This window comes from Pseudophaeobacter sp. A-200-2 (genome assembly GCF_041008815.1).
Classification (GTDB): Bacteria; Pseudomonadota; Alphaproteobacteria; order Rhodobacterales; family Rhodobacteraceae; genus Phycobacter; species Phycobacter gallaeciensis_A.
The window spans coordinates 170,405-225,717 of the sequence record NZ_JAXGFU010000008.1; the positions used below are offsets into that span (position 1 = coordinate 170,405).

At 61.8% G+C, this 55,313-nt stretch carries 55 protein-coding genes and 1 tRNA gene (2 of these 56 running past the window's edge); 23 read left to right on the top strand and 33 right to left on the bottom strand.

Translation table 11 applies throughout. The features are described 5' to 3' along the window. Positions 1-4, bottom strand: partial view of an efflux RND transporter periplasmic adaptor subunit gene (locus SM766_RS13625; protein WP_368948105.1) — the start only. It extends 1,247 nt beyond the left edge of the window; the window shows 4 of its 1,251 coding nt (coding positions 1-4); its start codon is at positions 2-4; the stop codon falls past the left edge of the window. Positions 5-278: 274 nt separating this feature from the next. Between SM766_RS13625 and SM766_RS13630 the strand changes: the two genes are divergently transcribed. From SM766_RS13630 to SM766_RS13650, 5 genes are all read left to right on the top strand, one after another. Continuing rightward, the gene (locus tag SM766_RS13630; protein WP_368948107.1) at positions 279-950 is read left to right on the top strand and encodes a hypothetical protein; all 672 of its coding nucleotides are present in this window, start codon (positions 279-281) and stop codon (positions 948-950) included. Between the two features lie 53 nt (positions 951-1,003). Beyond that, positions 1,004-2,326, top strand: coding sequence for a PQQ-like beta-propeller repeat protein (locus tag SM766_RS13635; RefSeq protein WP_490363360.1), 1,323 nt, complete (start codon positions 1,004-1,006; stop codon positions 2,324-2,326). Positions 2,327-2,400: 74 nt separating this feature from the next. Continuing rightward, positions 2,401-3,867: a ribosome biogenesis GTPase Der gene (gene der / locus SM766_RS13640; protein ID WP_347510077.1), complete on the top strand. Its 1,467-nt coding sequence runs from the start codon at positions 2,401-2,403 to the stop codon at positions 3,865-3,867. Between the two features lie 244 nt (positions 3,868-4,111). After that, the gene (locus SM766_RS13645) at positions 4,112-5,065 is read left to right on the top strand and encodes a fatty acid desaturase (RefSeq protein ID WP_274866424.1); all 954 of its coding nucleotides are present in this window, start codon (positions 4,112-4,114) and stop codon (positions 5,063-5,065) included. An 89-nt stretch (positions 5,066-5,154) separates the two neighbouring features. After that, positions 5,155-5,817 carry a helix-hairpin-helix domain-containing protein gene (locus tag SM766_RS13650; RefSeq protein WP_368948110.1) on the top strand — a complete coding sequence of 221 codons (663 nt, stop codon included), beginning with the start codon at positions 5,155-5,157 and terminating at the stop codon, positions 5,815-5,817. Positions 5,818-5,912: 95 nt separating this feature from the next. Here SM766_RS13650 and serS read toward each other — a convergent pair whose 3' ends face one another. Next, entirely contained in the window at positions 5,913-7,205 is a 1,293-nt protein-coding gene (gene serS / locus SM766_RS13655; RefSeq protein ID WP_065270473.1) for a serine--tRNA ligase, read from the bottom strand. 195 nt (positions 7,206-7,400) lie between these two features. Between serS and yajC the strand changes: the two genes are divergently transcribed. From yajC to SM766_RS13700, 9 genes are all read left to right on the top strand, one after another. Then, positions 7,401-7,715 carry a preprotein translocase subunit YajC gene (gene yajC, locus SM766_RS13660; protein WP_116560284.1) on the top strand — a complete coding sequence of 105 codons (315 nt, stop codon included), beginning with the start codon at positions 7,401-7,403 and terminating at the stop codon, positions 7,713-7,715. A 34-nt stretch (positions 7,716-7,749) separates the two neighbouring features. Further along, positions 7,750-9,411 (top strand): protein translocase subunit SecD, encoded by a 1,662-nt coding sequence (secD, locus tag SM766_RS13665; RefSeq protein ID WP_368948111.1) that lies wholly within the window; start codon positions 7,750-7,752, stop codon positions 9,409-9,411. A 1-nt stretch (position 9,412) separates the two neighbouring features. Beyond that, positions 9,413-10,381, top strand: a complete 969-nt coding sequence (gene secF, locus SM766_RS13670; protein WP_065270470.1) for a protein translocase subunit SecF — start codon at positions 9,413-9,415, stop codon at positions 10,379-10,381. A 115-nt stretch (positions 10,382-10,496) separates the two neighbouring features. Continuing rightward, positions 10,497-10,850, top strand: a complete 354-nt coding sequence (locus SM766_RS13675) for an Mth938-like domain-containing protein (RefSeq protein WP_368948112.1) — start codon at positions 10,497-10,499, stop codon at positions 10,848-10,850. A 58-nt stretch (positions 10,851-10,908) separates the two neighbouring features. Continuing rightward, a complete protein-coding gene (gene ccmA, locus SM766_RS13680; protein ID WP_368948113.1) occupies positions 10,909-11,526 on the top strand; it encodes a heme ABC exporter ATP-binding protein CcmA in 618 nt (205 codons plus the stop codon). Beyond that, positions 11,523-12,179 carry a heme exporter protein CcmB gene (ccmB, locus tag SM766_RS13685; RefSeq protein ID WP_274833484.1) on the top strand — a complete coding sequence of 219 codons (657 nt, stop codon included), beginning with the start codon at positions 11,523-11,525 and terminating at the stop codon, positions 12,177-12,179. Before ccmA ends, ccmB begins: the two co-directional genes overlap by 4 nt. 82 nt (positions 12,180-12,261) lie before the next feature. Further along, complete coding sequence (locus SM766_RS13690) at positions 12,262-12,993, top strand: heme ABC transporter permease (RefSeq protein WP_065270466.1); 732 nt, start codon at positions 12,262-12,264, stop codon at positions 12,991-12,993. Beyond that, positions 12,990-13,151 carry a heme exporter protein CcmD gene (ccmD, locus tag SM766_RS13695; protein ID WP_368948114.1) on the top strand — a complete coding sequence of 54 codons (162 nt, stop codon included), beginning with the start codon at positions 12,990-12,992 and terminating at the stop codon, positions 13,149-13,151. Before SM766_RS13690 ends, ccmD begins: the two co-directional genes overlap by 4 nt. Then, positions 13,144-13,683: a DsbE family thiol:disulfide interchange protein gene (locus SM766_RS13700; protein WP_065270464.1), complete on the top strand. Its 540-nt coding sequence runs from the start codon at positions 13,144-13,146 to the stop codon at positions 13,681-13,683. Before ccmD ends, SM766_RS13700 begins: the two co-directional genes overlap by 8 nt. 201 nt (positions 13,684-13,884) lie before the next feature. On the opposite strand, the gene SM766_RS13705 is transcribed toward SM766_RS13700, so the two are convergent. Together SM766_RS13705 and acnA are read right to left on the bottom strand one after the other, a co-directional pair. After that, entirely contained in the window at positions 13,885-14,247 is a 363-nt protein-coding gene (locus SM766_RS13705; RefSeq protein WP_368948115.1) for a DOPA 4,5-dioxygenase family protein, read from the bottom strand. A gap of 103 nt (positions 14,248-14,350) precedes the next feature. After that, the gene (gene acnA / locus SM766_RS13710; RefSeq protein ID WP_274833489.1) at positions 14,351-17,038 is read right to left on the bottom strand and encodes an aconitate hydratase AcnA; all 2,688 of its coding nucleotides are present in this window, start codon (positions 17,036-17,038) and stop codon (positions 14,351-14,353) included. Between the two features lie 245 nt (positions 17,039-17,283). Here acnA and SM766_RS13715 point away from each other — a divergent pair, with 245 nt between their 5' ends. Beyond that, positions 17,284-17,991: a DUF1223 domain-containing protein gene (locus SM766_RS13715; RefSeq protein ID WP_368948116.1), complete on the top strand. Its 708-nt coding sequence runs from the start codon at positions 17,284-17,286 to the stop codon at positions 17,989-17,991. A gap of 44 nt (positions 17,992-18,035) precedes the next feature. On the opposite strand, the gene SM766_RS13720 is transcribed toward SM766_RS13715, so the two are convergent. From SM766_RS13720 to SM766_RS13745, 6 genes are all read right to left on the bottom strand, one after another. Further along, a complete protein-coding gene (locus SM766_RS13720; RefSeq protein ID WP_368948117.1) occupies positions 18,036-18,959 on the bottom strand; it encodes a lysophospholipid acyltransferase family protein in 924 nt (307 codons plus the stop codon). 127 nt (positions 18,960-19,086) lie between these two features. Then, entirely contained in the window at positions 19,087-20,232 is a 1,146-nt protein-coding gene (locus SM766_RS13725) for a flagellar motor switch protein FliG (RefSeq protein ID WP_274833494.1), read from the bottom strand. 77 nt (positions 20,233-20,309) lie between these two features. Continuing rightward, positions 20,310-20,858, bottom strand: coding sequence for a tetratricopeptide repeat protein (locus SM766_RS13730; protein WP_368948118.1), 549 nt, complete (start codon positions 20,856-20,858; stop codon positions 20,310-20,312). Positions 20,859-21,043: 185 nt separating this feature from the next. Then, positions 21,044-22,348, bottom strand: a complete 1,305-nt coding sequence (gene purB / locus SM766_RS13735) for an adenylosuccinate lyase (RefSeq protein ID WP_368948119.1) — start codon at positions 22,346-22,348, stop codon at positions 21,044-21,046. A 129-nt stretch (positions 22,349-22,477) separates the two neighbouring features. Then, the gene (locus tag SM766_RS13740; protein WP_347510069.1) at positions 22,478-22,735 is read right to left on the bottom strand and encodes a DUF6455 family protein; all 258 of its coding nucleotides are present in this window, start codon (positions 22,733-22,735) and stop codon (positions 22,478-22,480) included. A 169-nt stretch (positions 22,736-22,904) separates the two neighbouring features. Then, positions 22,905-24,125: a bifunctional alpha/beta hydrolase/OsmC family protein gene (locus SM766_RS13745; RefSeq protein WP_368948120.1), complete on the bottom strand. Its 1,221-nt coding sequence runs from the start codon at positions 24,123-24,125 to the stop codon at positions 22,905-22,907. A 102-nt stretch (positions 24,126-24,227) separates the two neighbouring features. On the opposite strand from SM766_RS13745, the gene SM766_RS13750 reads away from it, so the two are divergent. Both SM766_RS13750 and SM766_RS13755 read left to right on the top strand, forming a co-directional pair. Further along, positions 24,228-24,776, top strand: coding sequence for an NUDIX hydrolase (locus tag SM766_RS13750; RefSeq protein WP_368948121.1), 549 nt, complete (start codon positions 24,228-24,230; stop codon positions 24,774-24,776). 117 nt (positions 24,777-24,893) lie between these two features. Further along, complete coding sequence (locus SM766_RS13755; protein WP_368948122.1) at positions 24,894-25,664, top strand: heme-dependent oxidative N-demethylase family protein; 771 nt, start codon at positions 24,894-24,896, stop codon at positions 25,662-25,664. A 43-nt stretch (positions 25,665-25,707) separates the two neighbouring features. Here the strand turns inward: SM766_RS13755 and SM766_RS13760 are convergent, their stop codons facing one another. From SM766_RS13760 to SM766_RS13785, 6 genes are all read right to left on the bottom strand, one after another. After that, complete coding sequence (locus SM766_RS13760; protein WP_368948123.1) at positions 25,708-26,733, bottom strand: hypothetical protein; 1,026 nt, start codon at positions 26,731-26,733, stop codon at positions 25,708-25,710. Positions 26,734-27,062: 329 nt separating this feature from the next. Then, complete coding sequence (locus tag SM766_RS13765) at positions 27,063-27,860, bottom strand: lytic murein transglycosylase (protein WP_368948124.1); 798 nt, start codon at positions 27,858-27,860, stop codon at positions 27,063-27,065. 99 nt (positions 27,861-27,959) lie between these two features. Then, complete coding sequence (locus SM766_RS13770) at positions 27,960-29,210, bottom strand: Hsp70 family protein (protein WP_368948125.1); 1,251 nt, start codon at positions 29,208-29,210, stop codon at positions 27,960-27,962. Between the two features lie 124 nt (positions 29,211-29,334). Next, positions 29,335-30,516, bottom strand: coding sequence for an ATP-binding protein (locus SM766_RS13775; RefSeq protein WP_368948126.1), 1,182 nt, complete (start codon positions 30,514-30,516; stop codon positions 29,335-29,337). 193 nt (positions 30,517-30,709) lie between these two features. Continuing rightward, on the bottom strand, positions 30,710-32,116 hold the full coding sequence (gene glnA, locus SM766_RS13780; protein ID WP_065270449.1) for a type I glutamate--ammonia ligase: 1,407 nt from the start codon (positions 32,114-32,116) through the stop codon (positions 30,710-30,712). A gap of 93 nt (positions 32,117-32,209) precedes the next feature. Beyond that, the gene (locus tag SM766_RS13785) at positions 32,210-32,548 is read right to left on the bottom strand and encodes a P-II family nitrogen regulator (RefSeq protein ID WP_065270448.1); all 339 of its coding nucleotides are present in this window, start codon (positions 32,546-32,548) and stop codon (positions 32,210-32,212) included. 172 nt (positions 32,549-32,720) lie between these two features. Between SM766_RS13785 and SM766_RS13790 the strand changes: the two genes are divergently transcribed. Beyond that, the gene (locus tag SM766_RS13790) at positions 32,721-34,448 is read left to right on the top strand and encodes an NAD(P)H-hydrate dehydratase (protein ID WP_368948128.1); all 1,728 of its coding nucleotides are present in this window, start codon (positions 32,721-32,723) and stop codon (positions 34,446-34,448) included. On the opposite strand, the gene SM766_RS13795 is transcribed toward SM766_RS13790, so the two are convergent. Then, the gene (locus SM766_RS13795; protein WP_368948129.1) at positions 34,445-34,978 is read right to left on the bottom strand and encodes a Hint domain-containing protein; all 534 of its coding nucleotides are present in this window, start codon (positions 34,976-34,978) and stop codon (positions 34,445-34,447) included. The two genes, SM766_RS13790 and SM766_RS13795, sit on opposite strands and share 4 nt — an antisense overlap. Before the next feature lie 227 nt (positions 34,979-35,205). Between SM766_RS13795 and SM766_RS13800 the strand changes: the two genes are divergently transcribed. Then, positions 35,206-35,290 (top strand) — tRNA-Leu (locus tag SM766_RS13800). 147 nt (positions 35,291-35,437) lie between these two features. Continuing rightward, the gene (locus SM766_RS13805) at positions 35,438-36,070 is read left to right on the top strand and encodes a hypothetical protein (RefSeq protein WP_368948130.1); all 633 of its coding nucleotides are present in this window, start codon (positions 35,438-35,440) and stop codon (positions 36,068-36,070) included. Between the two features lie 201 nt (positions 36,071-36,271). Here the strand turns inward: SM766_RS13805 and SM766_RS13810 are convergent, their stop codons facing one another. Both SM766_RS13810 and SM766_RS13815 read right to left on the bottom strand, forming a co-directional pair. After that, entirely contained in the window at positions 36,272-36,874 is a 603-nt protein-coding gene (locus tag SM766_RS13810; protein WP_368948131.1) for a hypothetical protein, read from the bottom strand. 262 nt (positions 36,875-37,136) lie between these two features. Continuing rightward, positions 37,137-37,757 (bottom strand): glutathione S-transferase family protein, encoded by a 621-nt coding sequence (locus tag SM766_RS13815; RefSeq protein WP_368948133.1) that lies wholly within the window; start codon positions 37,755-37,757, stop codon positions 37,137-37,139. 144 nt (positions 37,758-37,901) lie between these two features. Here SM766_RS13815 and SM766_RS13820 point away from each other — a divergent pair, with 144 nt between their 5' ends. Beyond that, positions 37,902-38,786 (top strand): LysR family transcriptional regulator, encoded by an 885-nt coding sequence (locus SM766_RS13820; RefSeq protein ID WP_368948134.1) that lies wholly within the window; start codon positions 37,902-37,904, stop codon positions 38,784-38,786. A 30-nt stretch (positions 38,787-38,816) separates the two neighbouring features. On the opposite strand, the gene gph is transcribed toward SM766_RS13820, so the two are convergent. The 10 genes from gph to SM766_RS13870 all read right to left on the bottom strand — a co-directional run bounded on the left by gph (position 38,817) and on the right by SM766_RS13870 (position 48,702). Next, the gene (gene gph / locus SM766_RS13825; protein WP_368948135.1) at positions 38,817-39,488 is read right to left on the bottom strand and encodes a phosphoglycolate phosphatase; all 672 of its coding nucleotides are present in this window, start codon (positions 39,486-39,488) and stop codon (positions 38,817-38,819) included. Then, complete coding sequence (locus tag SM766_RS13830; RefSeq protein ID WP_368948136.1) at positions 39,485-40,042, bottom strand: thioredoxin family protein; 558 nt, start codon at positions 40,040-40,042, stop codon at positions 39,485-39,487. Before SM766_RS13830 ends, gph begins: the two co-directional genes overlap by 4 nt. Before the next feature lie 15 nt (positions 40,043-40,057). After that, positions 40,058-40,762, bottom strand: coding sequence for an HAD family hydrolase (locus SM766_RS13835; protein WP_368948137.1), 705 nt, complete (start codon positions 40,760-40,762; stop codon positions 40,058-40,060). Continuing rightward, entirely contained in the window at positions 40,752-41,435 is a 684-nt protein-coding gene (gene rpe / locus SM766_RS13840; RefSeq protein WP_368948138.1) for a ribulose-phosphate 3-epimerase, read from the bottom strand. Before rpe ends, SM766_RS13835 begins: the two co-directional genes overlap by 11 nt. Positions 41,436-41,506: 71 nt before the next feature. Next, on the bottom strand, positions 41,507-42,562 hold the full coding sequence (fba, locus tag SM766_RS13845) for a class II fructose-bisphosphate aldolase (protein WP_368948139.1): 1,056 nt from the start codon (positions 42,560-42,562) through the stop codon (positions 41,507-41,509). A 20-nt stretch (positions 42,563-42,582) separates the two neighbouring features. Next, on the bottom strand, positions 42,583-43,794 hold the full coding sequence (locus SM766_RS13850) for a phosphoglycerate kinase (RefSeq protein WP_368948140.1): 1,212 nt from the start codon (positions 43,792-43,794) through the stop codon (positions 42,583-42,585). Further along, entirely contained in the window at positions 43,794-44,795 is a 1,002-nt protein-coding gene (gene gap, locus SM766_RS13855) for a type I glyceraldehyde-3-phosphate dehydrogenase (RefSeq protein ID WP_065270436.1), read from the bottom strand. The genes SM766_RS13850 and gap overlap by 1 nt, the downstream gene beginning before the upstream one ends. Then, entirely contained in the window at positions 44,792-46,792 is a 2,001-nt protein-coding gene (gene tkt, locus SM766_RS13860) for a transketolase (protein WP_368948141.1), read from the bottom strand. Before tkt ends, gap begins: the two co-directional genes overlap by 4 nt. A gap of 11 nt (positions 46,793-46,803) precedes the next feature. After that, positions 46,804-47,676 (bottom strand): phosphoribulokinase, encoded by an 873-nt coding sequence (locus SM766_RS13865; protein ID WP_368948142.1) that lies wholly within the window; start codon positions 47,674-47,676, stop codon positions 46,804-46,806. Between the two features lie 24 nt (positions 47,677-47,700). Next, positions 47,701-48,702 carry a class 1 fructose-bisphosphatase gene (locus SM766_RS13870; RefSeq protein ID WP_368948143.1) on the bottom strand — a complete coding sequence of 334 codons (1,002 nt, stop codon included), beginning with the start codon at positions 48,700-48,702 and terminating at the stop codon, positions 47,701-47,703. A gap of 90 nt (positions 48,703-48,792) precedes the next feature. Here SM766_RS13870 and SM766_RS13875 point away from each other — a divergent pair, with 90 nt between their 5' ends. After that, positions 48,793-49,728, top strand: coding sequence for a LysR family transcriptional regulator (locus tag SM766_RS13875; protein WP_368948144.1), 936 nt, complete (start codon positions 48,793-48,795; stop codon positions 49,726-49,728). Between the two features lie 17 nt (positions 49,729-49,745). Here the strand turns inward: SM766_RS13875 and SM766_RS13880 are convergent, their stop codons facing one another. The 4 genes from SM766_RS13880 to SM766_RS13895 all read right to left on the bottom strand — a co-directional run bounded on the left by SM766_RS13880 (position 49,746) and on the right by SM766_RS13895 (position 54,733). Beyond that, positions 49,746-52,061: a VWA domain-containing protein gene (locus SM766_RS13880; protein WP_368948145.1), complete on the bottom strand. Its 2,316-nt coding sequence runs from the start codon at positions 52,059-52,061 to the stop codon at positions 49,746-49,748. Next, positions 52,027-52,830, bottom strand: coding sequence for a CbbQ/NirQ/NorQ/GpvN family protein (locus SM766_RS13885; protein WP_368948147.1), 804 nt, complete (start codon positions 52,828-52,830; stop codon positions 52,027-52,029). The genes SM766_RS13880 and SM766_RS13885 overlap by 35 nt, the downstream gene beginning before the upstream one ends. A 69-nt stretch (positions 52,831-52,899) precedes the next feature. Then, positions 52,900-53,256, bottom strand: a complete 357-nt coding sequence (locus tag SM766_RS13890; protein ID WP_274834310.1) for a ribulose bisphosphate carboxylase small subunit — start codon at positions 53,254-53,256, stop codon at positions 52,900-52,902. 43 nt (positions 53,257-53,299) lie between these two features. Beyond that, positions 53,300-54,733, bottom strand: a complete 1,434-nt coding sequence (locus tag SM766_RS13895) for a form I ribulose bisphosphate carboxylase large subunit (RefSeq protein ID WP_368948148.1) — start codon at positions 54,731-54,733, stop codon at positions 53,300-53,302. A gap of 123 nt (positions 54,734-54,856) precedes the next feature. Between SM766_RS13895 and SM766_RS13900 the strand changes: the two genes are divergently transcribed. Further along, positions 54,857-55,313, top strand: partial view of a LysR family transcriptional regulator gene (locus tag SM766_RS13900; RefSeq protein ID WP_368948149.1) — the beginning only. Its footprint extends 464 nt past the window's final position; the window shows 457 of its 921 coding nt (coding positions 1-457); the start codon lies at positions 54,857-54,859; its stop codon lies beyond the right edge, outside the window.

Below are 55,313 nucleotides of genomic sequence, written 5' to 3' on the forward strand. Positions count from 1 at the left end.
GCATTTCGGGCCTTTCTCAAATAACACTGAGCAAGCCACAGCCATTGGCTGGGCTTTCCAAGAGGGTTCCGCCAGACACCCGGGAAAAAGTCATAGTAAGCATGTAGGCATTGTCCATACTAAACAAAGCAGTTCACTTCATATTTTTACCCATTGTTTCAGCCTTGCGCCCGGATTGCCGGATATTGCGGCTCTTGGCTTGTACCCGAAGGCGCGTTAAGAGAGGCGTCACGTGAGACAATTTTCCGGCACAGACCGGGCATATCGGGGACATTTTCATGAGCGACACCGACAGCTTTATCGAAGAGGTGACCGAAGAGGTGCGCCGGGACCGCCTGTTCCTGATGCTGAAACGCTATGGCTGGATCGGTGGTCTGGCCGTGGTGGTCATCGTGGGCGGTGCCGCCTATCGCGAATATTCCAAGGCGCAGGAACTCGCCGCAGCACAGGCGCTTGGCGATGGCATGATTGCCGCGCTGGCAGCTGATGAACCCGTAGACCGCGCCGAGGCACTGGCGCAGGTGGCCGCTGGCTCTGAAACCGGCGCTGCCGTGGCCAAGATGATGCGCGCAGGCGCCCTGGCCGAAGCCGAGGATACCGAGACCGCCGTTGCGGTCCTCAGTGAAGTCGCCACCGATGGCGAGCTGCCGCTGGTTTACCGTCACATCGCCAGCTTCAAGGCGCTGGCCCTGCAGGCAGAGACGCTGAGCCTTGAAGAGCGCCGCCTGCAATACGAGGCCCTGGCACAGCCCGGTGCACCTTTGTCGCTGCTGGCGTCCGAGCAACTTGCACTGCTGGACATCGAAGCCGGTGAGACCGAAGCCGCAATCGAGCGTCTGCAGGCGATTACGGCGGATGCGACTGTCAGCCGGGACTTGCAAGACCGCGCAACTCAAGTGATTGTAGCACTTGGTGGAAAACCGGACGCGGCAGACGCGCCGGAAGGTTAAAAGGCGCCGCGCGGAATGTGCGCGGAGAGGGAAACGAATTGCGGGGCAGGGCAATGACGGCAGCTAAATCCATTTCTCGCGCGCGGGCGCTTTTTTGCGGTAGCGCGATGGCTCTGGTTCTGGCCGCCTGCGCCGAACCCGAGGTGATCCTGCAAGGGCAGCGTGAAGACATCCGTCCCGATGCCAATATCGAGGTGGTCAACCAGTCGCGGCCAATTTCCCTGCCCAGCCAGACCGTCAACGCTTCCTGGGCGCAGACGCACGGTCTTCCGGCGCAGCGCACCGCGCATCCGGCGCTGTCGACGGCGCCGCAATTGCAGTGGGCCGTTTCCATCGGCGAGGGCGACAGCCGCCGCCAGCGCATCACGGCCCGCCCCGTTGTGGCTGATGGGCGTATCTACACGCTGGACAGCGCGGCCCGCGTCAGCGCGGTCTCTCCCTCCGGTCAGCTTCTATGGCAAAGCGATCTGATTCCCGCCCGCGAAGGCGAAGGCCAGGCCACCGGCGGCGGCATGGCCTATGACAAGGGTGTTCTTTACATCTCCTCCGGTTTTGGCGTTCTGACCGCGCTGGAGGCCAGCACCGGCAAACAGATCTGGCGTCAAAAACTGGAAGCCACCGGATCGGGCGAACCGATGGTGCGTGACGGGCTGGTCTATCTGGTGGCCGGGGATGATACCGGCTGGGCCGTCAACACCTCTGATGGCCGCATCGCGTGGCAGGTCGAAGGCGTGCCGAGCCCCTCTAACGTGCTGGGCGCCCCGTCGCCAGTGATTGCCGGGGATTACGTCATCTTTGCCTTTGGCTCCGGCGATCTGGTCGCAAGTTTCCGCCGTGGCGGAGTGCGCCGCTGGAACGCCTCGGTGGCGGGGCAGCGCGTCGGCACCACGCTGGCGCGGATCAGCGATGTCACCGGTGCGCCGGTGGTGGTCGGAAACCGTGCCTTCGTGGGGAACCATTCGGGCCGCACCGTGGCGATCGACACCAACAATGGCGATCGCATCTGGACGGCTCAGGAAGGGGCCATCGGTCCGGTCTGGCCTGCGGGAGGCAGCCTGTTCCAGATCAGCGACCGCAACCAGCTCCTGCGTCTGGATGCCTCCAGCGGAGAGGTGATCTGGGCTGTGGATCTGCCGGGCTATCTGAAGGACAAGCCTTCTAAACGCGGCGCTGTGGTGGCCCACTATGGTCCGGTGCTGGCAGGTGGTCAGGTGATTATCACCTCCAACGATGGTCAGATTCGCATGTTCGATCCCCGTGACGGCAGCCTGACGCGCAGCATCGAGGCCCCCGGCGGCGCGACGACCGCGCCGGTTGTTGCGGGTAAGACCCTTTATGTGGTTTCCTCGAAAGGGGAGCTTCTCGCCTTCCGTTAAAGCGTCGATCGGCTCTGGCCGTAAGACAGCAGATGCGCTATGGGGCGCGTCTGAATCGCAAAAAGTTGGGTCCGATGTCTTTTACCCTCGCTATCGTGGGCCGTCCGAATGTGGGCAAGTCCACCCTGTTCAACCGCCTTGTCGGCAAGAAACTGGCCTTGGTCGATGACCAGCCGGGGGTCACCCGTGACCTGCGCGAAGGCGAGGCCCGCCTTGGCGATCTGCGGTTCACCGTCATCGACACCGCCGGCCTTGAGGATGCCACCGACAATTCGCTCGAAGGGCGCATGCGCCGCCTGACCGAACGGGCGGTGGATATGGCGGATGTCTGCTTGTTCATGATTGATGCGCGCACGGGTGTGACCCCGGTGGACGAGATGTTTGCCGATATCCTGCGCAAAAAATCCGCGCATGTCATTCTGGCGGCAAATAAATCCGAAGGCTCCGCAGCCGATGCCGGGGTTTTGGAAGCCTATGGCTTGGGCCTAGGGGAGCCGATCCGACTGTCCGGCGAGCATGGCGAGGGTCTGAATGATCTATATTCCCAGCTGCTGCCGATTTCGGAACGTTTTGAAAAGACCGCGCAGGACAATGCTCCGCTGACGGACGTGTCTGTGGACGAAGATCTGGACGACGAGGATGCCGAGTACGAGGTCCCTCAGCCAACGATGGACAAGCCGCTGCAGGTGGCTGTCGTCGGCCGTCCCAACGCGGGCAAATCGACCCTGATCAACAAGATCCTTGGTGAGGATCGCCTGCTGACCGGCCCCGAGGCGGGGATTACCCGCGATGCGATTTCGCTGAAGATCGACTGGGCAGGCACGCCGATGCGGGTCTTTGACACTGCCGGTATGCGCAAAAAAGCTAAGGTTCAGGAAAAGCTGGAAAAACTGTCCGTATCGGACGGGCTGCGCGCAGTGAAATTCGCCGAGGTCGTGGTGGTGCTTCTCGATGCGGACATCCCCTTTGAACAACAGGACTTGCGGATCGCCGATCTGGCCGAGCGGGAAGGGCGTGCGGTTGTTGTCGCGGTCAACAAATGGGACATCGAGGACAACAAGCAGGAAAAGCTGAAAAACTTGAAAGAGGCCTTTGCCCGGTTGCTGCCGCAGCTGCGCGGGGCGCCGCTGGTCACGGTATCGGCCAAGACCGGCAAGGGGCTGGACCGGCTGCACGCTGCCATTATGCGTGCCTATGACGTCTGGAACCGCCGGGTGCCCACCGCGGCGCTGAACCGTTGGCTGACTGGCATGCTGGAGCAGCACCCGCCGCCTGCGCCGCAGGGCAAGCGGATCAAGCTGCGCTATATGACCCAAGCCAAGACGCGCCCGCCGGGGTTCGTGGTGATGTGTTCCCATCCGGACAAAATCCCGGCCAGCTATACCCGTTATCTGGTGAATGGTCTGCGCGAGGATTTCGACATGCCCGGCACGCCGATCCGGCTTTATATGCGCGGGCAGGCGGACAAGAACCCCTACAAGGGCCGTAAGAAAGCCGCGCCCTCGAAGCTGCGCAAACACCTGGAAGGGCGCAGGGACTGATTCCAGGCGCTGCCCCCCAAGGGCTTGCGCGCCCTAGGCCAAAGACCAAAATTTTTGCTGGACCGGTTCGCATCTGCGGGCCGGTCCTTTTCACACGTTGAAATCCGTTGCCAAGCCATTAACATTAAATGGCATTGGCAGGGCGTCAGCCGATTTTCTGATCTTCCCAGCCAATGGAGTTTTTAAACGTCAAGCGCCCGGAGATTTTACACCGGCGTCACAGAGCGTATTTAAGGGAAGTCTCATGGACCTGAGAACTTACACGCGTGAATATACAAAGAAAGATAACCGCCTGGCGGCATTGAGTTATTTCGGCACCTTCGCGGTCTACTTTCTATCCCTCTACTTGGCCATCGCCTATGTCGAGCGGTGGTATATCCTGATTCCAGCAGGGGTGATCTTTGCCTTTGCGGCGGTGCGGCTTTATGTGCTGCAGCATGATACCGGGCACCATTCGCTGTTCGAAACCCGCAGGCAAAACGAAATCGCGGGCCACGTCCTGTCGCCTTTCACCTTTGCGCCGTTCGAGGTGATGAAGCAGAACCACAACCTGCACCATGCCAATATCGGCAATCTGGAACACCGGGAAACCGGCGAGATACACACGATGACCCTGCGTGAGTGGAAAGAGGCGGGGTTCTGGGAGCGGCTGACCTATCGGCTTTACCGCAATCCGTTGGTGCTGGTGCCGGTGGGGTCGGCCTTTACCTATTTCATTCGCTACCGCTGGCCCAAGAACACCACCAAGTTCGGCATTCTGGGGGTGCTGCTGCATAACATGGTGATCATTGCGCTGATTTCCCTGCTTTATTACGTGGCAGGCCCGACGGGTCTGTGGGTGTGGCTGGCATTCTCGTTCCTTGGCGGCATGATCGGGGTGTTTCTGGTCTATCTGCAGCATAACTTTGAAGACACCTACTGGGATCGTCGCCCGGATCTGAACCCGCAGGAGGCAGCGTTGCAGGGGTCCTCCTGCCTGGATTTCGGCTGGTTCTTCGATTTTGCCGTCGCCAATATCACACTTCACGACATCCATCACTTCAACGCCCGCATCCCCAGCTATCGCCTGCGCAAGTGCCATTATAATCTGCCGCCTGAATTTGCGCTGCGGCGGATCTCATTTGGTGAAGCTTTGCGCGCTTTGTCTCTGAAACTATGGGATGAAGAGCAAAAACGCCTGGTGCCCTTTCCGGCCTGAAACGCGCATTGCATACTAAGGGCACGCTAGGTACGGCAGCCCATTCCGGCAGCCCGTGTAGCTGCCGGGAAAAGAAAAGGAAGATTGAAATGACGGCTCTCAAGGATCTCAAAGGGGTTGGTCCCGCGCTGGAAAAGGCGCTGAAGGATCAGGGGATCACGTCGGTCGAGGCGCTGGCAGCGATCAGCGAAAAAGATCTGAGCAAGGTACCCGGCATTGGGGCCGCGCGCGCCGCGCGCCTGAAGCAGGCCGCCGTTGCACCGCAGGCCGGGGCTGTGCCCGTACAGCCGCGTCCGACCGCGCCAGTGCGCACCGGGCGCCCTGCCGCAAGGCCGACGAAGGTGACCCGTGAGGTCCCGCCTGAGGATGCAACCCAGCTGAACGCTGCGCTCGCCGCCGCCGAGGCGGCCCGGCTCGCGGCTGAGGAAAAAGCTGCCAAGGCCAAGATCAAGGCGCGCAAGGCCGCCAAGAAGGCCGAGGCGCTGGCGCTGGAAATGGCCGAAGCGCGCGTGAAGGCCAAGGAAAAGGCCAAACGCATGAAGGCCAAGGCGCGTAAGGCGATCGAGCGGGAAAAGGCCAAGGCTGAAGCCATCCTGGCCCGCAAGAAGAGCGGCGGAAAGCTGGATGCAAGCGATAAGGCCACCAAGGAGAAACCCGGAAAGGAAAAGCCGGGCAAGGCAAAAGCCGAAAAGGCCAAACCAGCCAAGGACAAAACGGCAAAGGCGAAGAAATCCAAGAAGACAAAGGGTTGAAGCCAACGCCTGCGACGCGCCTGTAGCACGACAAAGAAAAACCGGCCCGCATTCTCGGGGCCGGTTTTCTTGTTTTCAGGTCTGGGGAGCTGGGCTCAGGCCAGTGCGCCCTCTGCCGTCAGGGTCAGCTTACCGCCCAGATAGGGCGCCAGCGCCTCAGGCAGTTTGACCGATCCATCCGCCTGCTGGCCGTTTTCCAGAACCGCGATCAGGCAGCGGCCCACGGCCAGGCCCGATCCATTCAGCGTGTGCACGAACTCGGGCTTGCCACCGCCTTCGGGGCGGAAACGCGCGTTCATGCGGCGGGCCTGGAAATCGCCGGTGGTCGAGACCGAGGAAATCTCGCGATAGGCATTCTGGCCGGGCAGCCAGGCTTCGATGTCATAGGTGCGGCGCGCGCCAAAGCCCATGTCGCCGGTGCACAGAATCACGGTGCGATAGGGCACGCCCAGCTTCTCCAGCAACCCTTCGGCGCAGCGCAGCATGCGTTTCTGCTCGGCGTCGGACTCGTCCGGGTGGGTGACCGAAACCATTTCGACCTTTTCGAATTGGTGCTGGCGCAGCATGCCCGAGGTGTCGCGGCCCGCGGAGCCCGCTTCGGAGCGGAAGCACAGGGTATGCGAGGTCATGCGGATCGGCAGTGCGCTGGCATCGAGCACATCCTCTGCGACGGAATAGGTCAGCGGCACCTCGGAGGTCGGCACCAGCCACCAGCCATTGGTGGTCTGATAGCTGTCCTCGCCGAATTTCGGCAGCTTGTCGGTGCCATACATTGCTTCGTCGCGCACCAGAACAGGGGAGTTCACCTCGGTAAGGCCATTCTCATCGACGTGGGTGTCGATCATGAACTGTGCCAGCGCCCGGTGAATGCGTGCTACTGCGCCTTTCAGGAAGACAAAGCGCGAGCCAGAGACCTTGGCGGCGGTCTCAAAGTCCATGGCTGTTGCGACGCCGGTGATCTCAAAATGTTCCTTCGCGGTGAAATCGAACTCCGCGGGCGTGCCCCAGCGGTTGACCTCGACGTTGTCGTCCTCGTCAGCCCCATCCGGCACATCCTCGGCGGGGTTGTTGGGCAGGCGGGCCAGCATGTCGGTCAGCTTGGCGTCGAGCTCCTTGGCTTCGGTCTGCAGAGCGGCAACCTCGGCCTTCTTGCCGGCAACTTCGCTGCGCAGGCGTTCGAACTCTTCCTCGTCGCCCTTGGCCTTGGCTGCGCCGATGGCCTTGGCGGCCTTGTTCTGGGCGGCCTGTGCTTCTTCGGCGGCCTGGATCTTGGCCCGGCGCGCCTCGTCCAGAGCCAGCACCTCAGAGGACACAGCCGCATCCCCACGCCGCGCCAGAGCGGCGTCAAAAGCGGCAGGATTTTCGCGGATCGCGCGGATGTCGTGCATGGGGTGGCTCCTGTATAAGAGACGACGTTGAATCAGTGCCAAACCTATGCCCGAGCCGCAGCCAAAGAGGAAGAGGGCACAACGGGGTTTGTATAAGGGTGTTGCAAGGCGGAATCTGCACATCGTCGCACCGCCTTTGCCTTGCAACTGTCCAGACCAGCGCATAGGTTCGCCTGCAAAATAAGGCAGCCCCGCATGGGCTCTCCAGACAGAAGGAATATCCCCTTGGACGCAAATACGATTGGCCAGTTTCTCCCGCTCATTCTGATCTTTGCGATCATGTACTTCCTGCTGATCCGCCCGCAGCAGAAGAAGATGAAGGAACACCAGAAAATGGTCGAGAACCTGCGCCGCGGCGATCAGGTGGTGACCCAGGGTGGTCTGATCGGCAAGGTTGCCAAGATCAAGGAAGAGAACGAGGTCGAAGTCGAAGTCGCCGAGGGCGTCAAGGTCCGCGTTGTGCGCTCGACCATCGCTCAGGTGCTGTCCAAGACAGAGCCGGCAGCGTAAGCTTCTGATCTTAAATATCTGAAAAGGCAGGGCAATGCTGCAAATCGATCTCTGGAAGAGGGTGCTGATCTGGCTGGTCTGTGTGGCCGGCCTTTTGCTAGCCCTGCCAAATGCGTTCTACACCCGTGTCGAACAGGCCAATGATGCCGTCGCCGCGATCGAGATGAAGGGGGAGACTCCGGAGCGGCTCGAACAGGCGGGGCAATGGCCCGAATGGATGCCTTCGGGGCTGGTCAACCTGGGCCTTGATCTGCGCGGCGGTGCGCATCTGCTGGCCGAGGTCAAGGTCGCCGATGTCTATGCTGCGCGCATGGATGCGCTCTGGCCCGAGGTGCGCGATGCACTGCGCCCCGAGCGGGCCACCATCGGCACCTTCCGGCTGCAACCGGCACCGGACGGGCAGATTCGCGTCAAGATCTCCCAGCCCGAGGGCATGGCCCGGGCGCTGGAAGTGGTGCGTGGGCTGGCAAGTCCGGTCACCAGCCTCACCGGTGGCGGGGCAACGGATATCGTCGTTTCTGCCGAGGGTGATGTGATCATCATCGAGCTGAGCGAGGCCGAACGCCTTGCCTCGGATGACCGTACGGTGCGCCAGTCGCTGGAAATCGTGCGCCGCCGGATCGATGAGGTCGGCACCCGTGAGCCCACCATTCAGCGTCAGGGCGCCGACCGGATCCTGATCCAGGTGCCGGGTATCGGCAGTGCCTCTGAGCTGAAAGAGATCATCGGCACCACCGCGCAGCTGACGTTCAACCCGGTTGTGGGACGCGGCAATGACGCCGACGCCCGCGCTGGTGTCGGCAACAAGGTGATCCCGTCGCTGGATGAAGAGGGCGTGTTCTATACCGTCGAAGCCGCGCCGGTGGTGACCGGCGAGGAGCTGGTGGATGCGCAGCCGTCCTTTGACCAGAACGGCCGCCCGGCGGTGACCTTCCGCTTCAATACATCGGGCGCGCGCAAGTTCGGCGACTATACGGCGGAAAACATCGGCTCGCCCTTTGCGATCGTACTGGATGACGAGGTTGTCTCGGCGCCGGTCATTCAGGCGCATATCCCCGGTGGCTCCGGTATCATCACCGGTAACTTCACCATCGAGGAAAGCACCAACCTGGCAATCCTGCTGCGGGCAGGTGCCCTACCGGCCGGGTTGGAGTTCCTCGAAGAACGTACCATCGGCCCGGAACTGGGGCAGGACAGCATCGACGCGGGCAAGATCGCGACCATTGTTGCCTTTGTCGCGGTGCTCGTCTTCATGACGCTGTCCTATGGTCTCTTCGGGATCTTCGCCAATCTGGCGCTGATGCTGAACGTGGCGCTGATCTTTGGCGCACTCAGCCTGATTGGCGGTACGCTGACGCTGCCTGGTATTGCCGGGGTTGTGCTGACCGTCGGTATGGCGGTGGATGCCAACGTGCTGGTGTTCGAACGGATCCGCGAAGAGTTGAAAGCGGGCCGGGGTCCGGCGCGCGCCATCGACGAAGGCTACTCCAAGGCGCTGAGCGCCATTCTTGACGCCAATGTCACCACCTTCATCACCGCCGTGATCCTGTTCGCCATGGGATCCGGACCGGTACGCGGATTTGCGATCACGCTGGGCCTTGGCATCATGACCTCGGTGTTCACGGCGATCTTCGTGACCCGGGTGATGATCGTGATGTGGTTTGAACGGCGTCGTCCGAAAACGATTGAGGTATAAGATGCGGCTGAAACTTGTTCCCGAAGGAACCTCTTTCGATTTCTTCAAACGCTGGAAGATCTGGCTGGGCGTCTCGGCGCTGATGATGGTGGTGGGCTTTGCCTCCTTCATGCTTCAGGGGTTGAACTTTGGCATCGACTTCCGCGGCGGTACTACGATCCGCACCGAAAGCACCGAAGCCATCGACGTTGGTGTCTACCGCGATGCTATGTCGCCGCTGGAGCTGGGCGATATTTCGATCACCGAAGTGTTCGACCCCACCTTTGACGAAGACCAGCACGTTGCGATGATCCGCATCCAGTCCCAGGCGGATGGCGAGGCGATTTCGGGCGATGTGATCGAGGCGCTGAACACCGCGTTGGATGCGGTGGCGCCGGGTATCAAGTTCGTTTCGGTCGAATCCGTGGGCCCCAAGGTGTCCGGAGAGCTGGTGCAGACAGCCGTCATCGCCGTGGTTCTGGCGATTGGTGCGGTGCTGGTCTACATCTGGCTGCGGTTCGAATGGCAGTTCGCGCTGGGGGCCGTTGCGGCGCTGGTACACGACGTGGTGCTGACCATCGGCATCTTCTCGGAATTGCAGATCAAGTTCGACCTGGCGATCATCGCGGCGCTGCTGACCATCGTCGGCTATTCGCTGAACGATACCGTGGTTGTCTTCGACCGGGTTCGGGAGAATCTGCGCCGCTACAAGAAGAAGTCGCTGGCCGAGGTGCTGAACCTGTCGATCAACGAAACGCTGAGCCGCACCATGATGACCTCGGTCACCACGCTGATCGCTCTGATCTCGCTTTATGTGCTGGGCGGCGATGTGATCCGCGGCTTTGTCTTTGCGATGATCTGGGGCGTCATTGTCGGCACCTATTCGTCGGTCTTCGTGGCCTCGACCATCCTGCTCTGGCTGGGGGTCAAACGCGACTGGTCGAAACCCTCGACACCGACCGGCAATCAGTTCGCCAATATCGACGCCTGATCCGGGCGCAGCAAATGACTACCAAAGGCCGCAGGCATCGCTTGCGGCCTTTTGCTTTTGCCCCATCCTGCCCCGTGGTAGGAGAGTGGCAAATCAGTTTCCCGGGAGATGCCTCATGCGCCTGAATGAAGTGACCTATTCCGATGCCGTGCCGGTGGATGGCTATGGCGAGGGGTTCTTTCGCATCGGCGGAGAGGTGCATCACGGCGCCGTTCTGACCGGCACCAGTGGCACGGTGGCCTGGGGGGGCTATGATGATCGGGAGGCGCTTCTGGCGCTGGCGGACGAGGTTGACGTTCTGTTCATCGGCACCGGCGCCGAAGTTGCGCATATCCCGGCAGATCTGCGGCGCGCGCTGGAAGGCGCCGGGATCGGGGTGGAGACGATGAGTTCCCCCGCCGCCTGCCGCACCTATAACGTTCTGCTCTCCGAAGGGCGCCGCATCGCCCTGGCCGTATTGCCGGTGTGAACCGGACCGGGCGGAATACGGCTTTTGCGCCGGGCCGCAATGGGATAGTCAGTTATTCATGACATTGAATGTAACCGATCTCAGCATTGCCCGTGGCGGGTTGCCGGTTCTGGAAGGGCTGAGTTTTCAGCTTATGCCCGGCCGTGCACTGATCCTGCGGGGGCCGAATGGGATCGGCAAGACAACGCTGTTGCGCACCATCGCCGGGCTGCAACCGCCGCTCTCAGGGCAGATCGACGGCGCCGAGGATCGGATCGCCTATGCGGCCCATTCAGACGGGTTGAAACCGGCGCTGACGGTCACGGAGAACCTGACATTCTGGGCGCGGGTCTTTGGCTCTGCCTCCATCATGCCCGCGCTTGAGGCCTTTGACCTCACCGCCTTGCAGGACCGGCCCGCCGGGGCGCTGTCTGCCGGGCAGAAACGCCGTCTGGGCCTGTCGCGGATGCTGGTGACAGGGCGCCCGATCTGGGTGATGGACGAGCCGACCGTCAGCCTCGATACCCGCTCGGTCACCATGTTCGCGGATGCGGTTCGGGCGCATCTGGGGCGGGGCGGTTCGGCATTGATCGCCACCCATATCGACCTGGGCCTCGCCGTGGCCGAGGTGCTGGATGTCGGCCCCTTCAAGGCGCGCCTGCCTGCGCTTGATGATTTTGACGAGGGCTTTTTATGATCGCTCTTCTGATGCGGGATCTGCGGCTGGCGGTGCGGGCCGGGGGCGGCTTTGGCCTTGGGCTGGCGTTTTTCCTGATCGTGACGGTCATGGTGCCTTTCTCGGTGGGGCCGAATTCCGAGCTGTTGACCCGGATCGCGCCGGGGGTGTTGTGGCTGGGCGCGCTGCTGTCCTGCCTGTTGTCGCTGGACCGGCTGCTGGCGCTGGACTGGGAGGATGGCTCACTGGATCTTCTGGCCACCGCGCCGCTCCCGCTGGAATCTGTTGTCACCATCAAGGCGCTGGCGCATTGGATCACCACGGGCCTGCCGCTGGTGCTGGCGGCGCCAGTGCTGGGCGTGCTGCTGAACCTGCCGGTGCCGGGGTTTTCATGGCTGGTGATTTCGCTGTTTCTGGGCACGCCGGCCCTGTCGGTGATCGGTACCTTTGGCGCGGCGCTGACCGTGGGGCTGAAACGCGGTGGGCTGCTGTTGTCGCTGTTGGTGATGCCGCTTTACGTGCCGACGCTGATTTTTGGGGCCGAAGTGGCCCGCCGCGGTGCCGAAGGCATGGCCGTGCAGACGCCGCTGTTGATGCTGGCGGGGATTTCCGCAGCGGTGATCGCGCTTCTGCCCTTTGCCAGCGCCGCGGTCTTGCGTATCAATCTGCGCTGACCGGGATGCTGCGGAAGAGCTGCGACGAAAGAGCAGGGAACAGAGACTTGAAACTTTGGGAGCGGGGAACAAGATAGCCACCATGTCGATTTGGGAATACGCCAATCCGAAGAAATTCCTGACCACCACCGAGCGGGTGATGCCCGCGCTGTGGATGATCTCGGGCCTGCTGATGGCCGTGGGGCTGATCTGGGGTTTCTTCTTCACACCGGACGATTATCGTCAGGGCTCCACCGTCAAGATTATCTTCCTGCACGTGCCCTCGGCGCTGATGGCGATCAACGCCTGGTTCATGATGCTTGTCGCCTCGCTGATCTGGCTGGTGCGCCGTCACCACGTCAGCGCCCTTGCGGCCCGTGCCGCCGCGCCGGTTGGGATCGTCATGACACTGATCGCGCTGGTCACCGGGGCGATCTGGGGGCAGCCGATGTGGGGCACTTGGTGGGCCTGGGATCCACGCCTGACCTCCTTCCTCGTACTGTTCCTGTTCTACCTTGGCTATATCGCCCTTTGGGAGGCGATTGAGGATCCGGACACGGCAGCGGATCTCACCTCGATCCTGTGCCTTGTCGGCTCGGTCTTTGCGGTGCTCAGCCGCTATGCGGTTAACTTCTGGAACCAGGGTCTGCATCAGGGCGCCTCGCTCAGCCTTGATAAGAAAGAAAACGTCGCGGATGCCTTCTCCAACCCGCTTTATGTCTGCATGCTGGGCTTCGGGGTTTTCTTTCTCGCAATGGTGTTCTACCGCACCGGAACTGAAATTCGCGCCCGCCGTATCCGGGCGCTGATGGCACGGGAAAAACTGGACACATGATGCCTGATCTGGGGAAATATTCGGAGACTGTCTTGTCGTCCTACGCGGCGTCGATTCTGCTGCTGGTTCTTCTGGTGGCCGTCACCCTGTGGCGTGGCCACCGGGTACGCGCGGAAATGGAGCGGCTGGAGCAGAACCGGGTGAAGCGCAATGGCTAAGATCTCTCCTTTGATGGCGGTGCCCGTGGTGGTGTTCGCCGGTTTTGTCGGTCTGGCGCTGGTGGGCATGTTCCGCGAGGACCCCGAAAGCCTGCCATCTGCCCGCGAAGGGCAGACAGCACCGCCGGTGGTGCTGGATGAATTTACCGGCAAGCCATCGTTCGACGATGCGACCCTGCGCGATGGTACGGTCAAGCTGGTGAACTACTGGGCCAGCTGGTGCGCGCCCTGCCGCGCCGAACACCCGACGCTGGAGGCGCTCTCGGCCGAAGGCGTGCCGATCTACGGCGTTAACTACAAGGACCAGCAGGACAACGCCGAGGCCTTCCTCAACGAGCTGGGCGATCCGTACACGGCGATTGGCCGGGACGAAAAGGGTCGCATGGCGATCGACTGGGGCCTGTATGGCGTGCCCGAGACCTATGTGATCGATGGTGAGGGCAAGATCGTGCTGCGCTTTGCCGGGCCACTGACCAGCTCAGTCGTTGAAAAGACGCTGCGCCCCGCCATGGAAAAGGCGGCTGGTCAGTAGATTTTCGGATCTGTCCCCAAAAGCCGGGTATCGCCGATGCGCGGGGCGGCGAACCCCGTGTTTCTGCTCGGCAGTTTATCTTTGCCACATCCGTAGAAGGTACCCGAGGAGCTGTTCCGTAGCCAAATCGCCGCCGCATGAGGGCGCGTCGGCGATACGCGGCGGCCTGGCGGCCTTGTCCCGCGCCATCGCGTTCTGATTTTAGGCAAACAGGGACAGATCCAGCTCCAGCCCGGTGCCCAGCCAGATGCCATAATCACGGTGATCGGCCAGCTCATCGCCGGTTTCGGGGTGGGCAAAGACAATCAGCCCGTCCCGGTTCAGCGCCAGCCAGGGCAGCAGCTGCGCAAACTGTTCCGGATCGGCGGCTAGCTGACAGGACCACATCGGGTGCGGGCCGACCAGCTTGTCATGGACGCGGCCCATCTTGACGCCAAAGATCTCGGCCGCGCGCTGGCACAGGACCAGCGCCTGTTCCACCGTGTCGGCATCGAAATAGACATGGGCGTGATAGCCGGTGATGCAGCCAGTCTCCTTCAGACCTATCTTCGTCGTGTCAGTCATGCTCTGATCCTCCTCCCTTATTCTTTTGCTATTCTCGGTAAGGCCTCTAACAGAAAAGGCGACCCCGGGGGGCCGCCTTTTGCAATTCCATGTGGCGCGGGCCTTACGACTTCGCGAGGTTGCGCAGCACGTAGTGCAGCACGCCGCCGTGTTCGATGTACTCGATCTCGGGCGCGGTATCGATGCGGCACTTCAGCGTGATGGTCTTGGTGGTGCCATCTGCGTAGGTGATGTCGCAGGGTACTTCCTGCTGCGGCTCGATGGTGTCGAGGCCTCGGATCGATACGGTTTCGTCACCAGTCAGGTTCAGCGACTTGCGGGTGTCGCCAGCGGTGAACTCGAACGGGATAACGCCCATGCCAACCAGATTGGAACGGTGGATACGCTCAAAGCTTTCGGCGATCACGGCCTTGACGCCCAGCAGCGCGGTGCCTTTTGCAGCCCAGTCACGCGAGGAGCCCGCGCCGTACTGTTCACCGCCAAAGACGACCAGCGGAGTGCCCGCTTCCTGATAGGCCATCGAGGCTTCGTAGATCGAGGTCTGCTCGCCATCGGGGCCTTTGGTGTAACCACCTTCAACGCCGTCCAGCATCTCGTTCTTGATGCGGATGTTGGCAAAGGTGCCGCGCATCATGATCTCGTGGTTGCCGCGACGCGAACCGTAGGAGTTGAACTCACGCGGGGCCACCTGACGTTCGATCAGGTACTGACCGGCCGGGGTGGTGGTCGCAAAAGAACCCGCCGGGGAGATGTGGTCGGTGGTGACCATGTCGCCCAGGATCAAGAGCGGCTTGGCGCCCTCGATGTTCGAGATGGTGCCCGGCTCGGTACCCATGCCCTGGAAGTAGGGCGGGTTCTGGATGTAGGTCGACGTTGCGGGCCAGTCATAGGTCTCCGCATCGGTGGTTTCGACCGCCTGCCATTTTTCGTCGCCTTTGAACACATCGGCGTATTTCGACAGGAAGGCCTCGCGGGTTACGGTTTCTTGCACGAGGTCCGCGACTTCCTGTGTCGAGGGCCAGATGTCTTTCAGGTAGACGTCCTTGCCATCGGCAGTTTGGGCGATCGGGTCGTTGGCCAGATCGATGTCCATGGTGCCTGCCAGCGCATAGGCGACAACCAGCGGCGGCGAGGCCAGGTAGTTGGCGCGCACATCGGGGCTGATGCGGCCTTCGAAGTTGCGGTTGCCCGACAGGACCGAGGTTGCCACCAGATCGCCTTCGGCGATGGCGTCGGAGAGTTCCTGCTGGATCGGACCGGAGTTACCGATACAGGTGGTGCAGCCATAGCCAACGAGGTTGAAGCCGACAGCGTCCAGATGCTCTTGCAGGCCTGCGGCCTCAAGGTACTCGGACACCACCTGCGAACCCGGCGCCAGCGAGGTTTTCACCCAGGGCTTGCGGTTCAGGCCCAGCTCATGCGCCTTTTTCGCAACCAGACCCGCGCCGATCATCACGTAGGGGTTGGAGGTGTTGGTGCAGGAGGTGATCGAGGCGATCACGACCTTGCCGGATTCCATGGTGTAATCTTCGCCTTTGACGGCCACTTCCTTGCCCATCGGGCGTTTGAAGGTGTTTTCCATCTCCTGACGGAAGGCGGCTTGGGCGTTGGTCAGCGGCACGTAGTCCTGCGGACGCTTGGGACCGGAGATTGCCGGAACGATGCTGCTCATGTCGAGGGACAGCGTGTCGGTGTAGACCGGTGCGTAATCCGCATCGCGCCAGAAACCGTTTTCCTTGGCGTAGGCTTCGACCAGCGCGATACGGTCTTCGTCGCGGCCGGTGTTGCGCAGGTAACGGATGGTTTCCGCGTCGATCGGGAAGAAGCCGCAGGTCGCGCCATATTCCGGTGCCATGTTGGCGATGGTGGCACGGTCCGCCAGCGGCAGACGGTCCAGACCTTCGCCGTAGAATTCGACGAATTTGCCCACAACGCCTTTTTGGCGCAGCATTTCCACGACTTTCAGAACCAGGTCGGTGCCGGTGGTGCCTTCGACCATGTCGCCGGTCAGTTCAAACCCGATGACTTCGGGGATCAGCATCGAGATCGGCTGACCCAGCATCGCGGCTTCGGCTTCGATGCCGCCAACACCCCAGCCCAGAACGGCCGCGCCGTTGACCATGGTGGTGTGACTGTCGGTGCCGACCAGTGTGTCGGGGTAGGCGACTTCATTGCCGTCCTGATCGGTGTCGGTCCAGATGGTCTGGGCCAGGTATTCCAGGTTCACCTGGTGGCAGATGCCGGTTCCCGGAGGCACAACGCGGAAGTTGTTGAAGGCGCCCTGACCCCATTTCAGGAACTGGTAGCGCTCCATGTTGCGCTCATACTCGCGGTCCACGTTCATCTGGAACGCGCGCGGGTTGCCGAATTCGTCGATCATGACCGAGTGGTCGATGACCAGATCAACCGGGTTCAGCGGGTTGATCTTCTGGGCGTCGCCACCCAGCGCCTTGATGCCGTCGCGCATGGCGGCAAGGTCCACAACGGCGGGAACGCCGGTGAAATCCTGCATCAGCACGCGGGCCGGGCGATAGGCGATTTCGCGCGGGTTCTGGCCGCCGTTGGCGCCCCATTCCGCAAAGGCCTTGATGTCTTCGAGCGAGACCGAGAAACCGCCGTCTTCAAAGCGCAGCATGTTTTCCAGAACGACCTTCAGCGCCGCCGGCAATTTCGAGAAATCGCCGAGGCCGGCTTCGGTGGCTGCGGGGATCGAGTAATAGGAAATCGACTTGCCACCGGCGCTGAGCGTGCGGCGCGTCTTGGCATTGTCCTGTCCGACGGTGATAGGCATGTTGGCCTCCCTCTGGATGTGATAATGGGGAATTCGCTGCAGGCTATCTGCAACAGGTTCGGCCTTCTTTCAATAGGGGAAACGCCATCTGGTGCATTTTTTGTATGCAATAGTACACAAGAGCGCATGCAAAGGGTAAACCAAGTCTCAAGAATGATTGATTGGTGTTCAGAATTGGGTTGGGGTACACCGGGGGGCCAGCGAGAGTTGGCCTGCGGATCACGACCAAAGGGGTACTCCGAACAATGATGCGTTTTGCCGCTCTTGCCAGTGTGTTGTGCCTTGCGATGCCTGCCGCGATCCGTGCGGAAGAGGTGGATCAGCCGGTGGTAGTGGAGCTCTTTACCTCGCAGGGCTGTGCGTCCTGCCCGCCGGCCGATGCCCTGATGCACAAACTGGTAGAACGCGAGGACGTTCTGGCGCTGGCGTTCCATGTCGACTACTGGGATTACATCGGCTGGAAGGACGTCTTTGCCGATCCGGCCTATACTCAGCGGCAAAAGGATTATGCCCGGGCGATGGGCCGTAACATGGTTCATACTCCGCAGATGATCGTGATGGGGCAAGAGGATGTTCATGCCGCCGACCCGCTGAAAGTGGGTGATGCGATCAAACGGCACCAGACCGGCGCGCAGCCGGTGGCGCTGGATCTGACGGCAACGGCGGCCGGTGTCGAAATCTCGGTGCAGGCTCGCGGCGCGCTGCCCAAAGGGGCGCTGCGGGTTGATGTGGTGCGGTTCACGCCGCTGCGCCGGGTGTCGATCAGCCGCGGAGAGCTGGCAGGGCGGACCATGGCCTATGCCAATATCGTCGAGGATTGGCAGCAGGTCGCTGAATGGGACGGGCAGGAGGGTCTGAAACTGACGGTACCGCTGCCCGGGGATCAGTCGCTTGCCGTGCTGGTGCAAGAGGCTGGCAGCGGCCCCATCGTAGCCGCCGCGCAGCTGAAGTAATCAGCGCCAATTCCTGGGGGCGCCTGTATCTGCCGTGGTCGGCATTATCCCGCGGGATCGGTATTGGGCTTTTTTGGCGGCGTGTATGCTTTCCAGCGCCGGTGGATCCAGAACCACTGCCCCATATGCTTGCGGATGACGCTTTCCAGATCGTCGCAGATCGCGCGGGTCATGGTGATGGGATCTGACGCCGGAATTTCCGGGTTGAGGTGGATTTCGAAATCAACGCCATTGGGTTGCCGGATGCCGTAGACCGGGATCAGTGCCGCGCCGTATTTCAGCGCCAGTTCCGCAGGAACGGTAGAGGTGACGGCAGGCTTGCCGAAGAATGGGATCTCCTCGCCGCCATGCACGTGCAGGTCGGCGACGATGGCGATATTGCCACCCTTTTTCAGATGGCGGACCATTTCGACCATGCCGCGTTTGCCCTGCTCGAACATCGGTTTGCCGTTGCCTTCGATGGCACGGACGTAGTGATCATTGAAATAGGGGTTGGCCATGCGCCGGTAGAGCGACCCCATCGGGAAACCGTGTGCGATCAACCCGGCCCGGGCAGCGTCATAATTTCCGAAATGACCGGTGACCAGAATCACAGGGCGCCCGTCAGCGCGTGCTTTCTCGAGCGCGGTCAGACCCTCACCGGTGATTGGCGCAGCCTTGGCGCGGGCAAGGAAGGGTGCGCCTGCATAGAGCTCGGCAAAGGTGCGCCCGGCGTTGTCGGGGACTTCGCGGCAGAGCCGGTCCACTTCCTCGGGCGGCAGGTCGGGGCAGACAAGGGCCAGATTGTCACGGATCCGCCGGTCAAAGCCCGCCAGCGGCGCGGCGGCGCGCACCAGACGACCCATGGCCGCCAGCCGCGTGCGATAGGGGATCAGCCCCATGGCGCCGATCACGCCACGCAAAAAAAGATTGCTGGCAAAATACTTTGCTTTTTGGGCCGGAGAAAGCTCGGAGGCGGCGACGGGCATTGTGGGTATGGGCCTGCTGGGCTGGGATCACATAGAGCATGTCTACTTAATCCCGGCCGCCATTGTGTACAAGCCGTCAGCCGGGTACCCGAAGCGTATTGGTAGAGACGGCGGGAGAGATCAGGACTTACTCGTCCTCTTCGCCGTCCTCGGACCTCAGCTCGATTTCCCCGTTGTTCACCAGATCGCGCATGGCGTTGACGATCAGGCTGAAGGCGATTTCGCCATCGGCGCGTTTGACCTTGCCGCGTTCGGTGACTTCTTCACGGATGTTGTTGGCCATGCGGTTCGACATGTTTTCCAGCAGGAATTCGCTAGAGGCAACGTCCTCTTCCGCGCTAGCAAAGGCGATGGCGGTGACCACATCGGGCTGGGACAGCACGCGCATCAGCTTGGGTACATCCAGCGGGTGCATGCGCTCAGCGATCAGGCCGTAGGTGAAGATCGCCTTTCGCACGTCGCCGGCGAATTCCTCGTCTTCTTCTTCCAGTGCGGTCAGAACCTCGTCCCGTTTGGCTGCGGCGGCTTCGGTCAGGATGGCGCCGACGCGCTGGCCCGGGGTGGTGTCAAAGGCCAGATCCGGGCGGGCCTCCACCTGCGCGGCCAGGGACAGGCCGATCCGGTCGACGGTGTCCGGGGTCACGTTTTTGGTATGGCTGACGGCATAGGCGATTTTCCGGGCCACGGGGCCGGGCAAGGCAGCCAGCATCTGTGCGGCCTTGGCGGTGTCGAGTTTCGACAGCAGCACGGCCGCAACTTCGGTGCTTTCTGCTTCGGCGAGCGAGGCGAGATCTTCGGGTGCAAGCTGTTTCAGACGGTCCCATGGATTGCCGAATTGTCGCACGCCGGCCTCTTTGCGTAGGCGACTGGCGGTATGGCGGCTGATCTTGCCATCCATGGCGGTCAGTGCGCCAGCCAGCCCGTTGGGGAAGGTCAGGCCAACGTTGTCGAGCATTTCGGCAAACTCGCTGGCAACGGCATAGAGCGTTTCGCGGTCGACGATGCGCATCTTCCCCATCTGCTGGGTCAGTTCCATCTGCAGCTCATCGGGCAGTTCTTCAATCGGGATGTCGGCGCCTTCGTTCAGCAGCAGGCGTACGACGATCGCCGCCTTTGCCTTGCCGCTCAGATGGGAAGCGGAGCCGCCGAGCGATCCACCCATGGGACTATCCATTCCTCCCCCCATTCCACCAAGCGGAGCCGGAGCCGAAAAATCTCCCAATCCATCACCGCCTGTCGCCATGGGGAGCGCCAACATCTGGTCGTCTTGCATCTATAGGACCCTTGCCAAAAAGATTCTCTTTCTGTTGGGATCAAGATAGGCCATTAGCGGTAAAGAAAGACTAAAGCTCAATAGCTTGAGGTTTGTCCGCTCTGCAGTGCCTTGTAGAGCGAGACCTCAGGCCAGCTGCCAGTGCCGCCACGCGCACGGATTTCCTTCCACTGTGCCAGGGCCAGCCCCAGTTTTCCTTCCTCGACAAAGCCTTGCCCCATATAGGAGCGGGCCAGAAGGTTGTCGGGATCGGTAGCAATGGCGCGCTGGTAATAGGCGTTGGCCTCATCTGGCTGGCCGAGCTTACGGGCGGTGAAGCCCCAGTAGGTCAGGACCCGACCTTCGCTTTGATCCGGCATCGCGGCCAGAACCATTTGCGCGTTTTTCAGTCGGCCCGCATAGGCCAGTTCACGCACCGCGTCATACAGCGTATCGGCATCCAGCGCCGAATCCTTGGCGTCTACGCATTTGCCTTTTTTTTCGTCCCAGACCTGCGCTCCGGTGCATTCCTTGGTGGTTTGCGTGGTGGTCGGAGCCGTGAAGGTATTGTCGCCAGCGGCAAAGGCTGCCCCGGAAAGTGACATCGCGGGCAGGGACATCACGGTTGCAAGAACGATGGCACGCATTGGGGATCCTCATTACGGGTTATGGAGGGAATCTAGCCTGATTTACCGGCTCAGTGGAGGGGAATTCCCAGGATAAGGGAGCTTCCGGTACTCTCTGGCGAATATTTGCCCAGTGGCGGGTGCGTAAATTAAAAACGCCCCGCCATTTTGGCGGGGCGTCGTCATCTGGAAGACGGGAAGGCGGTTCAGGCGCCGAACACCCGTTTGAAGATCGTGTCGACATGTTTGGTGTGATAACCCATGTCGAATTTTTCCTTGATGCCATCTTCGCCGAGGGCAGCGACAACCTCGGGGTCTGCAAGCAGCAATTCCTGGAAATCAAGGCGCTCTTCCCAGACCTTCAGCGCGTTGCGCTGCACCATGGAATAGGCGTCTTCGCGGGACACGCCCGCTTGCGTCAGCGCCAGCAGCACCCGCTGCGACATCACCAAACCCGGGAACTTGTTCATGTTTTCCAGCATGTTCTCGGGGAAGATCAGCATCTTGTCGATGACGCCGGTCAGACGGTTCAGGGCAAAGTCCAGCGTCACAGTGGCGTCCGGGCCGATGCCGCGCTCGACCGAGGAATGCGAAATATCGCGCTCGTGCCACAGCGCCACGTTCTCCATCGCCGGGATCACGGTCATGCGCACAAGACGGGCCAGACCTGTCAGGTTCTCGGTCAGCACCGGGTTCTTCTTGTGCGGCATCGCCGAGGAGCCTTTCTGGCCCATCGAAAAGAATTCCGCGCCTTCCAGAACTTCGGTCCGCTGCATGTGGCGGATCTCGATGGCGACATTCTCGATCGAGGAGGCGATGACGCCCAGCGTGGCAAAGAACATCGCGTGACGGTCGCGCGGGATGACCTGGGTCGAAATCGGTTCGGGCTTTAGGCCCAGTTTCTCGCAGACGTGCTCTTCCACCGCGGGGTCGATATTGGCAAAGGTGCCGACCGCGCCGGAAATCGCGCCGGTGGCGATCTCTTCGCGGGCCCGCTGCAGGCGCGCCTTGTTGCGGTCCATCTCGGCATAAAAACGGGCAAAGGTCAGCCCCATGGTGGTGGGTTCGGCGTGGATGCCGTGGCTGCGGCCGACGCGCACGGTGTTCTTGTGCTCCATCGCGCGTTTCTTCAGCGCCGCCAGCAGGTTGTCCATATCGGCCAGCAGGATGTCGGCGGCGCGCACCAGTTGCACGTTGAGGCAGGTGTCCAGCACGTCGGAGGAGGTCATGCCCTGGTGCACGAAACGCGCTTCTTCGCTGCCCACGTGCTCTGCAAGGTGGGTCAGGAAGGCGATGACGTCGTGTTTGGTGACGGCTTCGATCTCGTCGATACGGGCGACGTCGAATTCCACGTCCTTGGCCTTCCAGACGGCGTCGGCGTTTTCACGCGGGATCACGCCCAGATCGGCCATCGCGTCACAGGCGTGCGCCTCGATCTCGTACCAGATGCGGAATTTGGTCTCGGGTGACCAGATGGCGACCATGTCGGGGCGGGCATAACGGGGGATCATCGGCGGAAACACCTTTCGCAATTGCGGGAACACTTGCGCCGCGTCATAGACCGCTCTGCTCAAAGGAACAAGCCGCCACGGCGGGGGCGGGACGTATTGTCCGCCCGCCGCGGAGCCTAGCTGATCGGGTCAGCCCTGGCTGATACGGTCAAAGACGTCCTTGTTGCGGCAATAGGCCGGGGCCGCGTCCAGATGATCCTGATCCGCCTGCAACTGGGTGCAGCCTGCCTGATCGTCGCAATGGCTGCAGCGCATGATGGCGCGCATCAGCTTGGGGCCTTCGTGCTCCGGGTCACGAGCGATGATCTCGCCCATGTCGATACCAAGGCGGTCGGCCATGCCGTTCACGAGGTCCGAGCTTTGCTCCAGTTTCTTCACCAGTCCCATGTTGCGTCTCCTGTCGTGCCAATAAGGGTGCGAATACATTGCAGGCGATCATGGCTAAGAACGAGTGGCGGGCCTTGATATCGATCAATCGGCGCAGGAATTGCGCGGACGGGCGGCGAAAAAGCCGCCTGTCCGTATCGTATATGGATTACGCTCAGCAGCGCTGAACTTAGTGAGGCGAAATGTCTACCGTGATCACCCGGGCACCGCTTTCCAATGTACGATGCACCGGGCATTTGTCGGCGATCTCCAGCAGCCTTGCGCGCTGATCCGGTGTCAGGGTGCCGCAGAGGCTGATTTTCCGGGTGAATTGATCGATCTTGGCCGGACCCGCCGGGGCAGCATCCTGCGCGTGCACCTTGTCGTGGCACACATCGACCGAAACGCTGTCAAGCGGCCATTCCTTGCGCCGGGCATACATCCGGATGGTCATCGAGGTGCAGGCGCCAAGCCCCGCTGCGACGAAACCATAGGGGGACATCCCCCGATTGGTGCCGCCATAGGCCAGCGGTTCATCGGCCAGCGCGTGGTGATGGGGGCCGGACTGAATGTCCTGCAGCAAGCCTTCGGGATCGGCTTCGGCAACCCGCACGATCCCCTCGGGTGCGCCGGGGGGCGGGGCGGGCGGTGTCATCTCCACATAGCGCCCGGCCCAGGCGGCAATCACCTCGGCGGCGTATTCGGCATCTTGCGCGCGGGAAATCAGATGGTCCGCGTCATCCAGCGTGACAAAGCTCTTGGGGTGTTTGGCGGCGGCAAAGATCTCGGCCGCGTTGTCGATCCCGACGGTTTCATCGCGTGGGGCATGCATCACCAGAAGGGCCGCATCCAGACCTGCAATGCAGGGGCCCAAGGCGCTGGCGCGGATATCGTCAAGAAACTGGCGGCGAATGGTGAAGGGACGCCCGCCAAGGCAGACTTCGGCGGCGCCGACCGCTTCGATCTCGGTCAGCTGGGAGCCAAAGTTGTGGGCCACATGTTCGGGATCATAAGGCGCGCCGAGGGTCACCACACCGCGCACCGAAGGAATGCCCGCGCGGGCGCGCAGAACCGCGGCGCCGCCCAGCGAATGCCCGATCAGCAGCTGCGGCGCCATATCACGCCCCGCCAGATACTGCGCGGCGGCAATCAGGTCCGAGACATTGGAGGAGAAGCTGGTGTTCTCGAACTCCCCATCCGAATGTCCAAGACCGGTAAAGTCAAAGCGCAGAACCGCAATACCCATCGAGGCCAGACGCCCCGCGATGCGCCGGGCGGCCGGGATGTCCTTGGAGCAGGTAAAGCAATGTGCGAACAGGGCGGTGGCAAGGACAGGCCCCTCGGGCAGGTCGAGGCGCGCAGCTAGCGCGGTCCCGGCGTGTCCGGGAAACGTGATGCGTTCTGTGGGCATGGAAGATTGGCCTTTGGTTTTCTCGATCCTAAGGTGCGGCAGCAGGCGGGGTTCGGCAAGGCGCGGGCCGAAAATAACACGTGAAGGTGAAGGGGCGAGACCATGGAGCACATCATCGGCATCGGAGGGTACAGCCCTGAAACAGCACGCGACCATGACATGTGGTCCCGTCTTGGCCGGTTCTGCGCGTCAGAACCCCGCGCCTTTGATCGCGATCCGGCCACCGGGCATGTTACCGCTTCGGCCTTTGTTCTCTCTGCGGATATGTCCTCTGTCCTGTTGTCCCACCACGCAAAACTGGACCGCTGGCTGCAGCTCGGCGGCCATTGCGACGGGATTTCCGATGCGCCCTTTGTGGCTCAAAAGGAAGCCTATGAGGAAAGTGGCCTTTCCCGGCTTGAGGTGTTGTCGCAGCAGGTGTTTGACGTCGATATTCATGAAATTCCGGCATCGCCCAAAGAATGCGCACATCTGCACTATGACGTGCGCTTCCTGTTTCGCGCTGCGGCGGGGGAAATTCAGGTCAGCCACGAATCCCACGCGCTGGAGTGGGTACCTGTGGACCGGCTGGAAGAGCGAACAACAGCGCCTAGTGTGCTGGTAGTGCGTGAGAAACTGCCGGGATTTTTGCGCGGGGCCAGTGCCTGCTGACGGCAGTGCGCCTAAACCTGTCTCTGCGACGGTGGGTCGCGTGATTTTTTAGGGGTTTTTGGCTGAACGGGACACAGGGCCTCCTCCTTTTGATCAAATTTATGCTAGCACCATAACATGACAGCGATTCTACAGACCCAGATCCCGTACAACCCGCTTGCCTCGCAACGTCTGCCGGGGATCAAACCCTTGCCGGTGGCCGATTGGCTCCGTTCGGATGGTGCCTTTGGCGACCAGATGGCGGAGCGTGAGCGCCTGCTGGACACGGCCCGGGACAAGGTCCTGATGCTGGACGAGGGCGGCCGTCCCGCTGCCGAAGAATTGCTGGAACGCGTACTGGCCCATCTGTACCCCGGTCCTGAGGATCAAGTGCAGCGCCCCGATGGGGTGACGGTGCGGATCGATTGGCAGGATCCCCTGGGAACCCTTGGCCGGATCACCCAGCAGGATTTCTGCATTCTGGAGAAACCCGAAGGCGCGGCGGAGCACGTGCTAACCGGCGCGGTTCTGTGTTTCCCGGCCAGCTGGACATTGTCTGAAAAATTCATGCGTCCGTTGACTGCCATTCACGTGCCGGTCGACAGCTATGACGCCAATATTGCGGCCCGGGTGCAGCGGCTGTTTGACGGCGTGCAGGTGGATCGCCCGCTGTGGCGGTTCAATGCGCTGTGGTATCACGATCCGATGCTGCACCAGCCCCGCAGCGCCGATGCGCCGCGCGAACAGCCGCGCAGCGAAGAAGCCGGGTTCATGCGCAGCGAGAAACAGAGCATTCTGCGTCTGCCTCGCACCCGCGCGGTTGTCTTTTCGATCCACACCTTCGTGCTGAGCCGCGCCGACGTCCTGCGCCAATGGCAGCAGGACGAGCAGGATATAGAGACCGTATAGGCTGCATCCGGCAAGGCGCCCTCTGGTCCGGGGGGGCCGGAGTTCAGGGGGTAGGCAGCTTCAGGACCTTTGCTGCGGCTTGAACCATTTCCGTACTTTGCAGCAGGGCCAGAAAGACACCAAGGCTCAGGGCTTGCCTGCGCGGGGTCAGCTGGGAGCCCCTGAGCAATTCAACCAGCAAAAGCAGCAGGGCAGCGGGCGCCGACAGCATCGCAACCAGTCCGGTTGCAGCCCATGTCACGATGCCTTGCGCCCGCGCACCGCCTTGAGCGGGTTTTAGGCCCGACAGATCCACGACCTGATCGGCGTGTGCTGGATCGGTGCGCACGTGGCGGGCGCATTGCTGGTCCAGATCATCTGCCATTGCCTCCACTGGCGCGAAACAGGAACGTCCGCGCGGCTTCTCGGCCACGGGCGCCGGGTTTGCGCCACTGCGAGCGGTAAACAGTTTTGCCGAGGTCCGCGATTTTCCGGTCGGTTTGAACGGGGAGGGCGTTGGCAGGGCAGTCCGGGCGGAGCGGCGCCGGGGTAAGGCACTACGTGGGTGGATATTGTCGGACGCCGGGCGGCTGAGCAGGGAGCCCGGCGTCCTTTCGGCCGTGGCCTGCGCCTCTGCCGTATCTGCCATGTCTACCGCGTGATGCAGGTTGAAGACGCCGAGAAAAGCGTCGCAGGTCATCGCCTTGGGCGCGTCCTGCCAGAACACCACCGTGGGCGATAGCGTTTCGGCCAGACGGCGCAGGAGTACCGCGAGCAGGATCTCGGTGATCTCGCTATCGCTGCCGCTGGGGTAGAGGCGCTCCATGGTGACCTCAAGGAAGATTGCCGGAGCAGAAAGGCCCGCCGGGACATGCATGCCAAGCCGCAGCGGTAGGCGCCGCAGCCGCAGGATAACCCGGTACTGATCGCCTTCCATCTCGACCCGGTTTGCCGCCCGAGTGTTGATCTGCGCCATCGGGTGGCCGTATTCCTCAAGCATGTCGACCGCCTGGATCAGCCCCTTGTTGAGGAGCCGGTTGCTGCGGGCCTTGAAACCGAGCCTGCCTTTGAACTGTTCTACCTGTGTCATTCTCAAGCCTCCTTCGTTCGGGGTGCCGTCAACCCAATATTACAAAGGGAAAAGGCACAAAGTGAGGCATCCGAACAGGTTCTGAGGGGCGGGGTAAAAAATCCCGCCAGGGCAGGTCGGTAAATTTTTACTCAAATAAAAACAATGTGATGTCAGTCGTGTTTGGCGCAAGCCCCCGCCGAATGTGGCTGAAACCGGGCGCCCTGCGGCCATGTTGATGCCATAGTGATTACAATGCACGGCAAATGGACGGACTGTTCGCAGTATGGGGGAATGGACTCAGTTGGCGCCCTTGCCGGAAATCCGCGGCCGCGCGCCAAGCCCGAGATTCAGCCGTCGATCTGCTGCCCCATGATGGCCAGTGATTGCTGATAAACGGTTGCCGCATTCCATTGTTTCAGGACTTTGTAATTCGGCTGCCCCGGCTGGTATCCCTTGCCCCGTTTCCAGCCTTTCTTGCGCAGGTAATTCGCGGTCGAGGCCAACGCATCCTGTTGATCATAGAAATCAACGCGCCCGTCACGGGTCCAGTCCACGCCATAGGTCAGCGCATTTCCGGGCAGGAATTGCGTATGGCCGAGCTCGCCATGTTTGGCGCCGAGTGTCGCGGGTGTGATCGCGCCCTGATCCACCAGCTTCAGCGCGCCGATGGCATGGGGCCGGAAGAAATCAGAGCGGCGGCAATCGTAGGTCAGGGTCACGATGGCCGAAACCACCTGACTGTCCCCCATGAAATGGCCAAAGGCGGTTTCCATGCCGTGAATGGCGATCAGGACACCTGCGGGCACGCCGTATTTCTTTTCCAGCGCCGCGTAGAATTGTGGGTTGCGGGCCTTGCGTTTGCGCCCCTGCGCAACAATCGTGGTTGAGCCGCGCAGCTGCATGAATTTCTCAAGGCTATAGCGAAAGCTTTTCTGATTGCGGTCGGCGGCGATGGTGCGGCTGGCGTACTGTGCCTGTGCCAGTGCCTTTAGTCCCTTGCCCTTGACGCCTGCGCGCTTGGCCTCGGCCGCAAACTCTGCCTTCCAGCTGGCAAAGCCCGCAGAGTTATTGCCACAGGAGGCGGCCACAGAGGCGACCGGCAGCAAAGAAGTCAGGGACAGGCAGAGAACGGGTAAAACACGCATGGTGGGAGCTTTCGGAAACTGGAACTGAATGTCTCCAGCCTACCGCTCCCGCGCAGGAAATATAGCGTGATAAGGCGCGTTTCAGCGCTGGTGTTGCTCTCAGGCAAAGGCCTCGGCGGCGGCGATGGCTAATCCGTCAGCCACGGCTGTCAGCGCATGACGGTTTTCCACCTCCGCTTTCGGGCAAAGACGCTGAATTTCCTGCTGCAGACAGCCCAGCAGCGCCGAGCCGCCAACCAGAACGATGCGGTTAACCTCTTCCGGGGCAGTGCCTGCCAGTTTCAGTGTTTCTGCGGCGGCTTCGGCCAGTTCCTGCATCTGTGCCTCCAGTAAGGCCGAGATGTCATCGCCAGAAAGAGAGGCCTGCAGGCCGCGCTCCAGAACCTTGAGATCGATCTGTGCGTCGGCGTCCTGCGGTTGGTTGGCTGCGATCTTGCCGCGCTCCACCGCAAAGGCGATGTCGTGGCCCAGTTCATCCTCCAGCGTGCTAACGAGGCGCGCCAGCCTGTCCGGCTCGCTCGCCTGTTGCTGGAGGTCACGTGCGGCGCGGCGGTGCTCGGGCGTATAAAGAAACGGGATCATCTGCCAGCTGGACAGATCGTTGTAGATCCGGTTCGGCGCGGGCAGGGTGCCGCTGCCGAAACTGTTGCGGATGCTGCTACCACGCCCCAGAAGCGGCATAACACGGGCCAGGCTGATCTTCTGGTCGAAATCGGTGCCGCCCAGACGAATCCCGTAGGAGGCCAGAATATCAGTGGTGCCGTCAGCGTCCTGCCGGAAGGCGGTAAAGTCCGAAGTGCCCCCACCGATATCGACAATCAGCCCCAGCCCCGAGCGGGCCTCGGTTGCGCGCAGCGCCGCTTCGGGCTCCAGCATGAAGCGCACGTCCTGAAATCCGGCAGCCAGGTAGCAGGCACGGAGGTCGTCTTCGGCCTGGGCATTGCGGGCCTCATCGCGGCTGTGAAACCGCACCGGACGGCCCGACAGGGCATGGGTGAATGTCATGTGGGTCTGCGCCTCGGCACGGGCTTTGACCTCGGCCAGAAACTGGGTGACTACCGCCGAAAGGGTCATTCGCTGCCCGCCAAGGCGACGTTCCTCGTGCAGCAGGGGCGTTCCAAGCAGGCTTTTGAGGGCGCGCATGAAGCGGCCCTCGTCGCCGGAAATCAGCGCCCGGGTAGCGCTGCGTCCGATGCGCATCTTGCCGCTGTCGGGATCAAAGAAAACCGCAGTGGGAAGGGTCTGTTCGCCCGGTTCCAGTTCAATCAGCCAGGGGCGCCCGCCCGCCGCCACACCTGCCGCCGAATTGGAGGTGCCAAAATCGATGCCTAAAGTCATGGGGGCGGTCATTGGCCTGTCTCCTACGGGTCCGGGGAGCGACGGCTTTACAGGCAGAACGGGCGGGGTTCAAGAATGACTGCCCCGCGCATTTGCCTTTGTCATCCACAGCGATGGGGGAACGCGGTTGATCGGTTCAGGTCGCAGAGGATCCGCTTGGTAGGGTAACCCGAAAGGTGGAGCCTTGTCCGACCTCAGAGGACACTTCCAGCAGGCCATTGTGGTTGGAACAGATCCGGCGGCTGAGTGTCAGTCCGATCCCGGTGCCATCGTATTCATTCGGGTTGTGCAGCTTCTTGAACAGCTGAAAAATCTGCTGCTGATCTGAGGTTGAGATCCCAGCGCCATTGTCGGTGACGTCGATGCGTTCCTGCCCCTTGTTGGCCCCGGAAACGGACGTAATGGAGACGATGGGTTTGCGCGCGCCTGAGCGGAAGGTGATGCCATTGGTGATCAGGTTCTGAAATAGGCAGCGCAATTGCATTCGGTTGCCAGTCACCACCGGCAGGGGGCCAATGTCGACGGTGGCCCCGGCATGCTGGATCTCGCCTTGCAGATCCTGCACCAGCTCGCCCACCAGCGTTTTGAGATCGATGTCCCGCTTTTGGATGCGGGCGCCAACCACGCGGGAGTATTCCAGAATGTCATTCATCTGCCGCATCATGCGGGCTGCGGTCTTCTGGCTTTGCTCCAGCAGGAAAATTCCGTCCTCGCTCAGCCGGTCGCGTTCGGCATCCAGCTCCTGCAGCAGCAGGTTGAGCGTATTGGCTGGCGATTTCAGATCATGCGAAACCGCATAAGTGAACTCGCGCCTCTCCCGGTTGATATGTGCCATTTCAAGCATTGTTGCCCGCGTCCGGATCGCATCGGTGGCGCAAAAGGCCAGTTGCCGCAGCAGGGATATGTCCGTCTCAGTCCAGGCGCGCGGTTTGTCATCAATTACCGCCAGCACCGCAGCGGGTACACCGCCGGGTCGGTAAACCGGCACGCCAAGATAGGAACCAATGCCAAGCCCCGGGGCAATACCCGTGCCCAGATCCGGGGGAGGGTTGGGGGCATCTTGAACAGTCACGGGGGCATCCTTTTGGATCACGTGCTGGCAAAAGGAATGAGACAGAGGCGCGTGCCGATCCTCTGCCGCCGGGCCGCTAAGCCCGGTCTGACTGGTGAAGAATTGACGTTCTGCGTCGCTGTCGATGGTGGAGAGCAGAGCCACCGGGGCGCCAATGGTGCGTTGTGCCAACCGGGTCAGGTTGTCGAATTCCGGGTGGGGCGGGCCGTCGATCAGCTCAAGATCCCTGAGGCTGAATTTCTGCATTATGAACGCTCGCTATTCTGAGAAACTCATGTCGCACCCTACGACAATATGGTGGCAGAGCTTAACCTTTTCTGAAGCGCCCGCATCGCTCCAGATCTGAAGGCTGCCACTGGGTGCCCCACTGAAGGCCGGACCTGTGAATGAAAAAGAGCGCCCGATGGGCGCTCTTTCATGGTTTCGACTGCCGCAGCTATTAGCAGCTGTAGTACATGCCGTACTCAACCGGGTGCGGGGTGTGCTCGTAGGTTTCGACCTCTTCCATCTTGAGCGCAATGTAGCCCTCAATCTGGTCTTTGGTGAACACATCGCCCTGCAGCAGGAACTCGTGGTCGGCCGCCAGGCATTCCAGCGCTTCGCGCAGGGAGCCGCAGACGGTCGGGATGTCGGCCAGCTCTTCGGCGGGCAGATCATAGAGGTTCTTGTCCATGGCTTCGCCGGGATCGATCTTGTTCTTGATGCCGTCCAGGCCAGCCATCAGCAGGGCTGCAAACGCCAGGTAGGGGTTTGCGGCCGGATCGGGGAAGCGGGCCTCGACGCGCTTGGCTTTCGGGCTTTCGGTCCACGGAATACGCACGCAGCCGGAACGGTTACGGGCGGAGTAGGCGCGCAGAACCGGAGCTTCGAAGCCGGGGATCAGACGCTTGTAGGAGTTGGTGGACGGGTTGGTGAAGGCGTTCAGCGTTTTCGCGTGCTTCAGGATGCCGCCGATGAACCACAGGGCTTCGTCGGACAGGTCCGCATATTTGTCACCAGCAAAGAGCGGCTTGCCGTCTTTCCAGATGGACATGTTCACGTGCATGCCGGTGCCGTTGTCGCCTGCGATCGGTTTCGGCATGAAGGTTGCCGATTTGCCGTAGGCGTGCGCGACGTTGTGGATCACGTATTTGTATTTCTGCAGCTCGTCCGCCTGTTTGGTCAGGCTGTCGAAGATCAGGCCCAGTTCGTGCTGGCAGGAGGCAACCTCGTGGTGGTGCTTGTCCACCTTCATGCCCAGACGCTTCATGGTCGACAGCATCTCGGAACGCAGGTCCTGTGCTTCGTCGACGGGGTTGACCGGGAAGTAGCCGCCCTTGACGCCGGGACGGTGACCCATGTTGCCAACTTCATACTCGGCATCGGTGTTCCAGGACGCGTCGGTCGCGTCGACTTCATAGGACACCTTGTTGATCGAGTTGGAGAAGCGCACGTCGTCGAACAGGAAGAATTCCGCTTCCGGGCCCATGAACGCCGCATCGCCGATGCCGCTGGACTTCAGGTAGGCTTCGGCCTTCTGTGCGGTGCCGCGCGGGTCACGCTCGTAGGCTTCGCCGGTGTCGGGCTCAACAACCGAGCAGTGGATGCAGATGGTTTTTTCCGCGTAGAACGGGTCGATATAGGCGCTCTCGGTGTCGGGGATCAGCTTCATGTCCGAAGCTTCGATCGATTTCCAGCCCGCGATGGAGGAGCCATCGAACATGAAGCCTTCTTCGAGGAAATCCTCGTCGACCATGTCCACGTCTACGGTGACGTGCTGCAGTTTACCACGTACGTCGGTGAACCGGATGTCGACATAGGCGACTTCCTCGTCCTTGATCAGCTTCAGAACTGCGTCCTTGCTCATTGGTGCTTTCCTCTCCGTAAGAAAATTCGTGTGTTGCTGCGCCAACCCGCTACGCTGCCTTTGGCAATTTCAGCGCGCTGGCGATATCTGGTATTAGAGTGCGTCGGGGCCGGTTTCGCCGGTCCGGATGCGGATGGCCTGCTCGACCGGGCTGACGAAGATCTTGCCGTCGCCGATCTTGTCTGTCTTTGCCGCGTTCACGATGGATTCGATCGCGCCGTCCACCTGATCGTCGTCAAGAACCACCTCGATTTTCACCTTGGGCAGAAAATCGACGACGTATTCGGCGCCGCGATAAAGTTCCGTGTGCCCCTTCTGGCGACCAAAGCCCTTAACCTCGATCACGGACAGGCCCTGTACACCGACGTCCTGCAGCGCCTCTTTCACCTCGTCCAGTTTGAACGGTTTGATGATGGCTTCGATCTTTTTCATCTCGTGGGCTCCTCACAACCTTGTCGAAGCTGGTCAGATCATTTCTAAATGCTGGCGACAATGGATGCCGCCAAAGATGCCGGAAAATCAGCCTGCAAAACAGGCAGATGTGATTAAAAAATAATCTATACGCCTAAAAACTGAGCGGTTTTGAATCGCGGGAGCCTGAAAGATGACCGAACTGCTGACCGCCGCCCAGATGCGCGCCATTGAACAGGCGGCAATCGAGTCAGGTGAGGTGACCGGCCTGGAGCTGATGGAGCGGGCCGGGCAGGGCGTGGTAGAGGCGATTTTCGAGGAATGGCCCGAGTATGAAAGTGCTCCGCAAAGCGCAGCAGTTCTATGTGGACCGGGAAACAACGGCGGAGATGGTTTCGTCGTGGCACGCCTATTGGCTGGGAAAGGATGGCTCGTTAAGGTTTTCCTATATGGTGATCCGGACAAGCTCCCCCCCGACGCGCGCACGAACTACGAAATCTGGTTGGCTGACAATCAGGTAGAGGAGCTTTCTGAAAGAGGGTTTCGGAAAGAGCCCTATACGATTTACATCGATGCTCTTTTCGGAACCGGTCTGTCACGCCCGCTCGAGGGGACGGCGTTGGATGTTATCAGCCATATGACGGGCAGAAATGGTGACCGTTATGACGATTGTACCGTGGCCATCGACGCACCTTCCGGGATTTGTCTGGATAGCGGTCGATGGTTGGTGCCGCAGCCGCCATCGCTCAAAGAGCTGTTTGGCAAGCTTCCTGCGGGGGCGAAGATCCGAACGTCAGCACTGCCCAAGGAGCCTGACCCTCGGCCCCAAGCCAGACTGACGGTCGCGTTTGACTCCCCCAAAGTCGGTCACTTCATCGCCGCTGGCCCCACGCACTGTGGGCGTGTGGTAGTCAAGGATATCGGTTTGGCGAACTGGCGGTCTTTCAAACCTCGAAAAGAAGGGCAGCCGCCTTTTGTTGTGACCGAAAATGGCCCGGTTGGCATATTGCGTCCAGCCGGTGTTCGCCTCACAGGGCAAGCGCCAATCGTTGATGACGTTCGCAGTAAGATATCTTTCAAAGACACTTCCCGCTGGATGGCCAAGCGATCAGGCCACAAATTCTCCCACGGTCACGCCCTGATCCTTTCGGGTGGTTCCGGTAAGACAGGTGCCGCGCGGCTGTCGGCGCGGGGGGCGCTTCGGATCGGGGCAGGGCTGGTGACGCTGGGCGTGCCGCCAAGCGCCCAGCAGGAGGTCGCCTGCCAGATCACCGCGCTGATGCTGCAACGGGTGGCAGATGCTGAGGCTCTGGCTCAGGCGCTCGAGGATACCCGCCTCAATGCGCTCTGCCTTGGCCCCGGAATGGGCATTGATCGCGCGCGGGATCTTGTGCCTGCGGCCCTGGTGGCCAAACGGGCCACGGTGCTGGATGCTGATGCGCTCTCAGCCTTTGGCGATGCGCCGGAAGAGCTCTTTTCCATGCTGCATGAAAAATGCGTGCTGACGCCCCATGGCGGCGAATTTGCGCGGCTGTTCCCGGATATTGCCACGAAACTGAACGCGCCCGCCACCAAAGGTCCGGCCTATTCCAAGGTGGACGCCACGCGGGAGGCCGCCGTGCGGGCAGGCTGCGTGGTGCTGTTCAAGGGCGCCGATACGGTCATCGCCGCGCCAAATGGGCGCTGCTCGGTCAACTCCGCCCATTATGATCGCGCCGCTCCCTGGCTGGCCACCGCCGGGTCGGGCGATGTGCTCGCGGGCTTCATCACTGGCCTTTTGGCGCGAGGCTTTGCCCCGATGCAGGCCGCCGAAAGTGCCGCCTGGCTGCATGTGGAATGCGCGCTGGAGTTCGGCCCCGGACTGATCGCCGAGGACCTGCCAGAGCAGATCCCAGCCGTATTTCGCAAGCTTGGGTTTTAAGCCGCCGGGCGCAGATTTTCGCCTGCCGCGCGGGAGGTGGCGATCTCCATGCCGCCGGCGTAGATCACATGGGGGCGATCAAAGGTCAGGGTGCAGAGTTCCAACATCTGCATGCCTTCGTCGCGGATGAACTCCTCATCGATCAGTTCGAACGCAGGCACAACGGCCTGCGGCTGTCCGAACATCGCCTTGGCGCGCCAGTCTCGGATCAGAACCTGCTGGTTCAGCGGTAGCAGCAAATCGCCGCCCGGCTGAGTGTGCCCCAGCGATCCGGCTGTGAAGCGGACCGCATGCATCATGGCGCGGGATTTGCGGATCTTGCTCAGCGGAGTGAGGCCCTGCGTCCGTGTAATCAACTGATCCCCGGCTGTCAGAGTCTCAACGGCCAAAGCGCCGTCTTGGGTCTGGATCGGAGTGCCGGTAATCAGCGTAACCGAACTTTGGGCCGCGTGGCTGCCGGTCTGCTCGCGGCGGCTTTGCAGGATGCGCGCAACGATATGCTGCGCAGGCGGATTCGCGTGCGGTTTCATGGGGGTCTCTCACTCTGCCTCAGTAGCATTTTATTTGTTTTTTCCAGACACTAGCCATTTGGCGCGCCCGCGTCTGCGCAATTTTTCGCTTATGGGGGAAGCTGTGGCTGAGATGTGTCTTTGGTGCCGCAATCGAATAGTGTGGTTCCGGTGCGATTTCCTCTCGCATCCTGCGGCGGGCTTTGCTATTCAGCGGCTCACGCAGCGCCGGAAGGTGCTGCGCCAGTGCGGGTGTGGCGGAATTGGTAGACGCACCAGATTTAGGTTCTGGCGCCGCAAGGCGTGGGGGTTCAAGTCCCTTCACCCGCACCATTTTGATTTCAAGTAAAAAATCCAAGTCGCTTTTGTCAGGATTCCGCTGGGGGAATTGAGGGCTGCCCCTTTTTGTGCGGCAGTAGCGGTGGCTGGTTGACGTCCTGTTGTTTCGTCCAGGTCCCGACTAACGAACCTGACCCACGTATGCCCACGCGGCCGAAACAGTTCCTGAAAACGTTGCAGGTTCCAAGTTTAAGGAGATTCGGGCAGAAAGTTTGGAAACTCTCGCTGAACCCCATGCATGAAAATGTCGATTTCAAGCGCCAGGCCGACCTCGAAATCGTGGAGGTCGGGGCCGCTCCAGTGGTCATCCTCAAGGCGGTCAAGGAAGCTGCAACGGATCTGCTCGTCCTGTGGCTTCAGGGGGAGGGTCCCGGCGGCACGCAGCAGGTCGATACGCTTATGAACCTCGCACATACCATGAAAAGCCTCCATCATCACACGCATCAGGCGCGGCTCGGTTCGCCAAGTCTGCCCCCCGAATACGTCTTGGATCACGCGGTTACCGGCACCCAGACAATCATAGGCAACGCACCCCTTCAGGCCTTCCTGCGTCAGATTTTCGTGGATGTTGCAGCGATGCCCCGAGAGATTCCTGCAAGGTTCGCCAGGGTTCTTGTCGAAAGCAAAGTCTTCGCCCTTGTCGAAAGCCAGCACAACACAGCAAAGGGCTGCACATTTCGAGCAATCGGTTTGGAGACGGTCTGTGTGCGGCATTGTTGTTATCGACTTCCGATGGTCGCTCAGTTGGAGGTTCCGGGCTGCCATACCTTTTGAAATTCCTCAAGTCTGGATATGTCGGCGTTTCAGTTGTGCGCCGCGACGCGACACTCCGGCGGTGCATCGACCTTTCACCCTAACCGCGGCATATGGCGGTCGTGTGGGGCGGTATTACTCGTTGGGATTATGGCGCCGCAGAGCAGAGAAACGCTGGGCGGCGCCTGAGCCGAGAGCGGGCGGTTCGCCTCGGGGGCTTCTCTAGGTGGAACCGGGCACACATTCAACGGCGAGCGTCAAAATAAGGCTGATGACCGCCTCACGCGCTTGATCCTGTGATTTCTTTCCGCGCAGCTTGCGGGCGAGCGCAGAGCCGCGGGTGGCGGCGTCCTGCGCAAGGATCAGCAGCGCAATCTCCAGCAACTGGTGCATAGCCAGATCAGCTAGGTCTAGCCCCAACAGCCTTTCGAACTCTGCTGGCGGTCTGCACTCCGCCAGCATGCCCTTCAGGGTAGGTCCATTCTTTGACGTCTCGGCGCGGGCAAGGCAAATGTCGGTCATACCCGCCATTTCGGAGAGAAAGACGTCAACCGGCATGCGGGCGGTCTTTTGGGAGTAGCCAGCTTGCCGCTCAAGAATGAGCTCCTGCTGCGCCGGGACAAAGGAGACCTGCAACCCATCGATTGCTACATCCGATGCAGCCGAGGGGCCGAGGCGATTGCGCAGGTTGAGCGCTTCGGCGAACAGCACAATTTGCAGAAGGTCGGTCTGTGTCAGATCACAGGAAATACGCTGAATGCCGCTGCGACCGATGTGTTTGTAGTTGAGCACAAACCGGGCGCCGCCGCCTTCTCGCGGCTCCATTGAAAAGATCTTTGCTGACATGCCGCGCGTTATAGGGAAGGTTGCCGGACCTTCAAGCGACCTTCGACCGGTTCGGAAATGCGCGGTAACTGAGTTGTTGAGCGGTACCCTTGCGTCTGGATATCGGCCAATGGACCACTTCGGAGCAGGCAATTTGGGTGACGTAGATGCCGGTTTGCCTGCAGGATATGCCCCGATAGTGAGGCAGGCATATGGAGGGGGCCGTGGCGCCACGCCGAAATAGACGCCACGGCCACACCAATCAGGCTGCGAGGCCGACCTTGGTCACGGGCATGGCTTTGAAGCCTTTCAGACCTTCGATATTGGCCAGCAGGCGACGCAGGTTCGGGTGGGCTTCCAGCGAGATGCCACCTTCGGGTGCATGCGCGCTATAGGAATAGATGGCGATGTCGGCGATGGTCGGCTCGGTGCCCACCAGGAATTCACGGCCTTCCATATGCGCCTCGATCTTGCCAAAGACGGTGGCGGCGGTTGCCGCGCAGAATTCTGCGTCAAAGGGTGCGTTGAAGACGTTGATCAGACGGGCTGCTGCCGGGCCAAAGGCGATTTCGCCAGCTGCCAGGCTGAGGAATTTCTGCACCTCGGCTTCCAGCACCGGATCGGTGGGCAGGAAGGACGGTGCGTATTTGCGCGCCAAGTAGACCAGGATGGCGTTGGAGTCAGCGATCACGGTGTCACCGTCTTCGATTACCGGCACCTGACCGGCGGGGTTCAGCGACAGGAACGGCTCTTCCTTGTGGGCGCCTGCAGCGAGGTCAACGGTGATGACCTCATGTGCGATGCCGGCGAGGTTCGCAAGCAGTTCTACCCGGTGGGAGTGGCCGGAGAGCGGGAAGCCGTGAATACGGATTGAATTGGACATTTGGGGTTTCCTTCCTTTGTCTGATGCCTGTGCGGCTTATGGACAAGGCAAAGGTAAACTCGCCATATTGTGAGGATAACCGGTGAAATTGACGAAGTATAATGTACGGATTGACGACAAAAAATATGCAAGGAACTCCATAGAATGGACACGCTGGATTGTATGCGCACCTTTGCTGCCGTGGCGGCGCAACGCTCTTTTACCGCGGGTGCCCGGCAGGTGGGAATCAGCACCAAACTGGCCAGCAAATATGTGGCCCGGCTTGAGGAAAGACTGGACGCGCAATTGCTGCACCGGACCACGCGCAGCGTCACTCTGACCGACACCGGACAGGCCTATCTGGAACGCTGCATCGCCCTGCTTGATCAGTTCGAAGAGCTGGAGGACGTGGTGCAGCAGCGCCAGCAGCAGCTTGTCGGTCCGATCCGCATCACGGCCCCGACCGGGCTTGGTAGCCGCGAATTGGTGCAGGCGCTACAGCCGTTCCAAACCGAGCATCCGGATGTGCGGATCGAACTTGTGCTCTCTGACCAGCATATTTCGATCCTTGAGGAAGGCGTCGATCTTGCGGTGCGGTTCGGCACGCTGAAGGATTCCTCGCTGGTGGCGCGCAAGCTGACCGACATGCCGGTGGTCGTGGCCGCATCCCCCACCTATCTGGCGGCCCATGGCGAGCCAAAGGAACCCCACGCGCTGTCGACACATAATTGCCTGCTGATGACGGCCTCGTCGCAGCCAGAGGTCTGGACCTTCAGCCAGGGGCGTCGTCAGATCGCGGTCACGGTCACTGGGGATTTCAGGGCGAATTCCCCCCGCGCGGTGGTCAATATGGCAGCGCTGGGGCGGGGCATTGGCCGGGTGCCGGAATACGCGGCACGCCCATTTCTGGAGAGCGGCGAGCTGAAGCAGCTTTTTGCGGATCGGGGCACGGTGAATATTCCGCTTTATGCGGTCTACCCGCCCAACAGGCATCTGACCACGCGCATCAGGGCGCTGATCGATCATCTGGCCGGGGCATTTGGCGGGTGAAGCACCTGCCGGGCGCGGCTGCGGGGCTGGTCAGACCGACCCGGCTTTGACCGTCATGACGCGGTCTGCGATAGCGGGCAGATTCCGGAAGGCGTCGAAGGTGCAGGCCGTGACCAGCTGATCCACCGGGGTTTTCCGGTATCCCTGCGTGAAAAGGGCAAAGTCGATGCCCGCTCGCTGCGCCGTCTCTGCATCGACCTCGCTGTCGCCCACATACATCCGCGAGGTCCCGCCCAGGGTTTCAAAGGCGTGGTGCAAGGGGGCCGGGTCGGGTTTTCGGACGGGCAGAGTATCACCGCCTACGACGATGTCGAAATATTGCATCAGATCCAGCGCTTCGAGGATCTGCAGCGCCGGGGCCCGGAATTTGTTGGTACAGACGCCAAGGCGAATGCCAGCCTCCTGCAGGCGCGTAAGGCAGTCGGTCACGCCTGGGTAGGGCTGCGACAGGTCGGCGGGATGCGCTGCGTAATACGCCATCATCCGGGTGATGGCGAGGTTCTCATCGGCTTCGGGGATGCCGCTGTCGCGCATGACCAGCCGGACAAGGTTCGGTATGCCATTGCCGATAAAGCTGGTCACCCGCGCCAGCGTCAGCGGCGGCTTGCCAAACTCTGCCAGCATTTGGGTCACGGCGGCGTGGATGTCGGCGGCACTGTCCACCAGCGTTCCGTCAAGGTCGAAAACGATTGCGCGGCTCATGCGGGATCCTTCCATTTGATCGAACAGCCCATCGACGGCACTTGATCCGCCGGGCCCTGGCCGGTGTCTGCGATCTGTCGCATGGCCTCAAACAATTCGCGCCGGGCGCCTTCCGGCGCCGGATTGCGCCCCGATGCATCGAGGCGGCCCCGGTACTGCAGCGCGCCTGCGGCGTTGAAGCCAAAGAAATCCGGTGTGCAGGCGGCATTCCAGCTGCGAGCGACGCTTTGATCTGCGTCATGCAGATAGGGAAAGGGAAAGGCTCGGTCACGGGCCAGTTCGACCATCTTCTCGAAACTGTCGCGGGGATAGGTTTCCGCGTCATTGGAACAGATCGCCGCCATCCCGATGCCCAAGGTTTGCAGGTCGCGGGCATCCCGTTCGATCCGGTCCAGCACCGCGATCACATAGGGGCAGTGATTGCAGATGAACATCATCAGCGTGCCCTTGGGGCCTGCAATATCCGTAAGGCTGTAGGTCTTGCCATCGGTGGCGGGCAGGCGGAAATCCGGCGCGCGCCAGCCGAAATCGCAAACGGGAGGGGAGACGGCCATATCTTGATCCTTTTGTCAGACGGTTTGCGCCGTGGGCAGAAGGGGTGCGAGCGCCTCAATGCCGCCGAGGTGAGTGACATCCGGGACCACGCATTCGGCGCCGGTGAAATCATCGTCGCCTGTGTAGACCGACGGGGTGACGATACAGGCCAGTCCGGCGGCGTCGGCGCTGCGTAACCCGTTGCTGCTGTCCTCAAACGCAAGGGCGTTTTCCGGGGCGATGTCCAGACGTTTCAAGGCCAGCTCATAGACATCCGGCGCGGGTTTCTTGGTAGCGACCTCGTCGCCGCAGGCAATGACCGGGAAAATACTGTCGGCAGGCGCGCCGAAACAGGCATGGCAAAGGGCATCGACATTGGGGCGGCTGGTGGTGGTGGCAATGGCCGCGGTCAGCCCTGCATCCTTTGCCTCTGTGATCAGCGCGGCAATGCCGGGGCGCAGGTCTAACCCGCCGTCGCTCATCAGGCGCACATAGCCATCCGTCTTGGCCTTGTGCAATGCGGCAATGTCGATGGCATCGGGGGCAAGGCCGAGGTTTCGCATGTGGTGGGCGATCCGCTCCTTGCCGCCGGTAGTCTGAAGCAGGCGGCGATAGTCGTCCTGGCTCCAGTGCCAGTCGAGGCCTTCTTCGGCGAATGTCTCGTTGAAGGCGCGCCGATGCAGCTCCTCGGTTTCGGCCAAGGTGCCATCCACGTCGAAGATCAGCGCCTCAAGCGGCATTGGCCGCTTCGCGGATGGCGCGGATGTTTTCGCCATAAACGCCCGGGTTGTCGACCGAGCCGCCCTTGAAGACAGCGGATCCCGCGACCAGCACATCGGCACCTGCCGCGCGCACCTTGGGCGCGGTTGTGGGATCAACGCCGCCGTCAATCTCGATATGCACGGGGCGGTCGCCGATCATCTGGCGCAGGGCCGTGATCTTCCCCGTCATGTCGATGAACTTCTGCCCGCCAAAACCGGGGTTCACCGTCATCACGCAGATCAGATCGGTGAGGTCCAGAAGATGCGCCACAGCCTCGGCCGGGGTGCCGGGATTGAGGGCGACGCCTGCCTTCATGCCCGACGCGCGAATGGCCTGCAGGGTGCGGTGGATGTGCGGTCCGGCCTCGATATGGGCGGTCAGTACGTCAGCGCCTGCGTCCGCGTAGGCGTCAATGTAGGGATCGACCGGCGCGATCATCAGATGCACGTCCATCACCGTCTTCACATGCGGGCGGAAGGCTTTGACCGCCATCGGTCCAAAGGTGAGGTTGGGGACGAAGTGACCATCCATCACGTCGACATGCACCCAGTCGGCGCCTTCGGCCTCGATGGCCCGGATTTCCTGCCCGAAGTTGGCGAAATCGGCGGAAAGAATGGAGGGCGCGATCTTCACGCTGCGGTCAAAGGACATCGGGGGCCTCGTCATATCGGGGAGGGGCAGGGGGCGCGAACGCCCCCCGGATTCGCTTTTCGCGGGAGAGATCAGACCGCCAGCGCGCCGCTGCCGTAGCGTTTTGCCATCTCATCCAGATCGATCGGCGCAATCTTCGCGGCGTTGCCCGCCGTGCCGAAGCGTTCAAAACGGTCAAGGCAGAGTTTTTCCATCTCTTCCATCGCGGGGATGGTGAACTTGCGCGGGTCGAACTCGGTCGGTTTTTCCTGCGCGACCTTGCGGAACTGGCCGGTGATGGCCATGCGGTTATCCGTGTCGATATTGACCTTGCGCACGCCCGACTTGATGCCGCGCTCGATCTCTTCGACCGGCACGCCATAGGTTTGGGGCATCTCGCCGCCGTATTCGTTGATCAGGTCTTGCAGGTACTGCGGCACGGACGACGATCCGTGCATCACCAGATGCACATTGGGGATCTTGGCGTGGATCGCCTCGATCTGGCTGATCGCCAGGATATCGCCGGTGGGCTTGCGGCTGAACTTATAGGCGCCGTGGCTGGTGCCGCAGGCGATGGCAAGCGCATCGACTTGTGTCTTGGCAACAAAGTCCTTGGCCTGATCGGGATCGGTCAGAAGCTGTTCCTGGCTGAGTTTGCCCACCGCGCCCGATCCGTCCTCTTCGCCCGCCTCACCGGTTTCCAGCGAGCCAAGCACGCCCAGCTCGCCCTCGACAGAGGCACCGACCCAATGGGCCATGCGCGAGACACGCTCGGTGATGTCGACGTTGTATTCGTAGGATGCCGGTGTCTTCATGTCCGCCTCAAGCGAGCCATCCATCATCACGCTGGTAAAGCCGTGGCGGATGGCCGACAGGCAGGTCTGTTCGTTGTTGCCATGGTCCTGATGCATGCAGATCGGGATATGGGGGTACATTTCCACCAGCGCCTGGATCATGTGCCGCAGCATGATATCGCCGGCATAAGAGCGCGCGCCGCGGCTGGCCTGCAGGATCACCGGGCTGTCGCATTTCGCGGCGGCTTTCAGGATCGCCAGACCCTGTTCCATGTTGTTGATGTTGAAGGCCGGCACGCCGTAGCCGTGTTCGGCGGCATGGTCGAGCAGTTGACGAAGAGTGATAAGTGCCATGAAAACCTCTTGGGCCTGTCTCAGGCCGCCTGAGCCGCGCCTTGCAGCGCCGCGATGCCGGGGAGCGTCTTGCCCTCCAGCCATTCCAGAAAAGCCCCCCCGGCGGAGGAGACATAGGTGAAATCGCCAGATACACCGGCCGTGTTGAGGGCTGCAACCGTATCCCCGCCGCCTGCGACAGAAACAGCCAACCCTTGCCGGGTCAGATCGGCGGCTGTCTGTGCCAGATGCCGGGTCGCAAGGTCAAAGGGAGAGAGTTCAAACGCCCCCAGCGGCCCGTTCCACAGGATCGTCTTACAAGAGGTCAGCACCGACTGGAACCGTTTCAACGCGCGCGGGCCTGCGTCCAGGATCATGGCGCCTGTCGGGCAGGCATCTGCCGGGGTGATGTCATAGGCTGCACCGGCGGCAAAATCATAGGCGGCCACCACATCCTCGGGCAGATGCAGGGTGCAGCCTGCCTTTTTTGCCAGCGCGCGGATTTCACGTACCGTGTCGATCTGGTCTGCCTCGTGCAGCGAACGGCCCATCGGCGCGCCATCGGCAAAGAGAAAAGTATTGGCCATGCCGCCGCCGATGATGATGTGATCGACCTTTTGAACGAGGTTCTTCAGCACCGCGATCTTACTGGAGACCTTGGCACCGCCCACCACCGCCACCGCAGGGCGTTTCGGGCTATCCAGCGCCGCCGACAGGGCCTCGATCTCTTCGATCATCAGCGGGCCTGCCACGGCGGGCAGCAGATGGGCGAGGGCTTCGGTCGAAGCATGGGCACGATGCGCACAGGAGAAAGCATCGTTCATGTAGATATCGCCAAGCTTGGCCAGCTGCGCGGCAAAGGCAAGGTCATTGGCGGTTTCCCCGGCATGCAGGCGCAGGTTCTCGCAGAGCATGACCGTGCCATCCGTCAGACCCCGGCTGCGGGCGACTGGCTGTTCTCCGATTAAGTGCGGGCAGAAGCGGACCGGGCGGCCCAGCGCCTGTGCCAAGGCTGGGATCAGCGGTTCGACGGAATGCGGCCCGGCCTCGGCGCCCGGCTCGGGGCGGCCAAAGTGGGTCAGGATTACCAGCCGTGCCCCAGCGGCGAGAAGCGGTTTCATGCCCCCGGCAAAGCGGCGAATGCGGGTGTCATCGCTGACGGCTCCCTCCTCATTCATCGGCACGTTGAGGTCGGCGCGCACCAGAATGCGGCGGCCCTTGACCGAGGTAAGATCGATCTGCGGCAGGTCCATCACTGAAGTCTCCCCATGGCATTGGCCGTATCCGCCATGCGGCAGGAAAAGCCCCATTCGTTGTCATACCAGGCCATCACCCGCACCAGACGCGCGCCCAGAACCTTGGTCTGGTCGGCAGCGAAATTGCAGGAATGGCTGTCGTGGTTGTAATCGATCGAGACCTTCGGCTCGGTCTCGTAGCTGATGATCTGCTGCATGTTTCCTGCCGCGGCCTCGGCCATGATGGCGTTCACCTCGTCCTCGGTCACATCACGACCCGCCATGAAAGTGAGATCCACGGCTGATACATTCGGGGTGGGCACCCGAATGGCGGATCCATCCAGACGGCCCGAGAGTTCCGGCAGAACCTCCCCAATGGCCTTGGCCGCACCTGTGGAGGTGGGGATCATCGACATCGAGGCCGCACGGGCGCGATAGAGATCCTTGTGGCGCCGATCCAGCGTCGGCTGATCGCCTGTGTAGGAATGGACCGTGGTGACAATGCCGCTGTCGATGCCGATGGCGTCATTCAGAACCTTGGCCAGCGGTGCAAGGCAGTTGGTGGTGCAGGAGCCGTTGGAAACCACCAACTCATCGCTGCGCAGATCGCGGTGATTGACGCCGTAAACCACGGTGCGGTCGGCGTTCTTGGCGGGGGCCGAGATCAGCACCTTGCGCGCGCCCTGTTTCAGGTGGACCGAGGATTGCTCCTTGGAGTTGAAGACGCCGGAGCATTCCAGCACCACGTCCACCCCGTCCCAGTCGAGTTCCTCGGGGTTGTAGGTGGAGAAGACCTTGATCGGGCCACGGCCCAGATCCAGCGTGTCGTCATTGACCGCAACCGGATGCGGAAATCGCCCGTGTACGCTGTCATAGCGCAGAAGATGCGCGTTGGTTTCAATCGGGCCGGTGGCGTTGATCTTCACCACCTCGATATCGTTGCGACCGCTTTCGATGATATGGGCCAGGGTGCAGCGTCCGATGCGGCCAAAGCCGTTGATGGCGACTTTCGTGGTCATGCCTTCGTCCTTTTCTCGATCTGTCGGCGGGCCGAGGCGGCGATGGCCTCAGCCGTTATGTTGAAGTGGCGGTAAAGCTCCTCGGCGGGGGCGGAGGCGCCAAAACCAGTCATCCCGACAAAGCCGTCGCCACGTTCCAGGAACAGCTCCCAGCCCTGTCGAATGGCGGCCTCGACGCCGACCCGGGGCGCGCTGCCACGCACGGCGGCGCGGTAGTCCGGCGATTGGGCCGCGAAAGCCTCGAAACAGGGGGCAGAGACCACGGCGGCCTTGATCCCGTCTGCTTCCAACAGATCGGCGGCCTCCATGGCAATCTCTACTTCCGATCCGGTGGCAATCAGGGTCACGTCCCGCGCGCCGCCGCCGCGCAGCACATAGGCGCCGCGCGCCGTCATATTCTCGGCGCTGTGGTTGCGGCGCAGGGTGGGCAGGCCTTGGCGCGACAGGCATAGGACCGTGGGGGTGGTGTCCGAAGTCGCCGCCATTTCCCAGGCTTCGGCGGTTTCCACCGCATCGGCGGGGCGGATCACGTTCATGTTCGGCATCGCGCGCAGCGAGGCGATGGTTTCCACCGGCTGATGCGTGGGGCCATCTTCGCCAAGGCCGATGGAATCATGGGTCATCACGTATGTGACGGGCACCCCCATCAGGGCCGAGAGCCGCATGGCGGGGCGGCAGTAATCGGCAAAGGCGAGGAAAGTACCGCCATAGGTTCTGAACCCGCCGTGCAGGGCGATGCCATTCATCGCGGCGGCCATGGTGTGTTCGCGGATGCCGTAATGGATGTAATCGCCGCTGAAATCTTGTGCCGTCACCGGGCGCATGGCGCTGCTGCGGGTGTTGTTCGATCCCGTCAGATCCGCCGAGCCGCCCACGCTGTTGGGCAGGGTGGCATTGACCACCTCCAGTGCCATTTCGGAGGCCTTGCGGGTCGCGACCTTTGGCGCATCGGCACTGAGCTGGGCCTTATAGGCGGTGATCGCGGCGTGTAGCGCCTCTGCGTTCGGCGGGGCCATGGCCGCGTCGAACTCCGCTGCCTTTGGTGAGTGCTCCTTGCGTGCCTGCCAGTCTTTCCGGGTCTTGGCGCCGCGTTTTGCCACGTCTTCCCAGGCGTTGCGCACACCATCGGGGATAACAAACGGCGCATGGGGCCAGTCGAGTGCGGCGCGGGTGGCGGCGATTTCCTCGGCACCCAGGGGGGCGCCATGCACCTTGTGGCTGCCCCCCATGTTGGGGGCGCCCTTGCCGATCACCGTGCGGCAGGCAATCATCGAGGGGCGATCATCGGCGCGTGCGGCGGCGATGGCGGCGGCGATTGCCTCGGGCGCGTGACCATCCACCGCCTGAACATGCCAGCCAGCGGCCTCGAACCGCTGTTTCTGGTTCATCGAGGTCGATAAATCCGTGGGCCCGTCGATGGTGATCCGGTTGTCGTCCCAGAAGACGATCAGCCGCGACAGGCCAAGGTGCCCGGCCAGATCGATGGCCTCATGGCTGATCCCCTCCATCAGGCAGCCATCCCCGGCCAGCACATAGGTGTAGTGATCGACCAGATCATCGCCAAACCGCGCCTGCATCATGCGTTCGGCCAGCGCCATGCCGACGGCGGTCGAGATCCCCTGGCCGAGCGGGCCGGTCGTGGTCTCGATCCCTGCGGCATGGCCGTATTCGGGGTGTCCCGCCGTGCGCGCGCCCATCTGGCGGAAGTTGCGCAGCTGAGCGGCGTCCATATCCGTGTAGCCGAGCAGGTGGTGGATCGCATAGACCAGCATGGAGCCATGTCCCGCGCTCATCACGAAACGGTCGCGGTCGGGCCAGTCGGGGCGGGACGGGTCGATCCTGATGAAGCGGTTGAACAGCACCGTTGCCACATCCGCCAGACCCATCGGCGCGCCCGGATGGCCGGAGTTCGCAGCCTGCACCGCATCCATGGTCAGCGCGCGGATGGCATTGGCCATCAGGGTTTCATCGGCTTTCACCGGGGTTTGAACATTCATGAGAGGTCTCCTCAGGCACGTTTGGCTTCGCGGACCAGGCGGATCACCATCGGCGTAAAGATCAGCTGCATCGCCAGATCCATTTTGCCGCCGGGGATCACCAGGCTGTTGGCGCGGGTCATCCAGCTGCCCTCGATCATCGACATCAGATAGGGGAAATCGATACCGCGCGGGTTCTTGAACCGGATCACCACCAGGCTTTCGTCCGGAGTGGGGATCCAGCGCGCCACAAAGGGGTTGGAGGTATCCACCACGGGCACGCGCTGGAAATTGATATCGGTCTCGGAAAACTGCGGGCAGATGCAATGCACATAGGCCTGCATCCGGCGCAGGATGGTCTCGGTCACGGCCTCGGTGGAATAGCCGCGCGATTCCCGGTCGCGGTGGATCTTCTGGATCCATTCGAGGTTGATCACCGGGACCACGCCGATCTTGAGATCAGCCAGCGCAGCGAGGTTCACATTGTCGTTCACCACCGATCCGTGCAGCCCTTCGTAGAACAGAAGATCGGAATCATCGGGGAAGGGCGCCCAGGCCGTGAATTCCCCCGGGGGGACGCCGGTCCGCTTGGCTTCCTCGGCGTCGTGCACATAGGTGCGGGTGCGCCCTTTGCCAGTCTGGCTGTAGTCGCGGAAGACCCGTTCCAGCTCCCCGAGCTCATTGGCGTCATAGGAGAAATGCGAGAACGTGTGATCGCCGTCGGCCTGTCGGCGTTCCAGCTCGGCCCGCATATCGGCGCGGTTGTAGCGATGAAAGGCGTCGCCTTCGATCGAGACGGAGGTAATGCCTTCACGGCGGAAGATCTGGTCGAAGGTCTTTTTCACGGTCGAGGTGCCCGCGCCGGAAGACCCCGTGACACTGATGATCGGGTGTTTGGTGCTCATGTCGATGTCCTGAAGGTGTGGGGATCAGGCGCGGAACAGTCCGCGCAAGCCAAAGAGAGCGGATGTCTCCTCGTCCGGCAGATCGTGATAGGTGGCGACCCGTGCCACCTTGTTGGACGAGCCGAAGACAAAGGGGGTACGCATGTGTAGCGTATCGGGGACCGCATCCAGGATCGGGTCCTGCCCGTCGGTGGCCCGTCCGCCTGCCTGTTCGATCAAAAAGGCGATGGGCGCGCATTCGTAGACATAGCGCAGCCGCCCCCGGCCATAGCCCTGCCGACCATCAGCGGGATACAGAAAGATCCCCCCTCGTGTCAGGATACGGTGGGTCTCGGCCACCAGGGAGGCAATCCAGCGCATGTTGGAATCGGCGCCGCTCGGCCCTTCGGTCCCTGCCACGCGGTCGTCGATATAGGCGCGGATCGGTTTGCTCCAGTGGCGGTAGTTCGAGGTATTGATGGCGTATTCGTTGGAATCCGGCGCGATCTCGGCGACCTGTCCCAGCAGACGGAATGTACCGCTCTGCGGATCCAGCACGTATTTGAGCACCCCGTCGCCCAGGGTGACAATCAGCGCGCATTGCGGCCCGAAGATCGCATAGCCCGAGGCGAGAAGATCCCGGCCGGGTCGCAGAAACGACGCCTCGGGCGTGTCCGCAGCCGGATAGATGCCAAAGATGGTTCCGATGGACACATTTGTGTCGATGTTGGAGGAGCCATCCAGCGGATCGATGGCCACGGCAAATTGCCCCTTGGGGTTCATGGTGACGACCGTGTCCTGCTCTTCCGAGGCATAGTGACGGACATCGCCTTCGCGCAGGGCGGCCATGAAGGCCTCATCGGCGATCACATCCAGCGCCTTTTGCGCGTCTCCATCGGTGTTGGTGCCCGCCGCTCCGGCAAGGTTTTCGTCGATCCCGCCGCGCGCAATGCGCTGGGCAAGCTCGGCAGCGACACTGGCCAGCCGGTCCAGTTCTGCAACAAGCGCAGGCTCGGCCCCCTGGGGCACCTGATCAAGAGTTTTCATGTGATTGTCCTCCCTGACGCGACAAAGCTTGCAAAAAATGATTTTTTAAGGAATTTAAAAAATAGAAATAACGATTAGGAGTTTTCGAATTTGCGGTTCGACGCCATCACTCTCAAACAATTGCGCGCGCTTCTGGCGGTGGCGGACACAGGCTCCCTGACCATGGCGGCCGATCTTTTGCATCAAACGCCACCGACAATTCACAGCCAAATCAAGAACCTGGAAGGCGCAGTTGGAGAGGCATTGCTACAGAAGGCTAGCGATGGTTCGGGGTTTCAGCCCACCCTTGTCGGGCAGGAGATGCTGGCCGCCGCACAACGGATCGAAGCGAATTTGTCGCATGCAGAGCGGCAGATCACCGCTCTGACCCAGGGGCGGCGCGGCCATGTGGTGCTGGGAACGGTATCTACGGCGAAGTATTTCGTGCCCCGTCTGGTGCGGCTATTGCAGGACCGAATCCCTGACGTGGAAATCTCGCTGCGGGTGGCCAACCGATCCGATGTGATGCAGGCGCTGAACCGGGGGGACTATGACCTGGCAATCATGGGGCGGCCACCGCGCGGGGTGATCCATCGGGCGATCCCGCTGGGGCCGCACCCGCATGGCATCGTGCTGCCGCCGGATCATCCGCTGGCGCAGGAAGACGGATATGATCCGCATCGGCTGCTGCAGGAAACCTTCCTTAGCCGCGAGGAAGGGTCAGGCACCCGGATCCTGATGGAGCGGTTTATCGAACGGCTGGCGGAGGGGCATAGTCCCAACAAGGTGGTGATGCCCTCGAACGAGACGATCAAGCAGGCAGTTCTGGCGGGGCTGGGGATTGCGTTCCTGTCGCTGCACACCGTGCATGACGAGGTCACATCGGGGCGGCTGGCGCTCTTGCGCGGGCGGGATCTGCCGGTGATGCGGCATTGGTATCTGATCACCGGCGCCGCAGAGGCAGATCATGTGTCTCCGGCGACGGAAATGTGCGCGCAGGAAATCGACGCCTTGTCAGGCGTTTACCTGCCAAAGTTCGACTTGTAGCGTTCGGTGCCGTGATCTCAGCGGGTCAGCGCCGCATAAAGCTGCGGCAGGCGTTCCGGCAAGCGCTCGACCCGGTCCAGGATCATCGCGCCACGCGGGCCAAAGATCCGCTGTACATAGGCATCGGCACCAGGGTCCAGCGTCAGGCAGAAGGGGGTGATGCCGCTTTGGCTGGCTTCCTCCACCGCGCGGCGGGTGTCGGCGCGCAGGTATTGCGGATCGCGCACGTCGATATCTGCGGGCGCGCCATCGGTCAGAACCAACATAAGCTTGCGCGTGGCCTTCACCCGCTTCATTTGCGCCGTCGCGTGGCGGATCGCCGTGCCCATGCGGGTCGAGAGCCGCCCTTCAGCGCCCATCAGGCGGGCGGTGGCCAGATCCTCCCACGGCTGGTCGAAATCCTTGAACCGTTCATAGTAGACCTGCGCGCGCCCGTCCGAGCAAAAGCCATGGATGGCAAAGGCATCGCCGACCCGGTTGATCGCCTCTGACAACAGCACACAGGCCGATTTGGTCAGATCCATCACGGTGGAGCCATCGCCCACCGGATCATTCGTCGACTCCGACAGATCCAGCAGCACCATGACGGCGGTGTCGCGCGTCTTGTGCACCTGGCGCATCATCACACGCGGGTCGGGCTGGCGGCCCAAGCGTATGTCGATGGCGGCGGTGATGGCGGCTCCGATGTCTATGACGTCGCCATCCTCCAGCTTGCGGATGCGCTGCATGCCCTGCGGGCGCATGGCGTCCAGCCGGTGCTTCAGCCGCTCCATCACCGGGCGATGTTCGGCGAGGATCGCCTCCGCCCCGGTCGGGTCGCCCAGACGCGGGCGCCGTTCCAGCACCGTGGCCCAGGCCGGGCGCATCATCTGGATGGTGTGGTCGAATTCATCATACATCACCGGCGGTGCCAGCGGTTCGCGGCCTTCCTTCTCGTTGAAGCTTTGACCGTCGTCATCAAAGATTTCCGCCGATTGCACCCAGATTTCCTGTGCGTCCTCGCCTGCGGTTTCGACCTCCACCTCGTTTACCATTTCGCTGACCGAGACGTATTTGCGCACCTGTGGCGGCGGGGCGAATTCCGTGTCGAACTCCAGCTCCTCGAACTCCCACAAGAGCCGGTTATCGCAGCGATAGGGGCAGGAAGGATGATCGGTATAAGCAGAATAGGGCTGGCCGCGCAGGCGTTCGGCAAGGCGCAGGCCCAGATTGCGGGCAGCCTCCGCATCTGCCAAGTCAAACAGCGCGAATTCGCCCCGAACCCAGGACGCAAGATCGCTTTCGGGCGCCTGATCTGGCAACAACAGCGCGCGGGCGATGCGGTCGAACTCTCCCGCGATGCCGGGGGCGGTGTCCTGATGAAACGGCGCCCAGAGATCGCGCAGCCGGGGCAGGCGGGCGATGGCAAGGGCCTCCGCGCGGGCATCCTCAATGAGGCCGATCATGGCCGTCTGTAAGGCGTTCAGCCCTTCGCCCTGAATGGGTTTGCGCAGACAGGCAAGATGCGCAGCCAGATGGGCGGCCTGCGCGCGGTATAGATCCAGCGCCGCCTCATCCTGCCAGTCATCCAGCGCATCGGGCAGGTGCAGGCTGTAGGCCTCATAGTAGGGGCGCAGGCCCGTACGATCCTCGAAATCACCTGCGGTGGGCGTCAGCATGAAATCCCGCCCCCAAAGGGCGCGCAGGTACATCATCAACCGCCGCTGTACATCCACCAGAAGCGTGCCCTTGCGCTCACGCTGAATGACGGCGCGGCTTTCCTCGGTTTCCAGCGAGAAATATGCGAGCAGTTCCTTGAAGTTGGTCCGGTGCGCCTCCACGCCCCAGTCGGCCCAGCGGCGCAAGCCCCCAAGGGTCAGGACCTCCAATAGGTCGGACAGGTGTTCAAGCATCGGGCGCACGGCGCGGGGCGCGCGGGCCAGAAGATGCTCCAGAAAACGCAAATAGGCCATGAAAAGCGTGGCATCGCCCAGCCGCATCGCCGCCTGCGGAGATGTCTCCAGCAGCCGGGCAATCACCGCGCCGGAGGTGCGCGAGGCAAAGCCAAGGAGCAGAGGCAGCAGATCGCCAAGGACATCCTCGCCCAGATCACGGGCAAGGGCTGGCGCGGCTTCAATCCAGGCAATGACAGGATCCGAGCCCCGGCCCAATTGCATCAGCGCTTCACAGCCGCGCAACCAGGTATCCAGCGCACGCGGCGACAGTTTGCGCCGCGCATTGGGCAGGGTGGCCAGCAGGACCTCGGCGACCTCACCCGGCAGGCTGTTCAGCAGCGCTGCACGGTCTTCGGGCAGGGTCTCAGAACCAGGTTGCGACAGCGGCATCGAGAGCATCGCGCATATCCGGATCATCAGTGATGGAGTTGACCAGCGCCATGGAGCAGGCGGCGCGCGGCGCAATGCCGCCCTTGATCAACCGGCCGGCGTGGATCAGCATCCGGGTGGACACCCCTTCGTCCAGCCCGTGCCCTTTGAGGTTGCGGGAGCGCGCGCCGATTTCGACCAGCTTGCCGGCGGTCTCACTGTCAATGCCTGCCTCATGGGCCAGGATCTCGGCCTCGGTCTCCCCTTCGGGCCAGGTGAAGTTCATCGCCGCAAAGCGTTGTTTTGTCGACTGTTTCAGGTCCTTCATCAGGGACTGGTAGCCGGGGTTGTAGCTGATCACGATCAGGAAGTCGGGGTGCGCCTGAAGAAGCTCCCCTTTCTTTTCCAAGGGCAGAACACGGCGGTCATCGGTCAGCGGGTGAATGGCGACGGTGGTGTCCTGGCGGGCCTCCACCACCTCATCGAGGTAACAGATCGCACCGTGGCGGGCGGCAAAGGTCAGCGGGCCGTCCTGCCAGCGGGTGCCGTCGGCATCCAAGAGATAGCGGCCCACCAGATCGGAGGCTGTCATGTCCTCGTTGCAGGCCACGGTGACCAGCGGGCGGCCCAGTTTCCAGGCCATATGTTCCACGAACCGCGTCTTGCCGCAGCCGGTCGGCCCTTTCAGCATGACGGGTATACGGGCATCCCAGGCGGCGGTGAACAGCTCCACCTCGTCGCCGGTCTGCCGCCAGAAGGGCGCATCGGTGACGCGAAATTCGTCAAGCATGTCTTTCATGGCGGGCTCCTCCTGCTGGGCTTGGAATTTGCTGCCCGGCACGAGGGAGCGCCGGGCAGCAAAGGGGCATCAGACCATCTCGCCGCGGTAGACGACCATATTGGCGCCCTGGCTTTGGGTGAAGTTGTCATATCCCAGAAGGCGCACATGGTGCTTGGGGTTGGCGGCGTGGCATTCGTCCAGCTCGGCCAGGATTGCGTCCACGTCGGTTTCACCGAACATCGGCAGCTTCCACATGTACCAGTAATAGCCGGTGGCGTTGCTGGGTTCGGTGTGTTCGATCGCCGGGTTCCAGCCGTTGGAGACGATCCATTCCACCTGTTTGCGGATCTGGTCCTTGGTCATTTCCGGAAGGTAAGAGAAGGTCTCCATCTTGCGCGAGGCGGGATCCGACAGGCGGGAGGGGTAGTCCTGAATGGTGCTCATGGTCTTGGTCCTTGTTGTGATGTGTTCGAGGGCTGAGCAGGGATCAGCGGTGCTGCACGTCCAGCTTGTCGACGGTGTCGAACTCGAACTTGATTTCCTTCCAGGTCTCCATCGCGGATTTCAGCTCGGGCGAATGTTTCGCCGCCGCCATCAGGATATCCTTGCCTTCCTTCTCCAGCTCCCGGCCTTCGTTGCGGGCCTGAACGCAGGCCTCCAGCGCCACGCGGTTGGCCGCAGCACCTGCCGCATTGCCCCAGGGGTGGCCCAGGGTGCCGCCGCCGAATTGCAGGACGCTATCATTCCCGAAGATCGAGACCAGCGCGGGCATATGCCAGACGTGGATCCCGCCAGAGGCCACCGGGAAGACGCCCGGCATGCTGCCCCAGTCCTGATCGAAGAAGACGCCCATCTTGCGGTCTTCCTTGACGAATTTGTCGCGCATCAGGTTGATCCAGCCCAAGGTCGCGTTGCGGTCGCCTTCCAGCTTGCCGACGACGGTGCCCGAATGCAGGTGGTCCCCGCCCAGAAGTCGCAGAAGCTTGGTCAGAACGCGAAAGTTGATGCCGTGGTTGGGGTTGCGGTCGATTACCGCGTGCATGGCGCGGTGGACATGCAGCAGCATGCCATTGTCGCGGCACCATTTCGACAGCGAATTATGGGCGGCCCAGCCGACGGTCAGATAGTCGGACATAATGATGGGCGTGCCGATCTCCTTGGCAAATTCGGCGCGCTGGAACATCTCTTCCACCGTGGGGGCGGTGACATTCATATAGTGGCCCTTGCGCTCACCGGTTTCGGCCTGCGCCTTGTCGATGGCCTCCTGGCAGAACAGGAAGCGGTCGCGCCAGCGCATGAAGGGCTGGGAGTTGACGTTCTCGTCGTCTTTCGAGAAATCGAGACCACCGCGCAGCACCTCGTAGACGGCGCGGCCATAGTTCTTGGCCGACAGACCCAGTTTCGGCTTGATGGTGCAGCCCAGGAGCGGACGACCGTATTTATCCATCTTGTCGCGCTCGACCTGGATGCCGTGCGGCGGGCCAAAGCAGGTTTTCACGAACCAGATCGGGAAGCGCACGTCCTCGAGGCGCAAGGAGCGCACGGCCTTGAAGCCAAAGACGTTGCCGACGATGGAGGTAAAGACGTTGACGACCGAACCTTCCTCGAACAGATCTGCCGGATAGGCGATGAAGGCATAAAAAGCCTCGTCCTGGCCGGGCACGTCTTCGATCCGGTAGGCGCGCCCTTTGTAATGGTCAAGATCGGTCAGCAGGTCGGTCCAGACCGTGGTCCAGGTGCCGGTGGAGCTTTCGGCGGCCACGGCTGCGGCTGCCTCTTCGCGCGGCACGCCATCCTGCGGGATCACCTTGAAGACGGCCAGGACATCGGTGTCCTTGGGCGTGTATGCGGGTTCCCAATAGGTGGACCGGTAGTCCTTGACGCCGGCATCGTATTTCTTGGCTGGGGCTTGCATGTTCATGGGCTTGTTTCCTCCTCCTGGCCGCCAACGGGGGCGGGCCACTTCATTGGGATCAGAAGGCCACAAAGGGTAAATATAGTGAAATGAATAGTTTTTAGTTTCAGAATAAGGTATTCTGTATATATGCGGTATTCCCTTCGACAATTGCAGATATTTCAAGAGGTTGCGCAGCACCTCTCTTACACTCGCGCTGCCGAGGCGCTGCATCTGACGCAGCCGGCCGTCTTTGCGCAGGTGCGTCAGCTGGAAGAGCAGACCGGTCACAAGCTGATCGAGCGGATGGGCAAGACCCTGTTCCTGACCGAGGCGGGAGAGGTGGTGTTGTTGTCGGCGCAGCGTATGCTGGGCGAGGCCGAGGATCTGGATATGCGCCTCGCGGAGCTGCGCGGCATGGCACGGGGGCGGTTGCGGCTGGCGGTGGTGTCGACCGCGAAATACGACATCCCCGCCCGCATCGGAGCCTATAACAGCGACTATCCCGGGATCGAGGTTGCCCTGACCGTCTGCAACCGCGAGGAAATCCTAAGCCGTTTCGCTCAGAATGCGGATGACCTTTATATTCTGGGCACGCCGCCGCAGA

Bases quoted from the DNA above. Each gene is read 5' to 3' on its own strand.
- SM766_RS13630 (WP_368948107.1), top strand. From the start codon at position 279: ATGAGCGACACCGACAGCTTTATCGAAGAGGTGACCGAAGAGGTGCGC.
- SM766_RS13635 (WP_490363360.1), top strand. From the start codon at position 1,004: ATGACGGCAGCTAAATCCATTTCTCGCGCGCGGGCGCTTTTTTGCGGT.
- der (WP_347510077.1), top strand. From the start codon at position 2,401: ATGTCTTTTACCCTCGCTATCGTGGGCCGTCCGAATGTGGGCAAGTCC.
- SM766_RS13645 (WP_274866424.1), top strand. From the start codon at position 4,112: ATGGACCTGAGAACTTACACGCGTGAATATACAAAGAAAGATAACCGC.
- SM766_RS13650 (WP_368948110.1), top strand. From the start codon at position 5,155: ATGACGGCTCTCAAGGATCTCAAAGGGGTTGGTCCCGCGCTGGAAAAG.
- serS (WP_065270473.1), bottom strand. From the start codon at position 7,205: ATGCACGACATCCGCGCGATCCGCGAAAATCCTGCCGCTTTTGACGCC.
- yajC (WP_116560284.1), top strand. From the start codon at position 7,401: ATGGGCTCTCCAGACAGAAGGAATATCCCCTTGGACGCAAATACGATT.
- secD (WP_368948111.1), top strand. From the start codon at position 7,750: ATGCTGCAAATCGATCTCTGGAAGAGGGTGCTGATCTGGCTGGTCTGT.
- secF (WP_065270470.1), top strand. From the start codon at position 9,413: ATGCGGCTGAAACTTGTTCCCGAAGGAACCTCTTTCGATTTCTTCAAA.
- SM766_RS13675 (WP_368948112.1), top strand. From the start codon at position 10,497: ATGCGCCTGAATGAAGTGACCTATTCCGATGCCGTGCCGGTGGATGGC.
- ccmA (WP_368948113.1), top strand. From the start codon at position 10,909: ATGACATTGAATGTAACCGATCTCAGCATTGCCCGTGGCGGGTTGCCG.
- ccmB (WP_274833484.1), top strand. From the start codon at position 11,523: ATGATCGCTCTTCTGATGCGGGATCTGCGGCTGGCGGTGCGGGCCGGG.
- SM766_RS13690 (WP_065270466.1), top strand. From the start codon at position 12,262: ATGTCGATTTGGGAATACGCCAATCCGAAGAAATTCCTGACCACCACC.
- ccmD (WP_368948114.1), top strand. From the start codon at position 12,990: ATGATGCCTGATCTGGGGAAATATTCGGAGACTGTCTTGTCGTCCTAC.
- SM766_RS13700 (WP_065270464.1), top strand. From the start codon at position 13,144: ATGGCTAAGATCTCTCCTTTGATGGCGGTGCCCGTGGTGGTGTTCGCC.
- SM766_RS13705 (WP_368948115.1), bottom strand. From the start codon at position 14,247: ATGACTGACACGACGAAGATAGGTCTGAAGGAGACTGGCTGCATCACC.
- acnA (WP_274833489.1), bottom strand. From the start codon at position 17,038: ATGCCTATCACCGTCGGACAGGACAATGCCAAGACGCGCCGCACGCTC.
- SM766_RS13715 (WP_368948116.1), top strand. From the start codon at position 17,284: ATGATGCGTTTTGCCGCTCTTGCCAGTGTGTTGTGCCTTGCGATGCCT.
- SM766_RS13720 (WP_368948117.1), bottom strand. From the start codon at position 18,959: ATGCCCGTCGCCGCCTCCGAGCTTTCTCCGGCCCAAAAAGCAAAGTAT.
- SM766_RS13725 (WP_274833494.1), bottom strand. From the start codon at position 20,232: ATGCAAGACGACCAGATGTTGGCGCTCCCCATGGCGACAGGCGGTGAT.
- SM766_RS13730 (WP_368948118.1), bottom strand. From the start codon at position 20,858: ATGCGTGCCATCGTTCTTGCAACCGTGATGTCCCTGCCCGCGATGTCA.
- purB (WP_368948119.1), bottom strand. From the start codon at position 22,348: ATGATCCCCCGTTATGCCCGCCCCGACATGGTCGCCATCTGGTCACCC.
- SM766_RS13740 (WP_347510069.1), bottom strand. From the start codon at position 22,735: ATGGGACTGGTGAAGAAACTGGAGCAAAGCTCGGACCTCGTGAACGGC.
- SM766_RS13745 (WP_368948120.1), bottom strand. From the start codon at position 24,125: ATGCCCACAGAACGCATCACGTTTCCCGGACACGCCGGGACCGCGCTA.
- SM766_RS13750 (WP_368948121.1), top strand. From the start codon at position 24,228: ATGGAGCACATCATCGGCATCGGAGGGTACAGCCCTGAAACAGCACGC.
- SM766_RS13755 (WP_368948122.1), top strand. From the start codon at position 24,894: ATGACAGCGATTCTACAGACCCAGATCCCGTACAACCCGCTTGCCTCG.
- SM766_RS13760 (WP_368948123.1), bottom strand. From the start codon at position 26,733: ATGACACAGGTAGAACAGTTCAAAGGCAGGCTCGGTTTCAAGGCCCGC.
- SM766_RS13765 (WP_368948124.1), bottom strand. From the start codon at position 27,860: ATGCGTGTTTTACCCGTTCTCTGCCTGTCCCTGACTTCTTTGCTGCCG.
- SM766_RS13770 (WP_368948125.1), bottom strand. From the start codon at position 29,210: ATGACCGCCCCCATGACTTTAGGCATCGATTTTGGCACCTCCAATTCG.
- SM766_RS13775 (WP_368948126.1), bottom strand. From the start codon at position 30,516: ATGCAGAAATTCAGCCTCAGGGATCTTGAGCTGATCGACGGCCCGCCC.
- glnA (WP_065270449.1), bottom strand. From the start codon at position 32,116: ATGAGCAAGGACGCAGTTCTGAAGCTGATCAAGGACGAGGAAGTCGCC.
- SM766_RS13785 (WP_065270448.1), bottom strand. From the start codon at position 32,548: ATGAAAAAGATCGAAGCCATCATCAAACCGTTCAAACTGGACGAGGTG.
- SM766_RS13790 (WP_368948128.1), top strand. From the start codon at position 32,721: ATGACCGAACTGCTGACCGCCGCCCAGATGCGCGCCATTGAACAGGCG.
- SM766_RS13795 (WP_368948129.1), bottom strand. From the start codon at position 34,978: ATGAAACCGCACGCGAATCCGCCTGCGCAGCATATCGTTGCGCGCATC.
- SM766_RS13805 (WP_368948130.1), top strand. From the start codon at position 35,438: ATGCCCACGCGGCCGAAACAGTTCCTGAAAACGTTGCAGGTTCCAAGT.
- SM766_RS13810 (WP_368948131.1), bottom strand. From the start codon at position 36,874: ATGGAGCCGCGAGAAGGCGGCGGCGCCCGGTTTGTGCTCAACTACAAA.
- SM766_RS13815 (WP_368948133.1), bottom strand. From the start codon at position 37,757: ATGTCCAATTCAATCCGTATTCACGGCTTCCCGCTCTCCGGCCACTCC.
- SM766_RS13820 (WP_368948134.1), top strand. From the start codon at position 37,902: ATGGACACGCTGGATTGTATGCGCACCTTTGCTGCCGTGGCGGCGCAA.
- gph (WP_368948135.1), bottom strand. From the start codon at position 39,488: ATGAGCCGCGCAATCGTTTTCGACCTTGACGGAACGCTGGTGGACAGT.
- SM766_RS13830 (WP_368948136.1), bottom strand. From the start codon at position 40,042: ATGGCCGTCTCCCCTCCCGTTTGCGATTTCGGCTGGCGCGCGCCGGAT.
- SM766_RS13835 (WP_368948137.1), bottom strand. From the start codon at position 40,762: ATGCCGCTTGAGGCGCTGATCTTCGACGTGGATGGCACCTTGGCCGAA.
- rpe (WP_368948138.1), bottom strand. From the start codon at position 41,435: ATGTCCTTTGACCGCAGCGTGAAGATCGCGCCCTCCATTCTTTCCGCC.
- fba (WP_368948139.1), bottom strand. From the start codon at position 42,562: ATGGCACTTATCACTCTTCGTCAACTGCTCGACCATGCCGCCGAACAC.
- SM766_RS13850 (WP_368948140.1), bottom strand. From the start codon at position 43,794: ATGGACCTGCCGCAGATCGATCTTACCTCGGTCAAGGGCCGCCGCATT.
- gap (WP_065270436.1), bottom strand. From the start codon at position 44,795: ATGACCACGAAAGTCGCCATCAACGGCTTTGGCCGCATCGGACGCTGC.
- tkt (WP_368948141.1), bottom strand. From the start codon at position 46,792: ATGAATGTTCAAACCCCGGTGAAAGCCGATGAAACCCTGATGGCCAAT.
- SM766_RS13865 (WP_368948142.1), bottom strand. From the start codon at position 47,676: ATGAGCACCAAACACCCGATCATCAGTGTCACGGGGTCTTCCGGCGCG.
- SM766_RS13870 (WP_368948143.1), bottom strand. From the start codon at position 48,702: ATGAAAACTCTTGATCAGGTGCCCCAGGGGGCCGAGCCTGCGCTTGTT.
- SM766_RS13880 (WP_368948145.1), bottom strand. From the start codon at position 52,061: ATGCTCTCGATGCCGCTGTCGCAACCTGGTTCTGAGACCCTGCCCGAA.
- SM766_RS13885 (WP_368948147.1), bottom strand. From the start codon at position 52,830: ATGAAAGACATGCTTGACGAATTTCGCGTCACCGATGCGCCCTTCTGG.
- SM766_RS13890 (WP_274834310.1), bottom strand. From the start codon at position 53,256: ATGAGCACCATTCAGGACTACCCCTCCCGCCTGTCGGATCCCGCCTCG.
- SM766_RS13895 (WP_368948148.1), bottom strand. From the start codon at position 54,733: ATGAACATGCAAGCCCCAGCCAAGAAATACGATGCCGGCGTCAAGGAC.